This window comes from Pantanalinema sp., assembly GCA_036704125.1.
In the GTDB taxonomy this organism is placed as follows: Bacteria; Cyanobacteriota; Sericytochromatia; order S15B-MN24; family UBA4093; genus JAGIBK01.
Window position 1 is genome coordinate 1 of sequence record DATNQI010000018.1, and the last position, 46,641, is coordinate 46,641.

Genomic DNA, 46,641 nt, shown 5'->3' on the forward strand with positions numbered 1-46,641 from the left:
CAACCAGGGCATCATCCAGGACCCCGACCTGATCTATCCGGGGCAGCTGCTGCTCATCCCGGGGGGGCCTCACGCGCGCACGAGCGCCCCCGAGCGCCGGCACGCCTCGAAGGGCTCCAGGCACTCCCTTCGCACCACCGAGCGCACGAGCCCCCACGCCCCCGTTGACCACGCGCGCACCCGCGCGGTGGTGTCGCGCAAGGCGGACGGCGGCTTCGACGTCGCGCTGCGGAGCGCCGACAAGCGCGAGGCCCCGCGCATGGCCAGGCCACCGGCACGCCAGGTGGTCGCCAAGCCCCCGGCCCAGCCGCTCCAGCCCGGGGTGGTCGGCGACCAGTTCCAGGGCCACCGCCGCGTCGACGGTCACTTCTACCGCATCTCGCAGGGCAGGCTCGTCTGGGCCGACGACCGGACGCCCGTTCGCGGCGACTGGAGCAAGCGCCTGGGCGAGCAGGTCTATCCCAACCGCCAGGCGCCTGTCTCCGAGCCGCAGGCGCTTTCCGGGCCGCAACCTCCCGCTCCCCCGGTCGTCCCTGCCGCCGTGGCCCCGGCCCCCGAGGCCTCGAGCGCAGAACCGACCATCCAGGGGCATCGCCGCGTCAACGGCACCTTCTTCGTGCGCACCGAGGCGGGCCTGTTCTGGTCCGACGACGGCACCCCGGTGCGACAGGACGCCCAGCGCACCTCGGCAGCGGTCCCCTGATTCGAGTCGCGCCCACCGGCGCCCCCCGCCGTGGGGGGCCTCGCACGCGCGGGGCAGGCCGTTGACACCCCCTCATCGGGAGTTACACTTGACCCCAGGACCGACAAACGCCCCCTGAAGCACCAGGCCCGCCGCCCAGTCAGGCCCCCCCGCCGCAACATTCTGACCCGTTCGAGCCTCGCGAGATCCACGCGAGAGGCCACCCGCACGCGACGGTGTGGAACGCTTGCACGAAGGGGTGAAGGCGATGGGCAGCTTCAAGCACTACCTACCGGCCGCCAACGGTGCGGAGCAGATCCTCCTCGAAGAACTCGCCCGGGAGCACCCCCGCCACCTCTCGGTGCACAGCCGGCAGGTCCGCGAGACGGCCCAGCTCTTCTTCGAGGCGGACGACCAGAGCCTCGCGAGCTACATCTGGTTCATGCTCGCCAGGCTGCGCAGGCTCCAGCGCAAGGTCGAGGAGATCTACCTCCAGCCCGCCAGCATGTCGCAGAGCGATCGCGAGCGCGCCCTGCGTTGAGCGTTCCCTCTCGTCTCCTCTCTGGCAGGCCCGGATGAAGCACCTCACCTTCCACCACCTGAACTCCTTGATCGCCGCCAAGGTCGCCCTGGTCATGGCGCTCATGCTCGCGCTGCTCGTCGCCAGCGGCGCGATCTTCCTCCGCCAGGTCCTGGTCGAGCGCATCGAGCAGGACGGCCAGCGGATCGCCGACAGCGTCGCCCAGGGGCTCAACGCCGACAACCTGCGAGCCCAGCAGATCTCGCGCGACCTGCTGGCCATGCAGCAGAGCGGCGGCTTCGGAAAGCGCAAGGCCATCCTCGACCTCATGGAGAGCCTGCTGCGCAACACCCCCAACATCCTCTCCACCTACGCCAACTACGAGCCCGACGCCGACGGCCAGGACGCGCGCTGGCGCACCCATCCCGCCATGCCGGGCGGGCGCTTCACCCCCTACTGGTATCGCAAGGGCGATCGCCTCATCCTGACCGGGGTCGAAGACATCGACGCCATCGCGTTCTACGCCGAGACCAAGCGAAGTGGCGCCCCCCTCATCACCGAGCCCTACCGTTACCTGGGCATCCCCATGGTCTCCTACACCCTGCCCCTGCGCCTCCACGGGCGCTTCGTCGGGATCACGGGCACCGACCTGAGCCTCGAATCGATCAACCGGGCAATCGCGCGCCTGCCCACCATGCCCCACTCCCACCTCTTCGTCCTGAGCCCCCAAGGCCGCCTGATCGTCGCTCCGCGGCCCGGGGACTACGCCCGGCCCTACGCCGACTCGTCGCTCGCGAAGCTCGACTGGCAAGCGCTGAGACGCCAGGCCCCGGGCGCGGTGGTGACCCTGAGCGACCCCCTCGACGGCAAGCCCGCCTGGAGCTTCTCGAGCCGGGTGGAGACGGGCGCCTGGCACGTCGTGCTCCTGGTCGACAAGGCGGCCACCATGAGGCCGCTCAACCACTTCCTCTGGACGCGCGCCATGGGCACGGCGGGGATCCTGCTCGCCCTGACGGCCATGCTCATCTGGCTCATCGGGCGGGCCACCCGGCCGCTCGCCCCCATGGCGGCCGCGTGCGAGGCCCTCGCCCAGGGCGACCTCCAGCGGGTGCGACGGCTCGTCGAGCAGCTCGGAGACCTGCCGGGCGACGACGAGTTCAGCCGGATGGCAGGGGCCTTCAGGCAGGCGATCGCCTACCTGAGCGAGCTCAGCGCGCACTTCCAGCGCATCGCCCGGCACGACCTCTCGGGCGCGATCACGCCCGCCGGACCCCACGACCAGCTCGGCCTGAGCGCCCAGGCGATGCTCGCCGGCCTGCAGGAGGCCACCGCGAGCCTCGAGGCGCGGACCCGAGAGCTGGAGGCCAGTCGACGAAGCCAGGCCACCCTGCTCTCCAACTTGCCCGGCATGGCCTACCGGTGCCGGCTCGACCCTCACTGGACCATGGAGTTCGTCAGCGAGGGCAGCATGGCCCTCGCCGGCTACGCCCCGGACGACCTCGTCCTCAACCGGCGCCTGGGGTACGCCGACCTGATCCATCCCGACGACCGCGAGCAGGTGCGCCGGGAGGTCGAGGCGTCGCTCGAAGAACGCCGCCCCTTCCGGCTCGTCTACCGGCTATGCACCGCCGAAGGAGAGATCAAGTGGGTCTGGGAGCAGGGGGTGTGCGTGCTCGGCGAGCACCCCGGCGAAATCCTGCTCGAGGGGCTCGTCATCGACATCTCGGACCGCAAGCGCCTCGAGGAGACCCTCGAAAAGCGCAACCGAGAGCTCCAGGAGCTCGACCGCCTCAAGAGCTCTTTCGTCAACGCGGTCTCCCACGAGCTGCGCACGCCCCTGACCTCGATCATGGGCTACGCGGAGTTCCTGGAGGACGAGCTGGGCGGGGCGCTCAGCGCCGATCAGGCCGAGTTCGTGAAGCAGATCCAGGCGAGCAGCCAGCGCCTGAAGCGACTGATCGACGATCTGCTGGACTTCGCGCGGATCGAGGCCGGCACCTTCAAGCTCGCGGTGGCGCCCTTCGACCTGGGCGACAAGGTCGAGGAGATCGTCGAGAGCCTGCGGCCGCAGGCCGCTCAGGCGAGGGTCACCCTGCTCAGCGAGGTGACGGGCGCGCCCGGCGAGCTGAACGCGGACGCCCAGCGCCTGGGACAGGTCCTCATCAACCTGATCGGCAACGCCCTCAAGTTCACCCCCGAGGGCGGCCGCGTCACGGTCCGCCTGAGGCGCGAGCCGGACGCCATGGTCTGCGAGGTCGAGGACGACGGGCCGGGAATCCCGCCCGAGGATCAGCCCCTGCTCTTCCAGCGCTTCAGCCAGCTCGAGGCGGGCAAGCACAAGGGCGGCACCGGCCTGGGGCTTGCGATCTCGAAGGCCCTGGTCGAGGCCCACGGGGGAAAAATCGGCCTCGAGAGCACCCCTGGCCGAGGCAGCGTCTTCTGGTTCCGGATCCCGCTTTCGCCCGAAGCGATCAGGAGCGTTCCGGCCTCGACCTGAGCGAGGCGCGCAGGGCCTCGATCCGCGCCTTGATGCGGCCCTCCTCCCCATGCTCGGTGGGACGGTAGAAGCGCTGCGGCTTCATTTCGTCGGGCCAGTAGGCCTGCCCCACGAAGCCCCCGGGATAATCGTGGGGGTAGAGGTACTCCTTGCCGTAGCCGAGCTGCTTCATCAGCTTGGTGGGGGCGTTCCTCAGGTGGAGGGGGATCGGGTAGGTCGGCAGCTTGGCGACGGCCGAGAGGGCCTCGTTGATGCCCTTGTAGCTGGCGTTGCTCTTGGGGGCCGCCGCCAGGTAAGTGACGGCCTGCGCCAGGGGGATGCGCGCCTCGGGCATCCCCAGGACCTGCACCGCCTGGAAGGTCGCCAGGGCGATCGAGAGGGCCCGCGGGTCGGCGTTGCCCACGTCCTCGCTGGCCAGGATGAGCAGGCGGCGGGCGACGAAGACCGGGTCCTCGCCGCCCGCGAGCATGCGCGCCAGCCAGTAGAGGGCCGCGTCCGGATTGGAGCCCCGGATGGTCTTGATGAAGGCCGAGACGGTGTCGTAGTGGTTCTCGCCGCCCTTGTCGTAGGGCATGGTGCGCTGCTGGAGGGCCTGGGCGATCGACTCGAGCGAGCGGTCCGCCAGGTCCCTGACCGTCTCCAGGGCGTTGAGGGCGCTGCGCGCGTCCCCCCCCGCAAACTCGGTCAGAAGGGCGAAGACCTCGTCGCCGAGGGCCTCGGGGCTCTGGGCCAGGCCCCGCTCGGGGTCGGTCCAGGCGCTGCGCAAGAGGCCCTCGATCGCCGCATCCGGCAGGGGCTGCAGGGTCAGGACCCGCGCCCGGGACAGGAGCGCCGCGTTGAGCTCGAAGCTGGGGTTCTCGGTGGTCGCCCCGATCAGGGTGACGGTGCCGTCCTCGACGTGGGGCAAGAAGGCGTCCTGCTGGCCCTTGTTGAAGCGGTGGATCTCGTCGATGAACAGGATGGTGCGGCGGCCGAGGCGCTTCTGCTCCTTGGCCTCCTTGAGGCGCTCGCGCAGCTCGGCCACCCCGCCGGTGACCGCCGAGAAGGGCACGAAGCGCGCCTCGGTGGCGCGGGCGATGAGCTGGGCGAGAGTGGTCTTGCCCACCCCGGGCGGGCCCCAGAAGATCAAGGAGGGGACCTTGTCCGCCTCGATCAGCTTGCGCAGGGGCTTGTCCGGACCCAGGAGGTGCTCCTGGCCCAGGTACTCGTCGATGCCGCGCGGGCGCATCCGGTGCGCCAGGGGCGCGTCGGGATCGACGCCCGTGCCGGACTTGCCGGCACCGAAGAGGGACATCTGGTCGTCAATGGCGCTCATGTCCCCATTTTACGTCATTTCGCGACCGCGGGCCTCAAGGAAAGCGGCAGGGTGAACCAGAAGGTGCTGCCTCGCCCCGGGGCGCTCTCGAGGCCGATCCGGCCCCCGTGGGCCTCGACCAGGGCCTTGGAGATGGAGAGCCCCAGGCCGGTGCCGCCCCGGCGCGCGCCCGTGGACAGCTGGCTGAAGCGCTGGAAGAGCTTGGCCTGCTCCTCGGGGGCGATGCCCTCGCCGCTGTCGCTGACCTCGCAGCGGACCATGCCGTCCTCGCGCCTCAGCCGCACCGCGATCAGCCCGCCCACGGGGGTGAACTTGATGGCGTTGTTCAAGAGGTTGATGAGCACCTGGGCGATCCGCTGGGAGTCCATCTCGAGGCAGGGCACCTCTTCCCCCAGCGCAAGGCGCAGGGTGAGGCCGGCCGCCTCGATCTGGGGCTTGAGGCTCGCGGCCACCTCCTGGATCTTGGCCGAGAGGTCCTCGCGCGCCATGTTGAGCCTGAAGGTCCCGGCCTCCATCCGCGCGAAGTCCAGGAGATCGTCCACCAGGCGCTCCAGGCGGGTGGAGCTCTGCTCGATCTGCCGGACGAACGCCAGTTGCTCGTCGGAGAGCTGCCCGCCGATGCCGTCCTCGAGGAACTCCGCGTAGCCCATGATCGAGGTCAAGGGGGTGCGCAGCTCGTGGGAGACCGAGTTCACGAAGTCGCTCTTGAGGCGATCGAGGCCCTGGGCGGCCTCCAGGTCGGCTCGCGCCTTCTGCTCGCGCATCAGCGAGGCGGCGCGCTCGGCCTCGGCCCTTTCGCGCATGGCGATGTCCTCTTGCAGCTCGCGGTTCTTGTCCTCGAGCTGGGAGAAGAGCCCGCGCAGGGCCTGGCGCGTGGCCTCCAGGCGGTTGCCGAGGCGCCCCAGCTCGTCGCCCCGCTCCCAGACGAAGGGCGCTTCCAGCTGCCTGTGCTCGAGGCGCCCGGCCTCGGCCATCAGGCGGCGAAGGGGATTCAGCAGGCGCCGCTGGAGCAGGACCAGGATGAAGAGGAGGCTGACGAGCAGCTGCGCCCCCACGACCACGAGCAACCAGGCGCGATTGGCGGCCATCCGGGCCACCAGGGACGCGTCGGACATCTCGAGGAGGACCGACCCGATCGCCTGGCCCTGGTGACGGACCTCGCGCCGCAGGGAGTAGGTGCGCCCCGCCGGGGCCGCGCCCCGTCCCTGCGCGAACACGCCGAGGACCGGATCCCGCACCTCGACCCGCACCACCCGCTGGTCGCCCATGATCGCATCGACCAGGGGCTGGCCCTCGGCGGGGTTGAGGTTCCAGAGGGGCTGCTCCATCCCCTGCGCCAGGATGTCGACCAGTCGCGCCTGATCGGCCGCGAGCGCGGCCAGGCCCTCCTCGCGCTGGCGGTGCAGCATCACGGCGCTGGCGACGGCCGCCGGAATCAGCAGGCCCAGCACCACCAGGAGGACGATGGCCCCTCGCAGCGAGCCGGCCCAGCGGCGCAGGATCGCGAGCCCCGCTCCGAACGCTCCCTTCATCCCGGCACCCACCGGCCCATGTCCGTTCCCGTCAAGCGCATCTCGGCGCCCCCCCGAGCGCAGTTAAGTCCTTACATTCCTTAACATAGGCGCGAGAGACGAAGGCTGCAAGGGACTTTTGTTCCCCGCGCGGATGCCTTGGCGCACGACCGGGGAATAAGAGGCTCATGATGGACTTCAACGACAAGGAAGCGATCGAGCGAGCAGCCGAGTTCACCTTCACCGAGCAGGGCCTGCTGGGCCTCGGCCCCATGCCTCCGCTCGAGAGCTACACCCTCGGCTTCGTCGCCGGCATGCGCCTGGCGGGCGAGGAGATCCTCAAGCGGGCCCGCGACAAGGCCTGGCACCGCGCGCCCCTCGCGGCGCTCGAAGGGCGGCTCGACGCCCCTCGCCAAGAGGCGATCGCCGAGGCGATCAGAGCCCTCCAGGCGGCGGGCTTTCCCGGCGCCCACCTGGAGATCCGCGGCCAGGAGCTGCGCATCGGGCTGGAGTGAGGCCGATGTGATATGCTGCCGCCACGAGGGTCTCGCACGAGGGTCTCGCGGGAGCGGAGGGATTTTCCGGCATGCGCGCAAGACGCTTCCTACTCTTGCCTCTGAGCCTGCTCGTCTTGCTGCTCGCGGCATCGCCGTGCCTCGCCCTCAAGGTCCTCACCGAGCAGCAGCCCCCCCTGACCTTCACCCGGCACGGCGCCCCGGCCGGGATGGCGGTGGAGGTGGTCGAGGAGATCCTCGCCCGCCACCACGACCCGACCCCGATCCAGGTCGTGCCTTGGGCCCGCGGCATCAAGGCGCTCACCACCCAGCCCGGCATCCTGCTCTTCACCATCAACCTCACCCCGGAGCGCAAGCAGCTCTACACCTTCATCGGGCCCATCGCCCGCATGCACGGCACCTTCTACGCCCGCCGGGACAGCCACCTTCGCCTCCGCACGGCCGAGGACGCCCGCAAGGTCGAGCGGATCGGGGTCTACGCCGGGACGTCCTACGAGAAGACCCTGCGCAAGCTCGGCTTCACCAACCTCGACGTCTCCCCCGATCCCCATAGCGCCGCCCGCAAGCTGATGCGGGGCCGGATCGACCTCTGGTACGAAGGCAACCTCAGCGCACCGTACACCCTGAAGCAGGTCGGATACCGCCCGAGCGACATGAGGCCCCTGCTCGCGCTGGAGCGCGATGACGTTTGCCTGGCCTTTTCGCGCGGGACGCCGGCGCAGGTGATCCGGCGCTGGTTCGCCACGCTTCGCGCCTTGCAGCAGGACGGCACCCTCGCGCGGATCCAGCGGCGCTGGCTCCCCTCCGAGTCCGTCCCCCGCCGACTCGTCATCACCGGGGTGCCGCCGGGCACGCCCATGCCGCCCCCTTGAGCGCGCCCGCCCCTCTCCCTGGAGGCCCTGCGATGCCCCTGCCCCCCCTTCGCCGCTGGTCGATCGCCCTTGCCGCCTGGCTCGCCCTGGCGGCGCCGAGCCAGGCCCTCCAGATCCTCACCGAGGATTGGCCTCCCTTCACCAACGCCCGCCAGGGCGTCCCCGAGGGGATGATCGGGGAGGTCGTCCAGGCGATCCAGGAGCGCCTCGACGACCACACCCCGACCACGGCCCTGCCCTGGTCCCGCGGCTACCACCTGCTCCTCCAGACGCCGAACGTCATGCTCTTCTCGGTGTTTCGCACGCCCGACCGAGAGAAGCGCTTCACCTTGCTCGGCCCGGTCGCGATCGTCGAGAACATCCTCTACGCGCGCCGCAGCAGCCCACTCACGATCAAGCGCCTGGCGGACGCCAAGCGCGTCAGGCGCATCACCACCCAGCGGGACACCGGTTACCTGGAAACCCTTCAGCGTCTGGGCTTCACCAACCTGGACGTCTCATCGAACCCGACGGACTCGGCCCGCAAGCTCATGACCGGCAGGGTGGACCTCTGGAGCGACTCGAACCTCAGCGCGGCGTACCACGTCCAGAAGCTGGGCCACTCCCCCGATGCGATCGCGCCCAAGCTCGTGGTGGGGCGCATGGAGCTGTACTTTGCCTTCTCGCGCGGGACACCGGCCCCGGTGATCCGGCACTGGAGCGCGGCCCTGCGCGCCATGCAGCAGGACGGCACCCTCGCGCGGATCCAGCGCAAGTGGACGCCGAGCGCCCGAACGCCCCGGCCGGTGGGCCTCGTCGGGCTCCCGCCCGGTACCCCCATGCCGGATTGATGCCCGCCCCCCACTCCTGGTAACATGCAGGAATGATCACCCTTTCCGGCGTCTCCAAGCACTTCCCCACCAAGACCGTCCTGGACGAGGTCGACTGGCACGTCTCGCCCGGCGATCGCGTCGGGCTGGTCGGCCCCAACGGCGCGGGCAAGTCCACCCTGCTCAAGATCCTGCTCGGCGAGACCGGCCCCGACGAGGGCCGGGTGCTCCTGCGCCCAAAGGCGACTATCGGCTACCTGTCGCAGGAGCTGCCCGGCATCGCGGGCCGCACCCTCCAGGCCGAGATGTGGACGGCCTTCTCGGCGCTGCAGGCCCAGGCCGATCGCCTGGCTCAGCTCGCCGACGAGCTGACCCACGCCTCGGACCCCGCCGAGCTCTCGCGGCTGACCATGGCCCAGGCGCAGGCCACCGAGGCCTTCGAGGCCATGGGGGGCTACACCGTCGAGACCCGGATCGGCAAGGTGCTCTCGGGGCTGGGCTTCTCGGAGAGCGATCGAGCGCGTCTGGTCGAGAGCTTCTCGGGCGGCTGGCAGATGCGCGTCACCCTGGCCAAGCTCCTCTTGCTCCAGCCCGACCTGCTCCTCCTGGACGAGCCGACCAACCACCTGGACCTGGACGCCATCGAGTGGCTCGAGGACTACCTGCGCGACTACCCGGGCACGGTGGTCGTGATCTCGCACGACAGGCGCTTCCTCGACCGGGTCGTCACCCGGATCTCCGAGCTCGAGCAGAGCCGGATCGACGACTACGCCTGTAACTACACGACCTACCTGGACCAGAAGAAGGAGCGGGTCGTCGCCCAGCAGGTGGCCTTCGATCGCCAGGCGCGCGAGCTCTCGCGCCAGCAGGCCTTCGTCGAGAAGTTCCGCGCCTCGGCCACCCGCTCGACCCAGGCCAAGAGCCGCGAGAAGCAGCTCGCGAAGATCGAGCGGCTGGAGGCCCCCACCGTCCTCGACACGGTGCGCTTCCGGTTCCCGCCGGCGCCTCCGAGCGGCCTTCAGGTCCTCTCGGGCTCCCACCTCGCCAAGGCCTACGGCGCAAAGCCCGTCATCACCGATTTGAGCCTCAAGCTGGAGCGCGGCCAGCGCCTCGCCCTGGTCGGCCCCAACGGGTGCGGCAAGTCGACCCTGCTGCGCATGCTCGCCCAGCAAGAGGAGCCGGACGACGGCGAGGCGGGCTTCGGCTACAACGTGAAGCCCGCCTACTACTCGCAGCACCAGGCCGACCAGCTCAACGACGACCAGTCGGTCCTGGACGAGGCGTACCGCTCGGTGGAGGGGGACACCTGGACCCTGGAGCGGACGCGCAGCCTGCTCGCGCGCTTCCTCTTCCGCGGCGAGGACGTGTTCAAGCCGGTCTCGAAGCTCTCGGGCGGCGAGCGCGCCAGGCTCTGCCTGGCCAAGATGCTCATGAAGCCCTCGAACTTGCTCTTGTTGGACGAGCCCACCAACCACCTGGACCTGGGCTCCAAGGAGATGCTCGCCGACGCCCTCGAGGAGTTCGCGGGCAGCGTGATCCTGATCTCGCACGACCGCTACCTGCTGGATCGCGTCGCCACCCACGTCCTGGCCTTCGGCGAGGGTGGCCCCAGGCTGCACGTGGGCAACTACACCGCCTACCGCGAGCAGAACGCGCGCCCCCAACTCGCGAGCGACGCGCCGGCAAAGACCGCCCCCAGGTCGGCCCCGCAGCCGGAGGCCGCACCGAGCGAAGCCCCCGCCAAAAAGCCCAAGCTCAACGCGTTCCAGCGTTCGCGCCGCATCGAGGCCCTCGAGACCGAGATCGCCGAGCTCGAGGCGCGGATCTCGGAGCTCGAGGCCCTGATCGCGGACCCCGCCCTGTACGAGGACCACGTCCGCGCGGCCGCCGTGACCGCGGACTTCGACGAGAGCCGCGCACGGCACGAGGCAGCGACCGAAGAATGGCTCGACCTCTCAGACGACTAGCGCTCGCGCTCGCCCTCCTGATCCTCTCGGCCCCGGCGGCCGAGGCCTTCGAGCTCGGCAACTCCGGAATCCAGGTCGAGCGCAGCCCCCAGAGCCTCATCGTGAAGGGGATCGACCCCCACTCGCCGGCGGACGGCGCCCGGCTGAGCGTCTCGGGCGATCGCCTGGTGCGCCTGCGCTACGTCAACGGCCAGGACGCCCTGGACCTCCTGGCCAAGGACCGCCTGCGCATCCCGTTCGGCATGCCCTCGGTGACGGTGACCCTGGGGGTGCGCGGGCCGAACGACCTCGAGGAGCGGCTCGAGGGGCCCTACAGGCTGGACCTGGTCGATTCCCCCGAGACCCGCATCAGGCGCCACATGGCCTCGGAGCAGTGGGAGAGGGGCGTCACCCTCGTTCGCTCGGGAGCCCTGGGAGCCGCCGACGCCGAAGCCTTCTGGTCGCGCCTGACCCTCGCGGCCCACGCCCACGCGCGCGCGGGCCAGTGGCGAGAGGCCCTCGCCATCGCCGGCCTGCTGGGGCCGAGCGATCCGGCCTACGCCGCGCTGCTGCGCTACGGCAAAGAGTGGCGAACCGCGGCCGCCGAGGCCGAGCGGGGCGACCGGCAACTGCTCGCCCGCGAGGTCCTCCACGCCGGCCCCAACCCCCGCCTGGCCGTAAAGAAGCCGGCCGTCGCCAAAAAGGCCACCAAGAAGACCGCCGTTCGTCACCGGAAGCGCACCCGCGGCTGAGCCCGGGTCTCGACCTCAGCCGAGAGGCTCCAGCCCGGTCTCCTTCGTCGGCCGGGGGCCGGGCGCCGCCGAGAAGGCGTCCAGCTGGTCCAGCACCCGCTGCACCTGCTCGCGCCGGCTGAGATCCCGCTCGATCTGCTCGACCAGGCCGGGCACGCTCGGCGCCCCGAGATCGCCCACCAGGCGCCGCAGCGCCCCCTGGGCCTCCAGGAGCTCGGCGCGCAGGCGCACGTCGCCGCGCTTGGCCTCGAGGTGCGCGATCTGGCTGGCGAGCGCCAAGAGCGCCAGGCGCCCCTCCTCGATCCGGCGCCGCTGATCGTTGACCTGCTCGGCGAGCCGCTCCGCCAGCGCGTCGCCCGCCGCGCCCGGGAGGCGGAGGGCCGAGAGCTGGCGCTCGCCTTGCCGGTGCTCGACGATGAGCTCGGCCAGGTGAAGCTTGTGCCGGTTGGCGGCGTGCCGGAGCCGCTCGATCACGTGGGCGAGGGTGTCCTCGGGACGCTGATACCGGGCGAGGATGCGCCGGGCGAGGCCGTGGACGAGGATCCAGACCTGAGTCAGAAGCTTCATGGGGCTCCTCCCGATTCAATGACGGGAAAGATAATGGCCCATTTCGGGTAGATAAGCATCAGTCCAAGCGGCGGAGCTGATTGGACAGGTCCGACAAACCAACCAGAAAGGAACGACGGGTGACAGCCTGGCAACTATGGGCCATCGGGGGCCTGGTCCTGCTGATCGCAGAGGTCTTCACGCCGGGCTTCGTCCTGGCTTGCTTCGCCGTGGGGTGCGGCGCGGCCGCCCTCCTGGCGGCAGTCAAGGCGGGAGCGGCGGTGCAGGCGATCGCCTTCGCGGCGGTCTCGTTCGCCTCCCTGTTCCTGGTGCGCCCCCTGTTCTCGCGCGCCTTTGCTGGAGGCCGGGCGGTAAGGACCAACGCGGACGCCCTGGTCGGCAAGACGGGGATCGTCTCGCAGGCGCCCCATGACGCGCACGGGAGCTGGCGCGCGATGGTCGACGGTGAAGACTGGTCGGTGGTCTCGCTCGCGGAGGGCGAGCTTGCGGCCGGCCAGAAGGTCAAGGTGATCAAGGTCGACGGTTCGCGCCTGATCGTGGAAACGTATTAGAGCAAGGAGTAGCAACGAAGATGGGATTTCTCTTGTTCCTGCTGATCGTGATGGCGACCGCGGTGGTCGTCGTCGCCAAGAGCGTCAAGATCGTCCAGCAGTCCGAGACGATGGTGATCGAGCGTCTCGGCTCTTACAACCGGACCCTCGAGTCGGGGATCAACATCATCTGGCCGGTGATCGACACGCCGCGCGCCGTGGACTGGCGCTACGTCGAGGAGCAGGGCGGCGGCAAGAGCCTCGTCCGGCACCGGCGCATCAGCCGGATCGACCTGCGCGAGACGGTCTACGACTTCCCCAAGCAGAACGTGATCACCAAGGACAACGTGGGCACCGAGATCAGCGCCCTGCTCTACTTCCAGATCACCGACCCGGTGAAGGCCGTCTACGAGATCGCGAACCTCCCCGACGCCATGGAGAAGCTGGCCCAGACCTCGCTGCGCAACATCATCGGCGAGATGGACCTGGACGAGACCCTCACCTCGCGCGACACCATCAACTCCAAGCTGCGGGTCATCCTGGACCAGGCGACCCACAAGTGGGGCGTCAAGGTGAACCGGGTGGAGCTGCAGGACATCAACCCGCCCAAGGACATCCGGGCCGCCATGGAGAAGCAGATGCGCGCCGAGCGCGATCGCCGCGCCGCCATCCTCGAGGCCGAGGGCCTCAAGCAGGCGCGCATCCTCGAGTCCGAGGGCTACAAGGAGGCCGAGATCAACCGGGCCGAGGGCGAGATGCGCGCCCGGCTGCTGTCCGCCGAGGGCGAGGCCGGGGCCCGCTCCATGGTCGCCCAGGCCGAGTCGGAGGCCATCATGAAGGTGACGGGCGCGATCGCAGCAAGCAACGGGGATCCGGCGAGCTACCTGATCGCCGTTCGCTACCTCGAGACCCTCAAGGAGATGGTCTCGGGCAAGGAGAACAAGGTCGTCTACATGCCCTACGAGGCCACGGGCGTCCTCGGCTCGCTGGGCGGGATCAAGGAGCTGCTCGGCGGTATCTCGAGCCCGCCCGCCGGGAAGTAGGCCCCACCCACAGCGAAGCGCCCCGCCGAAGAATCGGCGGGGCGCTTCGCTGAAAGGATTCAGGAGAGGGTGACGACGCGGTTGTCGTAGCGAAGGGAGCGGCCATTGGCCAGCAGGTCCAGCTCGATGGTCTTACCCGACTCCAGGCCGATCGAGAAGCGGGTGTCCCCGCTGGGCGCGCGCTGGCTGGTCACCTGGCTGATCCGGACGGGGGCCTTGCCGTCCTGGGCGAAGACGTAGGTCCCGTTCTGGCGCGAGAAGGTCGCCCCGCCGAAGCCCGAGGCCTCGAGGACCAGGCGATCCGGCTCCCGCCGGGCCTCGACCGGGACGAAGCCCAGCACGGTGCCGTGGCCGGTGGGGAACTGCGCGAAAAGCTGCTCGCGGGCGTCGGGGTTGACGGCGGGCCAAGCCGCCGTCGCCGGCTGCGCGACGGGGGCCGAGCCCGGCGAGAAGAGCCGGCGCAAGAAGTCCATGAAGCGCGCGCCCATGGCACGAAGGGTCGCCATCACTCCGACCTCCTGTGCGAGCGCCTGCTGTGGAAGCGGAGCCTGAGGCTGGCTCTGATACGGCTGCGACCACTGGACCCGGTCGCCCTGCATCGAAGGGGCCTGCTGCGGGGGCTGGGCGGGAGGCTCTCCCTTGATCTGGCGCGCGATCTCGGAGACGCCGTAGGCGAACTGGGAGACCTGCTGGAGGACCTGGACGTAATCGCTCATGCTCACCTCGGCCGCGAGGGCCTTCCCGCTGGACACGAGGGATTTATCCCCCCGGGAAGCCCGCGAGTTGCGGTAAGGAACGATTAAGAGTGCATTACGAGAACATGCTCGCGGCCGAGGTGTCCGAGCCCAGCATGAGGATGGTCTTGACCGTCTCCTCGTAGGGGTCGTTCTCGTGGATGCCCTGCTTGAGGAAGCTCTTGATCTGGTCCCAGAGCGAGATGGCCTTGTCGAAGTTGGGGTTGCTGCCCCGCACGTAGGCGCCCATGTTCAGGAGGTCCTGCACCTCCCGGTAGTCGGCCATGATCTGGCGGACCTTCATCTGGGCCTTGTAGTGCTCCTTGGTCGCCAGGAAGTTGATCAGACGGCTGACGCTCTGCAGGACGTCGATCGCCGGGAAGATGCCCTGGGATGCGATCGAGCGCAGCATGACCACGTGGCCGTCCAGCACGCCTCGAACGCAGTCCGCGATGGGCTCGTCCATGTCGCCGCCGTCCACCAGCACCGTGTAGATGGCCGTGATGGAGCCCTTGTCCGAGGTGCCCGCCCGCTCCAGGAGCTTGGGGATCAGGGCGAAGACCGAGGGGGTGTACCCCTTCTGGGCGGGCGGCTCGCCGATGGCCAGGCCGATCTCGCGCATGGCCATGGCGAAGCGCGTCATGGAGTCCATCATCAGGAAGACCCGTAGGTTCTGGTCGCGGAAGAACTCGGCGATGCTGGAGGCGACCAGGGGCGCCTTGAAGCGCATCAGGGAGCTGGTGTCCGAGGTGGCGACCACGACCACCGAGCGCTTGAGGCCCTCCTCACCGAGCGATTCCTCCATGAACTCGCGCACCTCGCGGCCGCGCTCCCCCACCAGGCACAGGACCGAGATGTCGGCCTTGCAGTTCCGGGCGATCTGGCCGAGCAGGGTGGACTTGCCCACCCCCGAGCCCGCGAAGAGGCCGATGCGCTGCCCCTCGCCGAGGGTCAAGAAGCCGTCGATCACCCGCACCCCGGTCGGCATGACCGTGTCGATGCGCTTGCGAGTCATGGAGTTGGGCGGCGGGTTCATCAGGGGATAGGCCGTCTCGGCGATGATCGGCCCCTTGCCGTCGATGGGGTTGCCGAGGCCGTCGAGCACCCGGCCCAGGAGCCCGGGCCCCACCTTGACCGACACCATGCGGCCGGTGGCGACCACCTCGCAGCCGGCCCCCAGGCCCTCGATCTCGACCAGCGGCATCAGCATGACGCGGCGGGCCTTGAAGCCCTGCACCTCGGCCGGGAAGATGCGGGACTTGTCGATCGAGTAGATGTAGCAGAGCTCGCCGTAGCGCACGCCCTGCAAGACAGCCTCGATGACCAGGCCCACGAGCTGGACCACCTGGCCGCGGGAGCGGATGGGCGCCGTGTCCTTGAGGGCGAAGTCGTAGGCCTCGAAGCCGAAGTCGCGCTGCGGCGGCAACTCGATCGCCATGGCTAACCTCCCGTCATGTCCAGGGGCTCCTCGGCGTACTCGCGACGCACCGCGTCGAAGGCTTCCATGATGACCGAGAGCTGGGTCTTGATCTGGGCGTCCACCGAGCCGGAGGAGGTGTCGATGAGCACCCCGCCCCGCTGGATCTTGGGGCTGGACTGAAATTCGACCTTGCGGACGTTCTTGAGGCGATCGCGGAAGGTCTCCTCGTGCTCGGTGACCAGCGCCATGTCCTCGGGGTTGACCTTGATGGTCACCTCCTCGAGGTCCGAGACCTTGCTGATGGCCTCGTCGAGGGTCTTGAGGACCGTGTCGGGGCGCACCGCGATCTCGTCCATCAGGACCTTCTCGGCGATCCCGATGGCGAGCTTCAGGAGCTTCTCCTCGTTCTGCTTGACCGCTTCGCGCAAAGCACCCGCCATCCGGTTGAGCGAGTCCATGGCGTCCTGGACGATCTTGGCGCCTTCCTCGTCCGCCTGGCTGCGGCCCTCCTGGTAGCCCTCGGCGTAGCCCTGCTGGCGCAGGTCGGCGAGCATCGCCTCGCGCTTGGTCTCGATCTCGAGGATGACCCCGGCCGCCTGCGAGTGGGCCTCGTTGACCAGCTGCGCGGCCCGGACCTCGGCCTCCTGCACCGTGCGCGCCGCCTTGAGGCGGGCCTCGGCGAGGATCCCCTCGCGCTCGGCCAGCAGCGAATGGAGCGCAAGCTCGGAAGGGGGCTCGGCGAGCACGCGGCGGGCGTAGTTGTCCACCAGGCCCGCGAGCTGCTCCTCGGCCGTCGAAAGCTCGCGCCAGCGCGCGTCGCTCACCGAGTGAGCGGCGAGCTCGGCGTAAGCGGCCTCCACCTGCTTTTCGACGTAGGGGGCGACGCTCGCGAGCGCCGAATCGAAGCGGGGCCCGCCGGGGAACGCATCCCGGATCGCCGCGACCGCCTCGTCCATTGCAGGCCCCGCGTCGGGCGTGCCGATCTCGGCGATGGCCTCCTGGGCTGCGTGGTCGGCGGCCTCGTGCGCGGCCTGCACCACCGCGTCACGCTCGACGTCGAAATCCCCGATCAGGTCGAGGGAAGGGGTTGCGGGCTCGTCACCGGCGTCCTCGAAGGGGATCGCCTCGGCGTAGGCCGTCTCGAGCGCCTCTTCCTCGGGCTGGGTCTCATGCCCCTCGGCGATCGGCTCCTCGCTCCAGGGCTCGGCCGTCTCGGGCTCGAGCGCCTCGGGTTCGGGCTGGTAGGCGGGAACGACGTGCTCGATGGCTTCCGGCTGCGGCGCAGGGGCGGTGGGCGCGAACTCTCCGGCCACGATCTGATCGCCGGCCACCACCGCGGTGCCGGTCTGGATCAGCTGGTTGGATTTGATGAGCGCCATGGTGAATATCCCCGGAAGAGGCCAGTTCCGGGGACATTGTACCCACGCAAGGCCGCTCTTAGAGGGCGTGCTCGATCTTTTGGACCAGATCCGTCACCGACAGGAACTCGTCGTCCTCCACCCGCAGCAGCATGACCCGGAGCCGCTCGGGGCGATCGCCCGTCAGGTCGATGGTCTCGTCGCCCTTCTGGGCGATCAGCTGATCCTTCTTGATGGGGAAGTGCACCCCCTCGACCGCGTCCATGAGCGTGGCGATCCCGACGTGCTGGGGGTTGTCGGCGTTGGTCTCCGGGTTGAGCCGGGCGGTGTCCATGCGGGACAGGTCGTCAGCCATTCCGGGCCTCCTTTCGCGAGCGCCCCTATCCTAGGCGTGCGCGAAAAGTGCCACAAGGCCTTCTTGCTAGAACCCCGCGAGCTGGTAGTCGAAGGAGAACTGGGTGAAGGGCTGTCCGGGACGCGGCGGGCGGAAGGTCACCCCGAGGCTCAGGCAGTTGACTGCGTAGCGCAGGCCGAACCACAGATCGCCCATCCCGAAGCTGTCGACGGCGAAGGGCTTGTCGTAGTTGCGCGCCCACCAGGCCCCGCTCCCGAGGCTCCAGGGACCGTAGATGTTCAGGTTGGATCCCACGACGACGCGATCGACCGCCGTGGCGCCGTCGTGCAGGAAGGGGGTGCCTCCCCCCGTCTTGTAGACCGGCTGCGTTTCCAGGTTGAAGTTGGTCGTGAACCAAGGCGCCCAGCGCTGGGCGTTGCCCATTCCGAGCGAGAGAACCGACTGGCTGCGATCGCCCGTGTAGTAGGCAGTGCTCGCCCCCCCGTAGAAGCCCGTGCTCCAGAACGCGTTGGGGTTCCAGCTCGGCAGCCCCAGCGAGAGACCGGCCGAGGTGACCCCCGATCCGGTCCCCGAGTTCTCCTCGAAGATGTAGCCGGCACGAACCGACGGCCCCAGGGTCACCGGGCCCAGCGACACGGCGGGCCAGGTGGTGGTCAGCTCCGGCAGGCGATGGACCGGGAAGCCGCCCGGGTCCACCTGGTACTGCTCGTCGTTGCGGCGGCCCACGTCGACCCGGTAGCCCACGTTCATGATCGAGCGGGCCCCGCCCCAGTCCTTGGTGAAGGAGAGGTTGGCGTGCGGCCCCTGACGCCCCTTATCAGGCGTCAGCCATGGAAAGTACTGCGTGTAGTTGGCGTCGAAGCGGCCGTGAGCCTCCGCGGGCGCGGGGAAGTCCTGGATCACCCCGGCCGAGACGCCACGCGACGACATGACCCGGACGGGGACGGCCCCCGGCATGTCCGGCCCCAGCTGGTAGGGGGTCCGCGAATCGACGAAGATGCCCTGCGCGTCGTTGAAGCCCACGTTGGCGTCGATCCTGGTGTCCTGGAGACCGACGCTGAAGCGCTGGGCCGCCTGGCCGATAGTGGCGACGAAGTAAGGGATCACCATGACCGGCACGCCGCCGACCACCGCCTTCACCCAGCGACCGCTGAGGTTCCAGGTCTTGCGCTTGGGATACCAGTCCAGGCGATCGCCCGCGAACCAGTAGCCCGGATCCTCCTGCGCGCAGGGCGACACCCTCACGTCCTCGGAATAGGCGAGGTCCGGGGTGAAGTGGAGGCGCCGGCCGCCGAACCAGGCCTGGCGCTCGATGGTCGCTTGCCAGTCGTCGGCGTCGATCGTGCGCGTCGCCAGGTCGAAGCGGATGCGCTCGGCCTTGAGGTGGTGGATCCCCTGCGAGAGGCGAACGCTGCCGCTCGCCTCGCCGCGCATGGTCACCCGGTCGAAGTGGATGCCGTCGGCGGTGAGGGTGATGCCGTCGTAGACGGCGCGCACCTTGCCGGTGGCCGTCACGTAGCCGGCCTCGTCGTCGACGGCCTCGACGCGCTCGGCCTCGAGGGTCACGAGCAGGGCCTCCGGGTCGGCGCTCGGCGTGGCGGCCGCGACGAACGCGATCTCTTCCAGCGGCTCGGTCGGCGCGACGGGCACGGCGGCAGGCGCCTCGGAAGCGGGGTTCTTCGGGCAGCTCTCGCACGCCCAGGCACCAGGCGCCGTCGCCACCGAGAGGGCCAGCGCGAAGCCAACGGCAAGCCGCCTCACAGGGCCACCCTCCGGCGCCGCACCTGGCGCTTGGCGCGGCGCTCGAAGAACTCGGCCAGCGGCTTCACGTAGGTCTGGTCGGTCCTGAGCACCAGCTCGTCGATGCCGAGCGAGCGAAACAGCGCCGAGCGGTTGTCCGCGAGGTCCTTGGCCCGGCGGGCGTAGTCGGCGCGCACGCGCGCGCTGCCCGTGTCCACCAGCATGGTCTCGAGCGTCTCGGGATCGGCGACCTCCATCAGGCCCACGTCCGGCAGCTCCAGCTCGCGCGGGTCCACCAGGGTCACGGCGATGACGTCGTGCTTGGCCAAGAGGCCCTTGAGCGGCCCCTCCACGTCCAGGTCGATGAAGTCCGACAGCACGAAGACGACGGCCCTGCCGGTCAGCACCTTCTGGAAGTAGGCGAGGCTCTCGGCGTAGCGGGTCCTCACCCCCTGGGGGCGGTAGACCAGCATGTCCCGGATCATGCGAAGGACGTGCGCCCGGCCGCGCCGGGGGGGCACGAAGCGCTCGGGCCCGTCGCTGAACAGGAAGAGCCCCACCCGGTCGTGGTTCTGCATGGCCGAAAGGGCGATCGCCGCGGCGAACTCGGTGGCGAGCTCCCGCTTGAGGCGGCCCTTGGAGCCGAAGGAGAGCGAGGCCGACAGGTCCACCGCGAGCATGATGGTCAGCTCGCGCTCCTCGACGAACTTCTTGACGAAGAGGCGATCCATGCGGGCCGTGACGTTCCAGTCGATGAGGCGGACGTCGTCGCCCTCCTGGTACTCGCGCACCTCGTCGAAGTCGATGCCGCGTCCCTTGAAGACCGAATGGTACTCGCCGCCGAAGATGTTCGAGACCAGGCGGGTGGTCTTGATCTCCAGGCGACGGATCCGGCGGGAAAGCTCGGGCTGCTCGGCCATGGGGGGCTAGGGCACCTTGATGCCGGCGAGGATCTTGCGGACCACGTCCTCGACCGAGACCTCCTCGGCCTCGGCCTCGTACGACAGCAGGACGCGGTGGCGCAGCACGTCGGGGGCCATGGCCTTGACGTCCTCGGGCATGACGTAGGCGCGCTTCTTGAGGAAGGCGTGGGCCTTGGCCGCGAGCGTCAGGTAGATGCTCGCGCGCGGGCTCGCCCCGAAGGCGATCAGGGAGGAGAGAGCCTCCAGGCCGTAGTCCTTGGGGGTGCGGGTGGCGTAGACGATGTCCACCACGTAGCGCTTGATCTTGTCCGAGACGTGGATGGCGCTGATGATCTCGCGCGCCTGGCGGATCAGCTCGGGGGTGCCGATGCGGCTGAGCTCCACCGGCTGCGGGTTGGTCATGCGCTCGACGATCTCGAGCTCCTCGGCCTTGGTCGGATACCCCACCTTGACCTTGAACATGAAGCGATCGAGCTGCGCCTCGGGCAGGGGATAGGTGCCCTCGTTCTCGATGGGGTTCTGGGTGGCGAGCACCAGGAAGGGATCGGGCAGGGGCATGGTCTCGCCGCCGATGGTGACCTGGCGCTCGGCCATGGCCTCCAGGAGCGCGCTCTGGACCTTGGCGGGCGCGCGGTTGATCTCGTCGGCAAGCAGCAAGTTGGCGAAGATCGGGCCCTGCTTGGTCTGGAAGCGGCCCTTCTTGGCGTCGAAGATCGAGGTGCCCAGAAGGTCCGCGGGCAAGAGGTCCGGCGTGAACTGGATGCGGGCGAAGTCCGCCTGCATGACCTTGGCGATGGTGTTGATCGAGAGGGTCTTGGCGAGGCCCGGCACCCCCTCGAGCAGGATGTGGCCGTCCGCCAAGAGGGCGATCATCAGGCGCTCGAGCAGGGTATGCTGGCCCACGATGACGCGCTTGACCTCGGTGAGGATCTCCGCGAACTGGTCCGCGACCACGCGCACCCGCTCATTGGCTTCCAGGATCGTGTTGTCGATCATCCCTCGCCCAGAACCTCTCGCTGATAGCTCGATCGTCCCTTCGCCACCAAACGACGAAGCCAGGCCAATTCTAGCCTAACGGGCATGGTTCCTCAAGCGAGCGGCGCAAAGGCGCTAGCCCCCGAGCGGGGTCTCCAGGCACGCCCGGATGGCGCCCTCGGCCAGAGCGATGTCGGCGATACCCGCCAGGTGACCGCGCTTGGGGGGCAGGGGCGCGACCGCGTAGTCCGCCCCGGCGGCCTCGAGAGCCTGCACCACGGGCAGGTGATAGCTCGGCAGGTGCACCAGCTCGTCGCCCTCGCCGGGGATGAGCAGCACCCGCGCCTTGACCCGCTCGAACGCGGCGGCCAGCGAGCCGTGGCCCGAGGAGAGGTCCCAGCGCATGTTGGCGCGCAGCATGGCGATCCAGGCGTTGGCGTCGTACAGGGCCGCACGCTTGCGCGCCTCGGCGTCGAGCCATGCCTCGATCGCCCACTCGGCGGTCCGATCCCGGCGCGGATCGCACTCGGGGTCGGCGAAGGCGCGGCCGAAAGTCTCGAGGAGCATCTCGCGCCCGCTGGAGAGCAGCGTCATGAGCTTGATCGAGGTGGCCAGGCCGTCGATGGGCGGGTTGTCGGGCGCGTAGCGGCCGTCCTCGAAGCGCGGGTCGAGCCGGACGGCGTCCATCATCACCCGGTAGAGGCCGATCTCGCGGGGCTGGAACTCGGCCAGGCCGATGGCCGCGATCACGCGGTCGACCTCGGTCGGGTGCGAGACGGCCCACTCGAGCGCCTGCATGGCTCCGAGCGAGGGGCCCGCCACGGCCGCGAGCCGGTGGATGCCGAGCTGCCTGAGGACGTGGCGCTGGGCGCTGACCGCGTCGGCCATGGCGAGGGGCGGGAAGGCCGGGCCATAGGGCTTGCCGGTCGAAGGGTCGAGGCTCGCCGCGCTGGTGGTCACCCCGTGCGGGGCGTCGGTGCGGACGCAGCCGAGCGCGTCGATGGAGACGACGAAGTAACGCTCGGTGTCGATGGCCTTGCCGGGGCCGATCACCGGGTCCCACCAGCCGAGCTCGCTGTCGGCCGCGTCGTAGCGGCCCGCCGCGTGCGAGTGGCCCGAGAAGAAGTGACAGATGAGCACGGCGTTGTCGCGCGCCGCGTTGAGGCGGCCGTAGGTCTCGAAGCCCACCGAGACCTCGCGCAGGCGCTCGCCGCAAGCGAGCGTCAGCTCGGGGATGGTGGCGACCTGCTTGGTGGTCAGCAGGGGGGCGGGTTTCAGGGGTGCTTCGGGCATCGCAGCTCTCCAGAGAGGTGGCGCAAAAGACCCCCTCAAGGTAGCAATGGCCCGTTACGCACGGGTTACAAGGCCCTGTAACGGGGGTGTAACGAGGGGGAGCTATGAACGATCAAGATCCCCCCACCCCCGACCCCGCCCCACCGGGGGGCGGGGAGTCCGACAACAGGAGAAGGCCCATGCTCGACACGACCGCCCGCGCCTCCGACGCCCTCGCCAACGCCCTCCCCAACTTCCGGCTGACCGACAAGGTCGCCGTCGTCACCGGCGCAGGCTCCGGCCTCGGCAAGGCGATCGCCCTCGGCTTCGCCGCCTCGGGCGCCAAGGTCGTCCTGACCGAGCTGCCCGGCCGCATGGCCCTCGCCGAGGAGACGATCAGCGAGATCGAAGGCTTCGAGGGCGAGGCGCTCGCCGTCGCCCTCGACATCACCTCGACCGAGTCGATCGAGGCGGTGTTCGAGGCCGCCGTGGGCCGCTTCGGCGGCATCGACGTGCTGGTGAACAACGCCGGGATCAACATCCCCAAGCCCGCCCTCGAGGTCACCGAGGAGGACTGGGACAAGGTGCTGGACATCAACCTCAAGGGCACCTTCTTCGCCTGCCAGGCCGCGGGCCGCCGCATGGTCGCGCAGGGCCGCGGCGGGCGGATCGTCAACATCACCTCCCAGAACGGGGTGGTCGGCTACTACAAGCGCGCCGCCTACTGCTCGAGCAAGGCGGGCGTGGTCAACCTGACCCGCGTGCTCGCCATCGAGTGGGCCGAGCACGGCATCAACGTCAACTCCGTCGGCCCCACCTTCGTTGAGACCCCGCTGACGGCCGTGACCTTCGCCGATCCGGGCTTCCGGGAGGACATCCTGCGCCGCCTGCCCGTCGGCCGCCTGGGCACCCCCGAGGAGATCGTCGGCGCCGTGGTCTACCTGGCCTCGCCGGCTTCGAGCCTCGTCACGGGCCAGACCCTCCTGGTGGACGGCGGCTGGACCGCGCTCTAGCAAGCGAACGCAAGAGGGGCCCGGCGGATGACCGCCGGGCCTTTCTGTTCGCTCGGGTCTAAGCATGTCTTGCCGGAATCGAACGTCTGCCTGGGTCCTCCCCGCCCCACCGGGGGGGCGGGGAATCAAGCGAACGCTTCGTTTCACATCGATCTGCTCAGACCGGGAGCTTGGGCGCCTTCTGCCTGGGGAACTCGCCCGTCAGCGCGTTCAGGAAGGCCACGATGTCCTTGGTCTGGGCGTCGGTGAGGGTGGCGTTGAGCTGGGACTTGGCCATCACGCGCACCGCCTCGTCGAGGGTCTTGACCGAGCCGTTGTGGAAGTAGGGCGCGGTCCTGGCCACGTTGCGCCAGGTGGGCACCCGCCACACGTGGCGGTCCGCCTCGGCGCGGGTCACCTCGTAGCGGCCCGGGTCCTTCTTGAGCTGGTACCTGGCGTCGTAGGCGCTCGCGACGCTCGGGAAGCGCTGGTAGAAGCCGGTCCCCTCGGGCAGGGGGGGCCCCGAGAAGTTGGGGCCGCTGTGGCAGCTGACGCAGCCCAGCTGCTGGACCAGGCCCATGCCGCGCCTGGCGGCGCTCGAGAGGGCCGACGCGTCGCCCTTCACGTAGCGATCGAAGGGGCTGTTGGGGGTGACGAGGGTGCGCTCGTAGGCCGCGATCGCCCCGGCCGCGTTGTCGATGTTGAGCCCGTTCTTGCCGTAGACCGCCTCGAACTGCTTGACGTAGCCGGGGATGAGCGACAGGCGCTTGACCACCGCGGCGTGATCGGGGTTGCCCATCTCGACCGGGTTGACCATGGGCCCCTTGGCCTGCTCCTCGAGGCTCGCGGCGCGGCCGTCCCAGAACTGGACCGAGAGGTGGGCGGCGTTCCAGACGGTGGGCGCCGAGCGGCCGCCGGTCTTGCCGTGGACGCCGAGCGAGGTGGCGCGGTTGTCGTCGCCGCCCTTCATGACGTCGTGGCAGGAGTTGCACGAGACCGCCCCCGTGCTGGAGAGCCTGGGGTCGAAGTAGAGCTGGCGGCCCAGCTCGACCTTGGCCGCGGTCATGGGGTTGGAGCTGGGCACGGGCGGCTTCTCGGGCAGGATGAAGGCCTTCCACTGGGCGCGGGCCTCGGCCGGGACCGCGGCCGAGGCCGCGCCCCCCAGGGCGGCGAAGGTGGCGATCGCCGCCAGGGCTCCGATCGACAGACGTGTTGCGCGCATGGGGCTCCCTTTCATCATCGATTTAGAATCATTCTAATCCATTAATACAAGCAAGCGGCGAGGGGAGTCAAGCCCCCCTCGCCGCGCCGGGTGCCGGTCCTGGAGTCTAGAGGACCAGCCCCCCGTCCACGCTCAGGACGTGGCCGTTGATGAAGTCCGAGTCGTCCGAGGCCAGGAAGAGGAAGGCCTTGGCGATGTCCGAGGGCTGCCCCAGGCGGCCGACGGGGGTCTTGTCCTTCATGGCGCTGAGCACCTTCTCGGGCATGGCCTGGGTCATCTCGGTGGCGATGAAGCCGGGGGCCACGGCGTTGGCGGTGATGCCCTTGCGGCCGAGCTCCTTGGCCCAGGTCTTGGTCATGCCGATGACGGCCGACTTGGTGGCGGCGTAGTTGGTCTGGCCGAAGTTGCCGAAGAGGCCGACCACGCTCGTGGTGGTGATGATCTTGCCCTTGCCCTGGGCGAGCATGTGGGGCAGCACCGCCTGGGTGCAGTTGAAGACGCCCTTGAGGTTGACGTCGATCACCCGGTCGAACTGATCCTCGGTCATCTTGGCCAGGGTCGCGTCCATGGTGATGCCCGCGTTGTTGATGAGCACGTCGATTCGGCCCCAGTCGGCCACGACCCGATCGGCCAGGGCGACGAGCTCCGAGCGCTTGGTCACGTCGACGCTCAGGCCCATGGCCTTGCCGCCCGCCGCCTCGATGGCGGCGACCGTGGCGGCCACGCCCTCGGCGTCGCGATCGCATACCACGACCCGGGCGCCCTCGCTTGCGAGGGTGAGGGCGCTCTGGCGGCCGATGCCGCGACCCGCGCCGGTGATGATGATGACCTTGTCCTGAACGCGCATGGTTTTACCTCTGAATGCCTAGTTGGAGCGGGCCGAAAGCCAGGCGTTGAGCCCGGGGAAGAACTTCTGCTTGGCGCTGCGCCCGGCGACCAGCCCCACGTGGCCGGCCTTGATGGCCAGCTGCTCGGCGTCCTCGCTCGAGATGTGAGCCAAGAGCGGGGTGGACTGGCAGACCTGCACGATGTGGTCCAGGTTCGCGACCACGCTCAGCACCGAGCAGCGGATGTTCGAGAGGTCGACCTTTCGGCCGCCCAGGCGCATCTCGCCCTTGATGAGCTTGTTCTGCTGGTAGAGATCCTTGATCCACTGGCGGAAGGCCTCGCCCGCGAACGGGATGCCGTCGTTGATCCAGTGGTTCATCACCAGCCAGCCCTGCACGAACTGCTCGTCGTCGAGCCGGTCCATGAGCGTGGCGTAGGGGCTCATGTAGTTCTGGATCGGCTTGAGCAGCTTGGATCCGAACTCGATGAAGTCGGCGGGCACCAGCTTGTAGGCGTCCACCACCCGGTCCACGTCGTAGTGCTTGGGGTCGAGCCAGGCGGAGAAGAGGCCCGCCTCCGAGAAGTCGACGGGGGTCGCCATCAGCACCAGGTTGCGCAGGGGCGCCTCGGGGTGCAGGGCCGCGTACATGGTCGCCATGGTGCCGCCCATGCAGTAGCCGATCAGGCTGAAGTCCTTGGCGCCCGAGTGCTTGAGCACCTGCTTGACCGCGCGCGGGATGTAGTCGAGCACGTAGTCGTCGAACTTGAGGCCCGCGTCCTCCTCGCCGGGGGTGCCCCAGTCGAGCAAAAAGACGTCGTACCCCTGTTCGACCAGGAACTCGACCATGCTGTTGCCCGGCGCGAGATCGAGGATGTAGGGGCGGTTGATCAGGGCGTAGACGAACAGGATCGGAGTCGCGTGCTTGCGATCGCCCTTGGCGTGGTAGCGGTACAGCTTGGCCTTGTTCTTGGTCCAGACCACGTCCTTGGGGGTCTGCCCCACCATGGGCGCCAGCGGGCGCTTGGCGTAGGCCATGGCGGCCTCGGTCCGCTTCAGGGCGCGCTCGAAGTCGACCCGGGCCTGGTCCATCGATTCGGTGTGGCTGCTCATGCGAATCCTCTCGTGTGACGACATGACACCCCCTCGCCTTGCGGCGAGGGGGAGCGGAAGAAAGCTAGCGCTCGACGAAGGAGACGCCGCCGGGGATCCAGCGCATGGTGTCGCGCACGCCGCCCTCGACCACGCGGTTGAAGGCGTCATGGTTGGCCTTGGCCTGCGAGAGCAGGGTCTCGGTGAGCTTCTGGCCCTCCATGCGGCTCGAGCGAGCCTGCTCCAGCCAGGCGCTGGCGAGGGCGTCGGCCTGCTCCTGGGCCCAGAACATGGTCTGGATGCCGGTGCGGGCCATGCCCCAGAACTCGCCGGTCAGCGAGGAGGCGTCGAAGAGGGGGCGCTCGGTGGTGGCGTTCATATCTGGTTCTCCTTTGAGGGGGGCGTGTTAGCGGGAGCGACGGGACTTGGTCGAGGCGGCGGGGGGCGCGACAGGGGTCGCAGCGACTGGAATCGAGGCGACGGCCGCGACGGGGGCCGCGGCGAGGGCCGTGAGACCGTACAGGATCTGGTCGAGCTTCCGCTCGACGGCGTCGAAGCGATCGTCCAGGGCCTCGATCTTGGCCTCGAGGGCGACGACCTGGGCGGCGAGGGCCGCGTGGTCCGACTTGGTGGGCACCCGCATGCTTTGCAGGTACTTCTCCATCCCCTCGCGCATGGCGGCCTGCGAGGAGAGCGCCTGCTCGCGGGTGTCCCCCAGCGCCGAGGCGAAGGCCTCGCTGTTGAGGGTCTCGTGCATGGTCGGGGTCCAGGCCTGCTCGAACTGGTCGAACATCTGCTTCCAGGCGGCGAAGGGGTCGGTCTGGGACGAGGCGGACGACATGGCGGCTTTCCTCCTGCGGCGGTTCACTTGCTGCGAGAAGACTACCGCCCCGACGTTACAGGGTGGTTACAAGGCTTCGTTACAAGCGCAACAGGGAAGAGAAGCCGGAGGCTCAGCGGGAGCGCAGGGCGCCCGCGACCCACGCGTGGGCCTCGGGGGCAATCACCAGGTCCATGTGGTTGAGGTGCAGGAGGTCCTTGGCGACCAGGCGCGCGCCGGCGCGGGTCATGTCGTCGGTGGCCGTGGCGCTCTTGACGAAGACCACCCCGTCCGAGGGGCCGGTGTGCTCGTTGTGGATCCCCGCAAGGTCCGCGCGGTTGCCCGCGAGCACCGCGAGCTCGACGCTCGGATCCAAGGGGTAGCGGCGCAGCGTCTCGATGAAGTTGCCGCCGTCGGCGATCGCCTGGTCGATGCCGGGCGAGCGGCTCAGGAAGCCCTGCCCGCCGTTGTAGGTGGTGTACCAGTCCACCTCGGTCTGGGGAAGGGGGTACTCGTGGTCCCAGCGCGCGAGCATCTGGGCCTGGCCGGGGAAGTAATCGCCGTACTTCTTGAACATGGTCTGGGCCGAGGTGTCGGCCCAGACGCCCAGCACCAGCATCCCCGTCCAGGACATGGGGGCGTTGAGGCGCGAGTCGCTCTTCTCGGGGTACAGCCCGTAGTTGATGATCGGGTGGCGGAAGGTGGTGTCCAGGCCCAGGTGCGGCCCGGCGATGAGCACCAGGCGGCGGATGTCGCGCTTGTAGGCGGTCATCCAGGGATAGCGGACGTCCGAGGCCAGGACGCGGGCGGCGACGGTGCCCTTGCTGTGGGCGACCACGTCCACTTCCTTGGCTCCGGTCACCTGCTTGATCCGGGAGATCGCCCAGGCGATCTGCTCGGCCTGGAGGACGTTGTCCCCCTGGCGGTTGGCGAAGGTGACGGCGAAGACGCCGAGGCCCTGGTCGGCGAGGGTCTGGGCGAGCCCCTTCTGGTCGTGCGGCTTGATCCAGGAGCTGGTGGCGTCGAGGATGGTCCCGTGGACCAGCAGGACCGGGGTGCCCTTGGCCTGCTCCCAGCCCTTGTAGTAGTGAAGCAGCACGTCGGTCGAAGGCGGGGCGTCGGTGCCGAAGGCCTTCACGATGTCCGCGTCGGTATGGCGGCCGTTGGGGCGCAGCTTCTCCTTGGGGAAGTCGGCGACGGTGCTCGACAGGCGCTCGATCTTCTGCCACTCGCGGCCCGAGACGGTGCCCGCCAAGCGGTAGCGCGCGCTCGCGGCGGACTCCGCCTGAACGGTATCGCTTGTTCGATCCGGAACCCTGCCCATCGTGCTCCAATCCCATGCGCCGCAACCCGAGACAAGAGCGGCCATGAGGAGCATGGTGAGCCGGGGGGGACGCGCACGCATCGGCGGAAACTCCAGACGCTCGGGGAGACGTTCATCTATCATAGACGGGCAAGCGTTGAATCTGAATTAAAAGATCGTTCATATTGCATTAAAGAATCACGAAGGAAGGGGGATCGGGTAGAGCGAAATCGAGCGGGGGTACGTAGAGGAGAGCAGGAGGAGGCAGCTTGTTCGGCGCAGAGGTCGTCACGCGTACCAAATTCTTGGCCCCGCGCATGCGTCGCGCCCACCTGGGGCGCGAGCGGCTCGACGTGCTGCTGGACCAGGCGCGCGACTTGCCGCTCTTCGCCGTGGTCGCGGGAACCGGGTACGGCAAGAGCGCGCTTCTGGCCGACTACTTCGAGCGCCGGGGGCTCGCCACGCTCTGGTACGCCCTCTCCGAGCGCGACGCGGACCCGCAGGTGCTCTCGCTCCACCTGGCTCACCTCGCCCACCGGCGCTTTCCCGGGGTGGCCGATCGCGCCCTGGCGCTGTTGGCCCAGCCGGGCGGAGCCGCCCTGCACGGCCTGGAGGCCGTCGAGCGCCTCGCGGACAGCCTGATCGATCGGCTCGAGGGCGAGCACTGGCTCATCCTCGACGACTTCCACCACCTCCACGGCGCCCCCGACGCCCTCGCCCTGGTCAATCACCTGCTGACCCACCTGCCCCCCGCGCTGCACCTGGTGCTGGTCTCGCGGCAGCGGCCCGAGCTGCCCGACTTCGCCCGCTACCGCCTGCAGGGGGACGCCCTCACCCTCGACCAGAAGACCCTCGCCTTCACCCCGGCCGAGGCCCGCGCCCTCTTCGATCGCCTGGGCGGCGAGGCACCGGGGGCCGAGGCGGCCGAGCACCTCATCGACAGGACCGAGGGCTGGCCCATGGCCCTGCAGCTTCTCGCCCAGCGCGCCGCCGACGGGGAGCACGAGGGCTGCTTCGAGGACGAGGCGGGCTCGCGGCGGGACCTCTTCGAGTACCTGGCCCGCGAGGTCTTCGCCAAGCTTCAACCGGCCGAGCGCGAGCTGCTGCTCGCCGTCGCGCCCCTCTCGCGCCTCGACGCGCGGGCCTGCGGCGCCCTGGTGGACGACCCCGAGGCCCCCGCGCGCCTGCGCAGCCTGGGCGAGCGCGGCCTGTTCCTCGCTCCCTTGGGGCCGAGCGCCTATCGCCTGCACCCCCTCTTCAAGGAGTTCCTGCTCGCGCGCCTCCTGGAGACGAACGCGCTCCAGGCCGCCCACCTTTCAGCCGCCCGCGCCATGCGCGCCCTCGAGGAGCACGAGGAGGCGATCGCCCACCTCCTCTCGGCCGGCGCCCTCGCCGAGGCCTGCGCCCTGATGACCGCCCTGGCGCCCGGCCTGGTGAGGCAGGGGCGCTTCGCGCCGCTCGGCACCTGGCTTTCGGCTTTGCCCGCCGAGCTGGTGGATCGGACCCCCGAGCTGACGCTCGCCCACGGTGACGCCTGCCGCCTGGCGGGCCGCTTCGACGAGGCGATCGCCTGGTACGACCGATCGGAGAAGGGCTGGGGCGATGCGCCCGCCGAGCGCGCCAAGGCGCTCTCGGCCAAGGCCATGGTCTACCTGGACACCCTGCAGCCCGCCCTGGCCGAGCACTGGCTGCAGGAGGCCCTCGCCTGCGACCCGGATCCCGCGCGCCAGGCCTCGCTGCGCACCCACCTGGCCGAGAACCTCCTCAACCAGGGCCGCGCCCCCGAGGCCGAGCGCCTCCTGGAGGAGGCCGGGCTCGCCGCGCGGCCCGAGACCCTCGAGCACATGGGGCGCATCCTCCTGCGCACCGGGCGCCTGGCCTCGGCCCAGGCCCTGCTGCGAGCGATCGCCCCCCCCGAAAGAGAGGGCGCGACCAAGGCCCATCGGGAGGGGGCCCTCATCCTCTCCTTCATCGAGGCCCTCGCGGGCGCCGGCACGGAGGCCCTCGGCCACGCCACGAGCGCCCTGGAGCGGGCGCGGCGGCAAGGGGCCGCCTGGACCGAGGCCGTGGCCCTGATCCGCGAGGGGCACGCCCACCTGGTGCTCGGCAACGCCGAGGCCGCCGAGACCCGGTACCGAGAGACCCTCGCGCTGGCCGTCACCGTGGGCGTGGCGCGCCTCAAGGCCGAGCCCCTGATGGGCCTCGCGCTGGTGGCCGGGCGCAAGGGGCAGCTCGCCGAGGCCGAGGCCTTCGCCCGCGAGGGGCTGGATCTCGCGCAGGCCACCGGCGACGTCTGGCTCTCGGCTCTTCTGGGCCTCTCGCTCGGGGCCGTCTACGCGGCGGCGGGCGATCCCAAGGCGGAGCGCTGGCTCATGCAGGCCCAGAGCGGCTTCGAGCGGTGCACGGACCCCTTCGGCCAGGCGCTCTGCGCCCTGTGGTTCGCGCGCCTGGCCATTTCGCTGCGCGAGCCCAAGGCCCTTTCCCTGCGCGTCCGGACGCTCTGCGCCCTGGTGCGCAAGCACGACTACGGCTTCCTGCTGGAGCGCGGCACCTTCCTGGGCTTCTCGAGCGCCGAGGCCTCCCGGGCCTTCCTCGACGCCGCCCTTTCCCTGGGGGTCTCCAGAGCGACCCTCATGCCATGGATCAAGGAGGACGAGGCCGCGCCGAGCGCCGCGAGCACCGACGCGCTGCGGGTGCGGACGCTGGGGACCTTCCGGGCGTGGCGCGGCGCGCAGGAGCTGAGCGATCGCGCCTGGGGCCGCGAGAAGGCCCGCCAGCTCTTCCACCTGCTCGTCGCCTACCGCGGCCAGTGGCTGCCGAAGGCCCGGCTGGTGGACCTCTTGTGGCCCGAGCTGGACGCGAAAGCCGCCGACCAGACCTTCCGCGTGGCCCTCAACGCGCTCAACAAGGCCCTGGAGCCCGAGCGCGCGAGCGGGCAGCCCACGCGCTTCGTCTTGCGGCAGGGCCTCAGCTACGGCCTGATGGCGAGCCCCGAGGTCTGGATCGACGCGGCCGAGTTCGAGCGCCTGCTCGAAGCCGCCCGCGCCCGGGAGACCGCGCTCGAGGACCCCGCCGACTGCTACCGCGAGGCCCTGGAGCTGTACGAGGGGGACTTCCTCCAGGATTTCCCCCACTACGACGCGTGGTGCGAGCAGGAGCGCGATCGCCTCAAGGACCGTTACAGCGAGGCCGCCCTGCGCCTCTCGCGCCTGTTGGCCGAGCGGGGCGACGACGCGGGCTCGGCCCACTGGTGCCAGCGGCTCATCGAGAAGGACCGCTCGATCGAGGAGGCCTACCGCCTGCTCATGCGCGCCTACTACCGCCAGGGCGATCGCCCCCTGGCGCTGCGCACCTACGACCGCTGCGTCGCGGCCCTGGCCGAGGAGCTGGACGTGGACCCCATGCCCGAGACCGAGGAGCTGTTCGATCGCATCTCCCGGCTCGCCCCTGTAACCGACCTGTAACAAACAAATCTTAACCTGCCCTCCAAACGTCACCCCCCACCCGTGACAGGAGGATCGGCATGCACTTTGGAGACTGGCTCAGCCGCTGGGCGACCTACACCCCCGAGAAGATCGCCGTCGTCGACGAGGCGAGCGAGCGCCGTCTGAGCTACAAGACGCTGAACCAGCGCTGCGATCGCCTGGCGCACGTCCTGCGCCACCGCTTCGGCATCCAGAAGGGCGATCGCGTCGGGGTCCTCGCCCACAACTGCAGCGAGATCCTCGAGCTCTTCTTCGCCGCGGGCAAGCTCGGCGCGGTGCTGGTGCCGATCAACTGGCGCCTGGCGGGTCCCGAGGTCCGCTACATCCTCGACGACTGCGCCCCGCGCGCCCTGTTCTACGGGAGCGAGTTCGACGGCCTGGTCCGCGAGATCCTCCCCTTGCTGTCGCTCGAGTACGTGGTGCCGCTCTCACCGGGCGGGCTGCTGACCTCCTACGAGGACCTGCTCGCCATGGCCCCTTCCGAGGTGCCCCCCCCCGCCGAGATCGCCCTCGACGACCCTCACCTCATCCTCTACACCTCGGGCACCACGGGCAACCCCAAGGGCGCCGTCCTCACCCACGGCACCATCACCTGGAACGCCATCAACACCCAGGTCGGCTGGGACCTGTGCCACGACGACGTGACCCTCGCCCACACCCCCTTCTTCCACACGGGCGGGCTCAACGTCCTGACCACCCCCCTCATGCACCGGGGAGGCACCGTCGTGGTGATGCGCGGCTTCGAGGCCGCCCGCTCGCTCTCCTTGATCGAGCAGGAGCGCTGCACCGTGGTCTTCGCCGTGCCCACCATGTTCCAGATGCTGCTGGATGCGTCCAACTTCGAGAGCTCGGATTTGAGCTCCATCCGCTTCTTCATCACCGGCGGCGCGCCCTGCCCGGTGCCCCTGATCGAGGCCTACGCCCGGCGCGGGGTGACCTTCAAGCAGGGCTACGGCCTCACCGAGGCGGGCCCCAACTGCTTCACCCTGGACGCCCGGGACGCCGTGCGAAAGGCGGGCAGCGTCGGCTTCCCCAACATGCACCTGGACGTGCGCCTGGTGGACGACGCGGGGATGGACGTGCCCACCGGCGAGGTCGGCGAGCTGCTCATCTCGGGGCCGCACGTCTTCGCGGGCTACTGGCGCAACCCCCAGGCGAGTGCCGACGCCATCCAGGACGGCTGGCTGCACACCGGGGACCTGGTGCGGCGCGACGAGGAAGGGTATTACTACATCGTGGACCGCAAGAAGGACCTCTTCATCTCGGGCGGCGAGAACGTCTACCCCGCCGAGCTGGAGAAGGCCCTGCACCACCACCCGAGCATCCACGAGGCGGCGGTGATCGGGGTGCCGGACCCCAAGTGGGGCGAGGTCGGCCGCGCCTTCGTGGTCCTGCGCGACGGCCACCTCCTCACCGAGGCCGAGGTGCTCGACTTCCTGCGCGCGCGGCTCGCCAAGTACAAGATCCCCAAGTCGGTCGTCTTCAGCGACTCCCTGCCCCGCAACTCGGCGGGCAAGGTCCAGAAGAACGCCCTGCGCGCGCCCCAGGCCGCGTCGGTCTAGAAGAGGAAAGCCACCGTGACCACCGAACAGCCCCCCCGCTACCGCTTCGTCGTCGAGGCCCTCCTGTTTCTCACCTACGCGGTCTTCGGCCTCTCCTGGATCGCCGTCACCCCGCTCAGCGCCGAGATCCAGGCGAGCTTCCACATCACCGCCGCCCAGTTCGGGCTGATCACCACCCTGGTCTCCGTGGCCAAGGTCGTGGCCCCCCTGGTCACGGGCCTCTTGGCCGTCAAGATCGGCATCAAGCGCACCGTCTTGATCGGCAGCCTGTGCATCTCGTGCGCGGCGCTCTCGCCCCTGGCCACCGACTTCAACCTCTTTTTGGTCTCGCGCTTCGTGTTCGGGGTGGGCGGGGCCATGGTCGTCACCCTCTTCAGCGCCTCGGTGATGCAGTGGTTCCCCAAGGACGAGCTGCCCCTGGTCACCGCCCTCAACAACGTGGCGGTCAACACCGGCATCACCGTCACCCTCTTCGCCACCGTCCCGCTGTCGGGGATGCTCGGCTGGCGCAAGACCCTCCTGGTCTACGGCCTGGTGAGCGTCGGCCTGCTGGTCGCCTGGGCGGTGTTCGGGCGCGATCGCAGCACCGCCCAGGCCACCCGGGCGCAAGCCAGCGAAGAGGCCAGCTACGCGGACGTGTGGCGCATGAAGGAGACCTGGATCATCGCCCTGAGCTTCGCGGGGCCGCTCGCGCTGTACCTGGCCTTCAACACCTGGCTGCCCAAGTACTACATGGAGGCCTTCGGCATGACCAAGGCGGCGGCCTCGCAGTACACCGGCCTCTTCAACCTGGTCGGGATCCCGACGGCCATCGTCGCGGGCATCCTCACCAAGCAGCTCGGGCTGCGCCGGCCCTTCATCATCGGGGCGGGGGTGCTGATGGGCTGCTCGAGCTTCGGGATGTTCCTCTTCAACCAGCCCGCGCTCCTGATGGTCTCGGCCGTCTGCCTCGGCGTGGCCATGTTCACCTACGTCGCGCCCCTCTTCACCGCGCCCATGGAGCTTGCCGGGATGACCCCGCAGAAGGTCAGCCTCATGATGGGGACGGTCTTCAGCTTCGCCTACGTCTTCTCGTCGCTCTCGCCGGTGGTGGTGGGCTACCTGCGCGACGCGACCGGCACCTTCACCCTGGGCTTCGGCATCTGGGCGGCCTTCTCGTGGGTGCTCGCCCTGGGCGGGCTGCTGCTGCCCGAGACGGGGCCGCGCCGCTCCGGCGCCTGGCTCGGGCGGGTCGTGCCGGCGCAGCCGGAGCGCGAGTCGGCCGAAAGGCGCTAACAAGAGACGCGTGGGGCGGGCCGGCCGGCCCGCCCCACGCGTCTCCTGCATCCCGATCAGTAGGTCGCACCCACCTCCTGCACGACGGGCGAGACGGCGGGGTTCGCGCTGCTGAGCGAAAGGCGGGTCTTGAGGTAGCGCCCGCTGACCCCCGGCAAGTTGAACGCGTTGCCCCCCGGCATCGAGGTGCCCGTCACCAGCTGCCAGCCTCCCCAGTCCAGGCCGTCGCTGGCGGTGGCCACGTCCACGGCGACGCCGGTGAGCGCGGGCAGGCTCTCGACGTTCCAGAAGACCGAGCGCCACGTCACGGCCGCACCCGCGTCCAGGGGCGGGGTCTCGTAGGTGCCCGAGGCGGCGTAGACCGGCGCGTCCGGCTGGCGATCGCCGGTCAGGCGCAGGGCGCCGCCGGTCCCCTTGGGGTCCTGGCCGCGCAGGTGCTGGACGCGGAAGCCCAGGCGATCGACATGCCACAGGCTGCCGTCGGCCGCCCACTCCATGCCCCCGGGGTTGCTGAACTCGCAATTCCCGGTGCCGCTGCGGCCGTAGCGGCTGAGCGGAACCCCCGTCGGCGTGAAGACCTGGGTGAAGTAGGGGGCCGCGCCGTACGCGGTGACGTAGAGCAAGCCCGTCGGGCTGATGCCCAGGTGCCCCGAGGAGTTGGTGGGCTTGTCGGCGGTCGCGGTCGAGAAGGAGCGCACGAAGGCGCCGCTCGACGTGATGACCTGCACCCGGTTGGTGTTGTCGGTCACGTAGTAGAAGCCGTCGGGTCCCACCTTGACGATCCAGGGCGACTCGAACGCGCGACTCACGCTCCCCGTGGCCGCCGGCTGAGGCGCGCCCGTCCAGGTGGTACCCTGCCCGATCCCTCTGATGCAGACGCCGTTCTGGTTGAAGATCTGGAGGCGATGGCTGTTGACGTCGGTGACGACCAGGTTGCCGTTCCGGTCGATCGCCACGCCATGGGGCGTATGGCTGCCGGAGGCGTTGGTGGGGGCCACGACCGAGGCGGTGCTCGGGGCCACCCAGCTCGTGCCGTAGCCGACGCCCATCAGGAAGGTGCCGTTCGCGTCGAACTTGAGCACCCGGTAGTTGGTGTAATCCGTGACGTAGAGGTTGTTCTCGGCGTCGCACGCGAGCGAGGTAGGCTGGTTGAAGCCCTGGTTCGCCGTGCTCGAGGCGGTCGAGGCGGGGGCTGCGGTAGGCGCCACCCAGATCTGCCCCTGGCCGATGCCCCGCAGGAAGGTGCCGCCCGCATCGAACTTGAGCACCCGGTTCTGGGGCTTGTCGCACACCCAGATGTCGCCCCGGCGGTCGATGGCGATCTCGTTGATCAAGTTGCCGAACTGCCCGTTGCCGCTGCCCGCCGAGCCGAACTGACCGAGGTAGTCGTGCTGGCCGGTCGAGTAGACCTCGACGCTGCTCGCCGTCCCCGGCGCGAAGTCGTCCATGGAGGTCAGGACCCGCTGAGCGCCCAGCTGCTCGGCGCCCGCTCCCGCAGGCCCGCCCTCCAGGTCGTCCGCTCCCGCCCCCGAGGCCAGCACGACGGAGAGGGAGAGCCCCAGCTGGTTGCGCCCCGACGCCAGGGTCACGGGCAGGCGCCCCCAGCTCATCATGCGGCCGGTGCCGGCAGCCCCCGCGAAGCCCGCGGCGTAGAGGGTGTAGCCCCCGCCCGCGGGCAGGTCCGCGAACGTGATCTGGCCCCCGCCTGCGCCGAGGGTGGCGTTGCGCACGACGACGCCGTTGCGCAGCCGCACCGTGACCGACTGGGTGTTGGAGACGAGGGCCTGGGCCTCGCGGGGCAGCACGACCCTGATCGTGACGGTGGCGAGACCGGTGGCGCTCGCCGGGGCGCCCTCCACCGACGGGCTCACCGCCCGCAGGGGAACGGCCTGGCAGGCTGCCACCAGGCTCAGGGCGATCGCGGCGAAGGCAGTCAAACGCAAGGAACGCGTCATTGGACCACCCCCATGTGGGCGCGCCGGACCCACTCGGCGGCCTTCTGAACGTCCCAGACCTGGAGCCCGTCCAGGGTGGCGTTCTGCAACACCGCACCGTTGGCCCCCGGGATCAAGAGCGGGCTCGAGAAGCTTAGCAGCGCAGGCAGCTCAGTCACCCCAAGGCGGCCCGCGTACGGATCGGTGGCGCGCAGCTCGCCGTCCCAGTAGAGTTCGAGCCCCCGCGAGCCCCACGTCGCCGCCACGTGGTGCCACTCCCCCCTCTGCCACGGTGCCGACGTCGGCACCCACGTGGCGAGGTGGCTTCCCCCCGGGTCGTAAGAGGAGAAGTAGATCTCGTAGCGACCGTCGGTCCGTCGGCGCTTGGTGATCGAGACGAAGGTGTTGAAGGACGGGTTGTTGAGCTTGAAGAGGGAGACGCCCCCGGCCTCCTCCCAGGAATAGGCCGGGCGGATCCAGAAGGCGATCGCCCCCTGTTCCATGTTGAAGGCGCGCGCGTCGAAGCTCAGGCGATCGGGAGCAACGGAATCTCCGGCGTAGGGGGTGGCAACATCCCCCTCCTCGATCTGGAAGCCGTCAAACCACGCGGTTCCGGTCTTGTTGCGGAACAAGGGATAGAACACGGTTCGGCAGTCCTCCGACACCGAGAAGGACACGCTCAGGCGCGTCCAGTCGAAGGTCCCGATGGGGCAGGCTGCGGCGAAGGTGCTGACCACCACGCCGCCGTTTCGAAAGGTGTTCACTCTGAGCCCCAAATCCGTGGCGCTCCCGCCGGCCGAGACGTTTTGACCCCTGACCCACAAGGAGAAGGTATAGGACTTGCCCGCCTTGAGGTGGTACGTACCGCTGTCGAAGTAACCAAGCGTGTTGTCCGCGGCCCCCGTCCGGACGATCTTGAGGGACCTCTGGCCAAAGCGGGGAACCGTGGCATCGAGCGAAAAGGTGGCATCGGGGGTCACGCTAGTCACCATCATGCCGTCGGGCACGCCGTTGCCGTCCGAGTCCAGCTCGACGCTGGAATTCGCGATCATGTTCACGCCCGAATCGACCACGACCCCCCTACCGACCCGGCCCTCGTCGTCGGTGGTGCCGACGTTCTCGACGGCGCTGCCGAAGCCGTCGACGATCAGGCTCCCTCCCGCCTCGAAGCCGGTCGCCGCCGCCCCCTCCTCGAGCTGGGCGGCGTCCACGTCCACCGTTGCAGGGAACACCGCCTGCCCGGCCACGGAGCCGACGCGCACGAAGACGATGTTGTGCGGGCTCGAGACCGTGGGCGTGAACGTCAGGGAGTAGCGCTTCCACGCGGTCGTCAGCGCGACGCTCGGGCCGTTGAAGCTGGGCCCCGGCACGAGCCGGTCGGTGGCGCACGTCAGCTGGATCTTCTCGCCGCCCACCGCCCCGCGCGCATGGACCGAGAAGGTGTAGGGGCGGCCCGCCACGAGCGAAAAGGGGTTCGCGCCGCGGGGCGGGGTGCCCGCGTGCCCCTGGCCCAGCCAGACATCCCCCGCCGAATTGGTCGTGATCCGCGCGAAGCGGGCTCCCTGCTGCGCCCCGCCGACCACCACCGAATCGGTCGCGTTGCCACCCGGCGTCCACAGCTGCCACGACCAGCGCTGATAGTCGCTGGGGCTCGCTTGCTCGAAGCCGGGGTTGATCAGCATGTTGGAGCCCTGGCCCGAAAGGCCGAGCCGGAAGGCCCCGCCCGGCCCCGGCCGGACGAGCTGGATGGGATCGAGGTTGAGGCGCAGGGCCTCGGTGACGAGGCCCTCCACCTCGCGGGCCTTGGCCTCGCTCAGGTTGGGCAGGCCCGTGGCGAAGCGGTGGGTCCCGGTCACGGCGTCCCATGTCACCGCGCCCATCACGTCCGAGGCCGCAAGGCCCAGGTGGTCCCAGAGGATGGCCGCGGCGGTGGTCGCCGACGAGAGCTGGACCTTGCTTCCCGAGATGCTGGTCCAGCCGGCCGCCGTGAGGCTGACCAGGGTGCGCAGGCGGAAGGCCGCGCTGCCGGTCCCACCAAGGGTCTTGGTCGACTCCAGGAGGTAAGGGGCGTCGAGCACGGGGGTGAAGCTGCCGGGGGCCTGGACGGTGAAGGTGCCGTCGGGGGCGGTGATCCCCGTGGCCCTGGCCTCCAGGGTGGAAGGATCGAGCAGGGTCACCGTGGCGTTGGCGCGGATCGAGCCGGCACCGGCCTGGGTTTCGTACCCCTCTGGCAGGATCACCCGGCCCGCAAGCAAGGGAGTCGCCGGGATCGTCGCCACAAACGACGGGCCGACCAGCGGCGCCGGACGGCAGCCGAGGACGACGAGTGCCGCGAGCAGCGAGGTCAGGATGAGGCGAAAGGGGCGCATCGGCTACTCCTGTGCGAGCCCCCGGGCGAGGCGCTGGATGGCCTCGACCGAGAGGACGCTGTCGTAGATCCGGAACTGGTCGAAGGTCGCCTCGGCCGGCGACGCGCCGGTGGTGTACGAGCCGACGCCCATGGCGGCCGGCACCGGCGCGCTGAAGCTCGCGACGGCGCCGGTGCTGTAGCTGCGGAACTCGGTACCGTCCAGGTAGAAGTGGAGATCGGCGGAATCGAGCGCCCAGCTCAGGGCGACGTGGTGCCACTCGTCGCGCCTGACCAGGCGCGAGAAGTCCGCGAGGCTCACCCCGACGCGCCGGGTTCGCAAGTTGTTGCCGACGTCGTCGGAGAGGTACGCGTAGAAGGTGCCGCCGATGCAGACCAGGTTGAGGGCCCAGGTGGTGGAGACGTTGTTGAAGTCGAAGAAGCAACGGGCGGGCTCTGCGATCGAGGGCGTCCAGGCGGGCTTGAACCAGAAGGAGACCGTCCCCTTCGTCGGATCGAGGTTGCCCGCCGTCGGGAACCTTGCCCCCACGTTGGCCGGGATGAAGCGCTGGACGCGGTTGTTGGTGTCGTCCGCCACGTAGAAGCGACCGTCCGGAGAAAAGGCGAGGTTGCGCGGGTTCTGGAACTGCGACGGGGCTGAGCCCTGGGTACCGAGCTGGCCCAGCAGGTTGCCCTGGCGATCGACCTTCGAGACGCAGTGCGCCAGGCTGCCCGTCAACCACGCGTTGCCCCCCAGGTCGAAGGCCAGGTCTTCGATCAGGTAGAAGGGGCCCGAGCCGCTGCCCGTGGTGCCCCACTGCGAGAGAAAGTTGCCGCTCGCGTCGAAGCGCTGGACGCGGCTGTTTCCCCCGTCGACCACGTAGATCTCGCCGCTCGGGTGCACCGTCGCGTTCCCCCAGCCGTTGAAGGCGCCCGGCACCGAGCCCGACGCGCTCTGGTTGCCCGCGGAAGTGGTCCACTTGGTGCCGTTCCCCATCCCCAGCAGGAAGGTGCCGTTGGGGTCGTACTTGAGGACGCGGTAGTTCGCCGCGATCCAGACGTTGCCCGACGCGTCGACCTCGCAGAAGCCCGGGTTGGTGAACTGGTTGTGGGCGGAGCCCGACGTCGCCCCGACGGGAATCGTCCAGCGCGACCCCGAGCCGATGCCCCAGAGCAGGCTGCCGAAGGGATCGAACTTCATGAAGCGGTGGTTGTTGTAGTCCACCACCACCGTGTTGCCGTCCCGGTCCACGCCGATGCCGTGGGGGTAGTTGAAGGTGCCGGTCCCCCCGGAGAAGGTGTTGAAGGACCAGATGTAGCGGCCGTCCGGGGTGAACTTCTGGATGCGATTGTTGACCAGGTCGGGAACGTAGATGAAGCCCTGGCGGTCCACGGCCACCGAGGTGACACGATTGAACTGGCCGAGGGCCGAGCCCTGGCCGCCGATCTGGCCGTCGTAGAGGGCGATCGCGCTGGAGAAGGCGTAGGCCTCGCCCCCGTCCTTGCCCCGCACGGGGGTGAGGCTCGAAGTGGCATAGGGGCCGACCTGGAGGGCGTCCTCCAGGTCGAAGAGCACGCGCGCGTTCGGGTTGAGGGCGAGGGAATAGGCCCCCGAGGCGTAGCGGAGCCACTGGACGGGGTCGAGGTTGGCGCCGAGGGCCCGGGAAACCAGGCTAGCCACCGTCTCCAGCTCGGCAGAGGTCACGCCCGCCGCCTCGGTGAAGGCCCCCGTGGCGGGGTCCAGGGAGCCCAGCAGGCTGGCGCCCGCGATCGCCCGCAGGTCCGCGACCGCGGCGAGCGCCGTGGTGCGCGCGTCGATCCGGATCCCCGCCCCGAGCGAGGTCGCGCCCGACAGCGAGCGCCACTGGGCGCCGTCCCACATCACCAGGGTTCGGAAGCGCAAGAGGGCGCGGTCGTTCGAAGCCGCGAAGGTCTTGCGCGCGTCCAGCACGTAGACGGCGTTGGTGGTCGGGGCGAAGGCGGCGAAGGGATTGAGGGAGAAGGCGCCCGCGGCGTCGGTGAGGCCCGTGGCCACGACCTGCCGGTCGGCGTCCAGGAGCGTCACCGTCGCGTGGGCGACCAGATCCGCGGCCGAGGCCTGGACGGCGTAGCCTGCCGCCACGCGCCCCCAGAGGCCTGAGGCGGATCGCGCCTCGGAGGCGACGCGCGCCGAGGCTGCCTCTCGGGGGAGGCTCGATGGGTTCTGACACCCCCCGACGAGCAACGCCAGGCAGAGCACCTTGATCAGCTTGGACTCATCGGTCATGGACGCGCACCCCGGCACTCTCGCAACATACGAGCATTGTACCCACCGGATGCCGAGACCTCCTTGATCCTGGGCATCGCCTTGGGCAAGGGCCCCAGGGTACCGGGACGCCGGGCGCCGAAAGGCGCTAAGCCACCTCGGAGGCGCTCTTCTCGGAGGTTCTCGGCACGTCGGGGTAGGCCTCGTGGATGGCGAGCACCTCGTCCCACTGCTGGAAGAACGCCTCCACGCAGGCCGGATCGAAGTGACTCCCTGCCCCCTCCCGGATGACGGCGGCCGCGCGCTCGACCTCCCAGGCCCGCTTGTACGGGCGCTCCGAGGTGAGGGCGTCGAAGACGTCCGCCACCGCGACGATCCGCCCGAAGAGGGGGATGGCCTCGCCCGCGCGGCCGTGGGGGTAGCCGCTGCCGTCGAACTTCTCGTGGTGGCTGACGGCGATGAGGGCGGCGGCCTGCAGCAAGTGAGAGGAGCTGCCCCTGAGGATCTCGTAGCCGATGGCGGCGTGCTGCTTCATGATCTCGAACTCCTCGGGATCGAGCTTCCCCGGCTTGAGCAGGATGTGATCGGGAGTCCCCACCTTGCCGACGTCGTGCATGGGCGCCGCCCTCAGGATGAGCTCCTGGTCGGACTCCGAGAACCCGATGGCCTTGGCGATGAGCTGGGAGTAGCTGGCCATGCGCTGGATGTGGGAGCCGGTCTCGGGATCGCGGAACTCGGCGGCCCGCGAGAGCCTCAGGATGGTGTCATGCTCGCGCGCCAGGATCCCCGCCAGCGACATCCGCACCTCGCTCGCCAGGCCCTCCGCCCGGTCGGCGAGCATCCTCTGGTGGCGGCGCAGGGCGAGCATGTTCCGAACGCGGGGCACGAACTCGCTCTTGTCGACCGGCTTGGTGAGGAAGTCGTTGGCGCCGTACTCGAGGGCCTGGTAGCGTACCTCGGCCTCGTTCACCGAGGTCACCATCAGGACGGGGATCTCCGCGCAGCCCCGGCTCTCGCGAAAGCGGCGGACGAACTCCAGGCCGTCCATCTCGGGCATCATGTAGTCCACCAGCACCAGGTCGGGCTCCATGGCCCGGCACCAGCTCAGCGCCTCGGCGGCGGAGGTGAAGCAGAACGACTGCACCCCCTCCAGCTTCGAGAGCAGGGCGCTCAGGAACACGGTGTTCACCTTGCTGTCGTCGACGACCACGACGTTCATCCGTCAAACTCTCCTTGCTTCAAGGTCCCGACGAAGGCCCGCACGCGCGCGGCCTCCTGCGCAAGCTCGCCTTCGAGCGCGCGCAGACCGTTCCAATCCGAGGTCTCCTCCATCCGGCGGCAGATCGCGGCCAGCGCCGCGACCCCGAGGTTGGCCGCGGTCCCCTTCAGCTCGTGGACCACCGAGACGAGCGCCCTGGCGTCCTCGCGCGCGAGCGCGTCGCCGATCCTCGCCTGGATCTCGGGCAGCGACTCGACGAAGAGGCCCAGCAAGAGCCCGGCCTCCTCGGGATCGACCACCGCGCGCAGGCGCGCCAGATCGACGCACGGAAGGGCCCGGGCATCCAGGTCGGCCGGGGGCGCCGCGGCCCCCGGCGAATCATCGCCGAGCCAGCGCGCCAGGACGGCCGCGAGCTGCTCCTGGGTGAAGGGCTTGGACAGGTAATCATCCATCCCCGCCTCCAGGCACTTCTCCCGATCGCCGCGCATGGCGTTGGCCGTCATGGCGACGATGGGCACGCGGCGGCCCTGGGGCGCCTCGTGCAGGCGGATCAGGCGCGTCGCCTCGAAGCCGTCCATGAGCGGCATCTGGCAGTCCATCAGGATCAGGTCGTAGGCGTCGCCCGAAAAGGCCTCCAGGGCCGCCGTGCCGCTCGCGGCGACGTGCGGCTCGACGCCCAGCCTCCTGAGCTGCGCCTGGGCCACCCGCTGGTTGATGGGGTTGTCCTCCACCAGCAGGAGGCGCCTTGGCGCGAAGTGAGCCCGCCCGGCCCGGAGCGGCGCGGGATCCTCGGCCTGCGCCTGCCGGCCGGACGAGGCGAGCTCGACCAGGCAATCGAAGAGCTGGGACTGGCGCAGCGGCTTGGTCAGGTGGGCGGCATAACCCGCGGCCGAGGTCTGATCGCTGACGAGCCGTCGATCCAGGTCGGCCAGGAGGACCAGCCGGGTCGCGCCCAGCGCCGGGTCGCTCGCCACCTGGCGCCCCAGACACAGGGCGACGTCCTCGGCCTGGCTGGAGTCCACGATCACCACCCCGAAGGGGTCGCCCTCGGAAGCCGCCTGCCGGATGACCTCCAGGGCGTCGTGGAGGCCGGCCTGGGCCCCGTTGCGCATCCCCCACGACGAGATGTAGCGGTGGGCGATCTCCTGACCGGCCGCGTCCCCCCCGACCAGCAGCACGCGCACCCGGTGCAGCGGCGAGGGGTCCGAGGTCCCCTCCGCGAGGCGGCCATGCTGGAAGGGCAGGGTGAACCAGAAGGTGGACCCTGCCCCCTCCCGGCTCTCGACGCCCATCTCGCCACCCATCAGCTCCACCAGGTGCTTGGAGATGGAAAGGCCGAGACCGGTGCCGCCGTAGCGGCGGGTCGTCGAGCCGTCGGCCTGCACGAAGGGCTGGAACAGGCGCCGGCGAGCCGCCTCCGAGAGGCCGATCCCCGTGTCGCGGACCTCGAAGCGCAGGGTGGAGGTCTCTTCGCTCGCCTCCTGCAGGCCCACCCGCAGGGTGACCTCGCCTTTTTCGGTGAACTTGAGGGCGTTGCCCGCCAGGTTGAGCAGCACCTGCCGCAGGCGCCCCGGATCCCCCTGCAGGGGGGTGGGGATGGCGGGGGAGATGAAGCTCGTCAGGGCCAGGCCCTTGCCGAAGGCCCTCGTGGAGAGGAGGCCGACGACGCCCTCCACGACCGACGCCGGATCGAACGCGACCGAATCGACGCGCATCATCTCCGCCTCGATCTTCGAGAAGTCGAGGATGTCGTCGATGATGCTCAGGAGGGCGACGGCCGACTCCTTGAGGATGCCCAGAAAGTCGCGCTGCTCCGCGCTGAGGGCCGTGTCCATGAGCAGATCGGCCATCCCGAGGACGCCGTTCATCGGGGTCCGGATCTCGTGGCTGACGGTGGAGAGGAACTCGGACTTGAGGCGCGAGGCCGCGAGCGCCTCGTCCCGGGTCTTCTCCAGCTCCTGCTCGGCCTGCTTTCGCTCGGTGATATCGCGCTTGATGGCCACGAAGTGCGAGACCTTCCCGGTCTCGTCCTTCAGGGGGGTGATGGTCTGCTCCTCGGGGTAGAGGCTCCCGTCCTTGCGCCGGTTGATGAGCTCGCCTTCCCAGACGTCGCCGGAAAGGACGGTCCTCCACATCTCGGTGTAGAAGGAGCGCGCCTGCAGGCCGGATCGAAGGACGCCGACCTTTTCTCCGACGACCTCGTGCGCCTCGTAGCCGGTCCGGGCGGTGAAGGCGCGGTTGGCGTACTGGACGATGCCGGACGCATCGGTGATGAGGACCATGTTCGCCGCCGCGTCCAGGGCGGCCCGGTGCAGCTTGAGCTGCGCCTCGGCCTGCCGGCGCTCGCTCAGGTCCTGGAAGGAGACGATCATCCCCGACGCCTCGCCCCCCTGCCTCAGCCCCTGGACGACGACGGCGACCGGGACGAAGCGCCCGTCCTTGGCGACGAAGAGCTCTCTGCTCTCCACCCTGCCGCTGGACGTCAGCGCCAAGAAGAAGGGGCACTCCTCGGCGGGGAACGGGCGCCGGTCCGGGTGCAGGAAGTGGAAGGCCGCGTGGCCGACCTGGCCCCGCAGCTCGGCTTCCTTCCAGCCGAGAACCCGCTCGGCTACCGGGTTCATGAGCACGATGCGGCCCTGAGGATCCAGGACCAGCATGCCGTCGCTCGCGGTGTCGAGCACCGCGCGGATCAAGTCGGAGGAGCCTGGATCGACCATTTTAGCTCCGTCATCGCACGAGTCATCCGGCAACAACCGCAAAGCGAGGCGCAGCGCCCCGCACGTCCTTGCCCGAAAGGCCAAACGCCCACCAATGCTCCATCATGGCGCCCATCATAGTCGCAACCAAGGCATCAGGCCATCCGTAGGATTTGCGTAACAACATCAGAGCAGCAACGAAACCCGTCATTGTATCCAATGACGGAACGAAATCATGGGCGCGGCGAAATTCGGACGCAAGTCCCCCTTGAGATCAAGGTATAATTAGAACAAGATTAAGCACCGATTAAGTCCCACCTGTCGGAGGAGTTGCTGAATGACCCGTCTTTCCATCGCGTCCCGCTGGCGCAAGGCGGCCGCGATCGCCCTGACCCTCGGCCTCGTCGCCGGCTGCGGCATGAGCCCCATGCGCACCGGCGCCGACCCCGCCGAGGTCTCCCGGCTCAAGGCCCAGGCCGAGCGCTCGACGACCGGCCTGGTCAACGTCGTCGTCACCCACGGCACCGCCAAGAACCTGAGCGAGCTGGTCAGCGCCGGCTTCGACGTCTGGGGCGTCGAGGGCAAGCGCGTCAAGGGCAGCGCCAACGCCGCCTCGCTGGAGACCATCCAGCGCCTCAACCTGCCCGTCGAGTCCTTCAGGAGCCTGGGCAACTCCTTCGACAAGGGCTACAAGACCACCGAGCAGATCGAGGCCGACCTCAAGGCGCTCGCGGCCAAGTACCCCGACATGACCAAGCTCGAGGACTTCGGCGACAGCTGGGAGAAGACCCAGGGCAAGACCGGTCACGACCTCTTCGTCCTCAAGATCGGCCGCGGCAACACCGCGAGCAAGCCGGGCGTCATCTTCCTGGGCAACCACCACGCCCGCGAGATCGTCACCCCCGAGATCGTGCTGAACATCGCCCACATGCTGCTCGAGGGCTACGGCAAGGACCCCGAGATCACCGCCTACGTCGACAGCCGCGACATCTGGCTGGCTCCGACCGTCAACCCCGACGGCCACGTCCACGCCGAGCAGGGCGCCAACCAGCGCAAGAACACCAACGTCGTCACCGGAGGCAAGCGCCGCATCGGCGTCGACCTCAACCGCAACTACGGCTACAAGTGGAACAACGGCGGCGCCAGCAGCGACCCCGAGAACGACACCTTCATGGGCGTGAGCGCCTTCTCGGAGCCCGAGACCCAGGCGATCAAGCAGCTCGTCGGCAGCCGCAAGTTCGCCTTCCTGATGACCTACCACAGCTTCAGCAACCTGATCCTGTGGCC

At 69.6% G+C, this 46,641-nt stretch carries 37 protein-coding genes; 15 read left to right on the top strand and 22 right to left on the bottom strand.

Annotated elements, in window-relative coordinates; genetic code table 11:
- The 3 genes from V6D00_02385 to V6D00_02395 form a co-directional block, all read left to right on the top strand.
- The coding region (locus tag V6D00_02385) for a hypothetical protein (protein HEY9898006.1) at positions 1 to 703 on the top strand (703 nt) is incomplete at its 5' end.
- A 217-nt stretch (positions 704 to 920) separates the two neighbouring features.
- On the top strand, positions 921 to 1,223 hold the full coding sequence (locus V6D00_02390) for a hypothetical protein (GenBank protein ID HEY9898007.1): 303 nt from the start codon (positions 921 to 923) through the stop codon (positions 1,221 to 1,223).
- A 34-nt stretch (positions 1,224 to 1,257) separates the two neighbouring features.
- Positions 1,258 to 3,699, top strand: coding sequence for an ATP-binding protein (locus V6D00_02395; GenBank protein ID HEY9898008.1), 2,442 nt, complete (start codon positions 1,258 to 1,260; stop codon positions 3,697 to 3,699).
- Here the strand turns inward: V6D00_02395 and V6D00_02400 are convergent.
- Both V6D00_02400 and V6D00_02405 read right to left on the bottom strand, forming a co-directional pair.
- Complete coding sequence (locus tag V6D00_02400; GenBank protein HEY9898009.1) at positions 3,674 to 5,014, bottom strand: replication-associated recombination protein A; 1,341 nt, start codon at positions 5,012 to 5,014, stop codon at positions 3,674 to 3,676. The two genes, V6D00_02395 and V6D00_02400, sit on opposite strands and share 26 nt — an antisense overlap.
- A gap of 14 nt (positions 5,015 to 5,028) precedes the next feature.
- Positions 5,029 to 6,546, bottom strand: coding sequence for a HAMP domain-containing sensor histidine kinase (locus tag V6D00_02405; protein HEY9898010.1), 1,518 nt, complete (start codon positions 6,544 to 6,546; stop codon positions 5,029 to 5,031).
- A gap of 170 nt (positions 6,547 to 6,716) precedes the next feature.
- On the opposite strand from V6D00_02405, the gene V6D00_02410 reads away from it, so the two are divergent.
- The 5 genes from V6D00_02410 (at position 6,717) to V6D00_02430 (ending at position 11,419) form a co-directional block, all read left to right on the top strand.
- The gene (locus V6D00_02410; GenBank protein ID HEY9898011.1) at positions 6,717 to 7,040 is read left to right on the top strand and encodes a hypothetical protein; all 324 of its coding nucleotides are present in this window, start codon (positions 6,717 to 6,719) and stop codon (positions 7,038 to 7,040) included.
- A gap of 71 nt (positions 7,041 to 7,111) precedes the next feature.
- Positions 7,112 to 7,912 carry a transporter substrate-binding domain-containing protein gene (locus tag V6D00_02415; GenBank protein ID HEY9898012.1) on the top strand — a complete coding sequence of 267 codons (801 nt, stop codon included), beginning with the start codon at positions 7,112 to 7,114 and terminating at the stop codon, positions 7,910 to 7,912.
- 32 nt (positions 7,913 to 7,944) lie between these two features.
- Positions 7,945 to 8,742 (top strand): transporter substrate-binding domain-containing protein, encoded by a 798-nt coding sequence (locus tag V6D00_02420; GenBank protein ID HEY9898013.1) that lies wholly within the window; start codon positions 7,945 to 7,947, stop codon positions 8,740 to 8,742.
- Between the two features lie 32 nt (positions 8,743 to 8,774).
- On the top strand, positions 8,775 to 10,688 hold the full coding sequence (locus V6D00_02425) for an ABC-F family ATP-binding cassette domain-containing protein (protein ID HEY9898014.1): 1,914 nt from the start codon (positions 8,775 to 8,777) through the stop codon (positions 10,686 to 10,688).
- Positions 10,664 to 11,419, top strand: a complete 756-nt coding sequence (locus V6D00_02430; GenBank protein HEY9898015.1) for a hypothetical protein — start codon at positions 10,664 to 10,666, stop codon at positions 11,417 to 11,419. Before V6D00_02425 ends, V6D00_02430 begins: the two co-directional genes overlap by 25 nt.
- Before the next feature lie 15 nt (positions 11,420 to 11,434).
- Here the strand turns inward: V6D00_02430 and V6D00_02435 are convergent, their stop codons facing one another.
- A complete protein-coding gene (locus V6D00_02435) occupies positions 11,435 to 11,986 on the bottom strand; it encodes a hypothetical protein (protein HEY9898016.1) in 552 nt (183 codons plus the stop codon).
- 119 nt (positions 11,987 to 12,105) lie between these two features.
- Here V6D00_02435 and V6D00_02440 point away from each other — a divergent pair, with 119 nt between their 5' ends.
- A complete protein-coding gene (locus tag V6D00_02440; GenBank protein HEY9898017.1) occupies positions 12,106 to 12,537 on the top strand; it encodes an NfeD family protein in 432 nt (143 codons plus the stop codon).
- Between the two features lie 20 nt (positions 12,538 to 12,557).
- Positions 12,558 to 13,559: an SPFH domain-containing protein gene (locus V6D00_02445; protein ID HEY9898018.1), complete on the top strand. Its 1,002-nt coding sequence runs from the start codon at positions 12,558 to 12,560 to the stop codon at positions 13,557 to 13,559.
- Positions 13,560 to 13,618: 59 nt separating this feature from the next.
- Here the strand turns inward: V6D00_02445 and V6D00_02450 are convergent, their stop codons facing one another.
- The 8 genes from V6D00_02450 to V6D00_02485 all read right to left on the bottom strand — a co-directional run bounded on the left by V6D00_02450 (position 13,619) and on the right by V6D00_02485 (position 22,357).
- Positions 13,619 to 14,311: a hypothetical protein gene (locus tag V6D00_02450; GenBank protein ID HEY9898019.1), complete on the bottom strand. Its 693-nt coding sequence runs from the start codon at positions 14,309 to 14,311 to the stop codon at positions 13,619 to 13,621.
- 58 nt (positions 14,312 to 14,369) lie between these two features.
- Complete coding sequence (locus V6D00_02455; GenBank protein ID HEY9898020.1) at positions 14,370 to 15,731, bottom strand: FliI/YscN family ATPase; 1,362 nt, start codon at positions 15,729 to 15,731, stop codon at positions 14,370 to 14,372.
- Between the two features lie 2 nt (positions 15,732 to 15,733).
- Complete coding sequence (locus V6D00_02460) at positions 15,734 to 17,092, bottom strand: FliH/SctL family protein (GenBank protein HEY9898021.1); 1,359 nt, start codon at positions 17,090 to 17,092, stop codon at positions 15,734 to 15,736.
- A 58-nt stretch (positions 17,093 to 17,150) separates the two neighbouring features.
- Positions 17,151 to 17,426 (bottom strand): hypothetical protein, encoded by a 276-nt coding sequence (locus tag V6D00_02465; protein ID HEY9898022.1) that lies wholly within the window; start codon positions 17,424 to 17,426, stop codon positions 17,151 to 17,153.
- A gap of 66 nt (positions 17,427 to 17,492) precedes the next feature.
- Positions 17,493 to 19,187 carry a hypothetical protein gene (locus V6D00_02470; GenBank protein HEY9898023.1) on the bottom strand — a complete coding sequence of 565 codons (1,695 nt, stop codon included), beginning with the start codon at positions 19,185 to 19,187 and terminating at the stop codon, positions 17,493 to 17,495.
- On the bottom strand, positions 19,184 to 20,086 hold the full coding sequence (locus tag V6D00_02475) for a DUF58 domain-containing protein (protein ID HEY9898024.1): 903 nt from the start codon (positions 20,084 to 20,086) through the stop codon (positions 19,184 to 19,186). The genes V6D00_02470 and V6D00_02475 overlap by 4 nt, the downstream gene beginning before the upstream one ends.
- A gap of 6 nt (positions 20,087 to 20,092) precedes the next feature.
- Complete coding sequence (locus V6D00_02480; protein ID HEY9898025.1) at positions 20,093 to 21,085, bottom strand: AAA family ATPase; 993 nt, start codon at positions 21,083 to 21,085, stop codon at positions 20,093 to 20,095.
- Positions 21,086 to 21,199: 114 nt separating this feature from the next.
- Positions 21,200 to 22,357, bottom strand: a complete 1,158-nt coding sequence (locus V6D00_02485) for a homoserine O-acetyltransferase (GenBank protein HEY9898026.1) — start codon at positions 22,355 to 22,357, stop codon at positions 21,200 to 21,202.
- 179 nt (positions 22,358 to 22,536) lie between these two features.
- On the opposite strand from V6D00_02485, the gene V6D00_02490 reads away from it, so the two are divergent.
- The gene (locus tag V6D00_02490; GenBank protein HEY9898027.1) at positions 22,537 to 23,349 is read left to right on the top strand and encodes a glucose 1-dehydrogenase; all 813 of its coding nucleotides are present in this window, start codon (positions 22,537 to 22,539) and stop codon (positions 23,347 to 23,349) included.
- Positions 23,350 to 23,506: 157 nt separating this feature from the next.
- Here the strand turns inward: V6D00_02490 and V6D00_02495 are convergent, their stop codons facing one another.
- From V6D00_02495 to V6D00_02520, 6 genes are all read right to left on the bottom strand, one after another.
- The gene (locus V6D00_02495; GenBank protein ID HEY9898028.1) at positions 23,507 to 24,550 is read right to left on the bottom strand and encodes a cytochrome c peroxidase; all 1,044 of its coding nucleotides are present in this window, start codon (positions 24,548 to 24,550) and stop codon (positions 23,507 to 23,509) included.
- Between the two features lie 106 nt (positions 24,551 to 24,656).
- On the bottom strand, positions 24,657 to 25,397 hold the full coding sequence (gene fabG, locus V6D00_02500) for a 3-oxoacyl-ACP reductase FabG (GenBank protein ID HEY9898029.1): 741 nt from the start codon (positions 25,395 to 25,397) through the stop codon (positions 24,657 to 24,659).
- 18 nt (positions 25,398 to 25,415) lie between these two features.
- The gene (gene phaC / locus V6D00_02505; GenBank protein HEY9898030.1) at positions 25,416 to 26,489 is read right to left on the bottom strand and encodes a class III poly(R)-hydroxyalkanoic acid synthase subunit PhaC; all 1,074 of its coding nucleotides are present in this window, start codon (positions 26,487 to 26,489) and stop codon (positions 25,416 to 25,418) included.
- 64 nt (positions 26,490 to 26,553) lie between these two features.
- The gene (locus V6D00_02510; protein ID HEY9898031.1) at positions 26,554 to 26,847 is read right to left on the bottom strand and encodes a hypothetical protein; all 294 of its coding nucleotides are present in this window, start codon (positions 26,845 to 26,847) and stop codon (positions 26,554 to 26,556) included.
- Between the two features lie 27 nt (positions 26,848 to 26,874).
- Positions 26,875 to 27,309: a hypothetical protein gene (locus tag V6D00_02515; GenBank protein ID HEY9898032.1), complete on the bottom strand. Its 435-nt coding sequence runs from the start codon at positions 27,307 to 27,309 to the stop codon at positions 26,875 to 26,877.
- A 112-nt stretch (positions 27,310 to 27,421) separates the two neighbouring features.
- The gene (locus V6D00_02520) at positions 27,422 to 28,693 is read right to left on the bottom strand and encodes a hypothetical protein (GenBank protein ID HEY9898033.1); all 1,272 of its coding nucleotides are present in this window, start codon (positions 28,691 to 28,693) and stop codon (positions 27,422 to 27,424) included.
- Between the two features lie 167 nt (positions 28,694 to 28,860).
- Between V6D00_02520 and V6D00_02525 the strand changes: the two genes are divergently transcribed.
- The 3 genes from V6D00_02525 to V6D00_02535 are packed head-to-tail and all read left to right on the top strand — an operon-like array spanning position 28,861 to position 34,913.
- Complete coding sequence (locus tag V6D00_02525) at positions 28,861 to 32,055, top strand: BTAD domain-containing putative transcriptional regulator (protein ID HEY9898034.1); 3,195 nt, start codon at positions 28,861 to 28,863, stop codon at positions 32,053 to 32,055.
- A 59-nt stretch (positions 32,056 to 32,114) separates the two neighbouring features.
- Positions 32,115 to 33,638, top strand: coding sequence for a long-chain fatty acid--CoA ligase (locus V6D00_02530; GenBank protein HEY9898035.1), 1,524 nt, complete (start codon positions 32,115 to 32,117; stop codon positions 33,636 to 33,638).
- Positions 33,639 to 33,653: 15 nt separating this feature from the next.
- Entirely contained in the window at positions 33,654 to 34,913 is a 1,260-nt protein-coding gene (locus V6D00_02535; GenBank protein ID HEY9898036.1) for an MFS transporter, read from the top strand.
- 56 nt (positions 34,914 to 34,969) lie between these two features.
- Here V6D00_02535 and V6D00_02540 read toward each other — a convergent pair whose 3' ends face one another.
- The 5 genes from V6D00_02540 to V6D00_02560 form a co-directional block, all read right to left on the bottom strand.
- A complete protein-coding gene (locus V6D00_02540) occupies positions 34,970 to 36,856 on the bottom strand; it encodes an NHL repeat-containing protein (GenBank protein ID HEY9898037.1) in 1,887 nt (628 codons plus the stop codon).
- A gap of 8 nt (positions 36,857 to 36,864) precedes the next feature.
- Entirely contained in the window at positions 36,865 to 39,216 is a 2,352-nt protein-coding gene (locus V6D00_02545) for a LamG-like jellyroll fold domain-containing protein (GenBank protein ID HEY9898038.1), read from the bottom strand.
- Positions 39,217 to 39,219: 3 nt separating this feature from the next.
- On the bottom strand, positions 39,220 to 41,460 hold the full coding sequence (locus V6D00_02550) for a LamG-like jellyroll fold domain-containing protein (GenBank protein ID HEY9898039.1): 2,241 nt from the start codon (positions 41,458 to 41,460) through the stop codon (positions 39,220 to 39,222).
- 127 nt (positions 41,461 to 41,587) lie between these two features.
- A complete protein-coding gene (locus V6D00_02555; protein HEY9898040.1) occupies positions 41,588 to 42,658 on the bottom strand; it encodes an HD domain-containing phosphohydrolase in 1,071 nt (356 codons plus the stop codon).
- Positions 42,655 to 45,375: a PAS domain S-box protein gene (locus V6D00_02560; GenBank protein HEY9898041.1), complete on the bottom strand. Its 2,721-nt coding sequence runs from the start codon at positions 45,373 to 45,375 to the stop codon at positions 42,655 to 42,657. The genes V6D00_02555 and V6D00_02560 overlap by 4 nt, the downstream gene beginning before the upstream one ends.
- 316 nt (positions 45,376 to 45,691) lie before the next feature.
- On the opposite strand from V6D00_02560, the gene V6D00_02565 reads away from it, so the two are divergent.
- Positions 45,692 to 46,641, top strand: a 950-nt coding sequence (locus V6D00_02565; protein ID HEY9898042.1) for a M14 family zinc carboxypeptidase, incomplete at its 3' end; no start/stop codon positions are given.

Coding starts and splice junctions, on each gene's coding strand:
- V6D00_02395 (HEY9898008.1), top strand. CDS start 1,258: ATGAAGCACCTCACCTTCCACCACCTGAACTCCTTGATCGCCGCCAAG.
- V6D00_02400 (HEY9898009.1), bottom strand. CDS start 5,014: ATGAGCGCCATTGACGACCAGATGTCCCTCTTCGGTGCCGGCAAGTCC.
- V6D00_02405 (HEY9898010.1), bottom strand. CDS start 6,546: ATGAAGGGAGCGTTCGGAGCGGGGCTCGCGATCCTGCGCCGCTGGGCC.
- V6D00_02410 (HEY9898011.1), top strand. CDS start 6,717: ATGGACTTCAACGACAAGGAAGCGATCGAGCGAGCAGCCGAGTTCACC.
- V6D00_02415 (HEY9898012.1), top strand. CDS start 7,112: ATGCGCGCAAGACGCTTCCTACTCTTGCCTCTGAGCCTGCTCGTCTTG.
- V6D00_02420 (HEY9898013.1), top strand. CDS start 7,945: ATGCCCCTGCCCCCCCTTCGCCGCTGGTCGATCGCCCTTGCCGCCTGG.
- V6D00_02425 (HEY9898014.1), top strand. CDS start 8,775: ATGATCACCCTTTCCGGCGTCTCCAAGCACTTCCCCACCAAGACCGTC.
- V6D00_02430 (HEY9898015.1), top strand. CDS start 10,664: ATGGCTCGACCTCTCAGACGACTAGCGCTCGCGCTCGCCCTCCTGATC.
- V6D00_02435 (HEY9898016.1), bottom strand. CDS start 11,986: ATGAAGCTTCTGACTCAGGTCTGGATCCTCGTCCACGGCCTCGCCCGG.
- V6D00_02445 (HEY9898018.1), top strand. CDS start 12,558: ATGGGATTTCTCTTGTTCCTGCTGATCGTGATGGCGACCGCGGTGGTC.
- V6D00_02455 (HEY9898020.1), bottom strand. CDS start 15,731: ATGGCGATCGAGTTGCCGCCGCAGCGCGACTTCGGCTTCGAGGCCTAC.
- V6D00_02460 (HEY9898021.1), bottom strand. CDS start 17,092: ATGGCGCTCATCAAATCCAACCAGCTGATCCAGACCGGCACCGCGGTG.
- V6D00_02465 (HEY9898022.1), bottom strand. CDS start 17,426: ATGGCTGACGACCTGTCCCGCATGGACACCGCCCGGCTCAACCCGGAG.
- V6D00_02475 (HEY9898024.1), bottom strand. CDS start 20,086: ATGGCCGAGCAGCCCGAGCTTTCCCGCCGGATCCGTCGCCTGGAGATC.
- V6D00_02480 (HEY9898025.1), bottom strand. CDS start 21,085: ATGATCGACAACACGATCCTGGAAGCCAATGAGCGGGTGCGCGTGGTC.
- V6D00_02485 (HEY9898026.1), bottom strand. CDS start 22,357: ATGCCCGAAGCACCCCTGAAACCCGCCCCCCTGCTGACCACCAAGCAG.
- V6D00_02490 (HEY9898027.1), top strand. CDS start 22,537: ATGCTCGACACGACCGCCCGCGCCTCCGACGCCCTCGCCAACGCCCTC.
- V6D00_02495 (HEY9898028.1), bottom strand. CDS start 24,550: ATGCGCGCAACACGTCTGTCGATCGGAGCCCTGGCGGCGATCGCCACC.
- fabG (HEY9898029.1), bottom strand. CDS start 25,397: ATGCGCGTTCAGGACAAGGTCATCATCATCACCGGCGCGGGTCGCGGC.
- phaC (HEY9898030.1), bottom strand. CDS start 26,489: ATGAGCAGCCACACCGAATCGATGGACCAGGCCCGGGTCGACTTCGAG.
- V6D00_02510 (HEY9898031.1), bottom strand. CDS start 26,847: ATGAACGCCACCACCGAGCGCCCCCTCTTCGACGCCTCCTCGCTGACC.
- V6D00_02515 (HEY9898032.1), bottom strand. CDS start 27,309: ATGTCGTCCGCCTCGTCCCAGACCGACCCCTTCGCCGCCTGGAAGCAG.
- V6D00_02520 (HEY9898033.1), bottom strand. CDS start 28,693: ATGCGTGCGCGTCCCCCCCGGCTCACCATGCTCCTCATGGCCGCTCTT.
- V6D00_02530 (HEY9898035.1), top strand. CDS start 32,115: ATGCACTTTGGAGACTGGCTCAGCCGCTGGGCGACCTACACCCCCGAG.
- V6D00_02545 (HEY9898038.1), bottom strand. CDS start 39,216: ATGCGCCCCTTTCGCCTCATCCTGACCTCGCTGCTCGCGGCACTCGTC.
- V6D00_02550 (HEY9898039.1), bottom strand. CDS start 41,460: ATGACCGATGAGTCCAAGCTGATCAAGGTGCTCTGCCTGGCGTTGCTC.
- V6D00_02555 (HEY9898040.1), bottom strand. CDS start 42,658: ATGAACGTCGTGGTCGTCGACGACAGCAAGGTGAACACCGTGTTCCTG.
- V6D00_02560 (HEY9898041.1), bottom strand. CDS start 45,375: ATGGTCGATCCAGGCTCCTCCGACTTGATCCGCGCGGTGCTCGACACC.